53 protein-coding genes (2 of these 53 cut by a window edge) are annotated in these 57,671 nt (G+C 34.9%); 30 read left to right on the forward strand and 23 right to left on the reverse strand.

The features are described 5' to 3' along the window. On the forward strand, nucleotides 1-1,394 hold the 3' portion of the coding sequence (acnA, locus tag BSF42_RS15775; protein WP_095954053.1) for an aconitate hydratase AcnA. Its footprint begins 1,378 nt before the window's first position; the window shows 1,394 of its 2,772 coding nt (coding positions 1,379-2,772); its start codon lies beyond the left edge, outside the window; it ends in the stop codon at nucleotides 1,392-1,394. Here acnA and BSF42_RS15780 read toward each other — a convergent pair. The 3 genes from BSF42_RS15780 to katG all read right to left on the reverse strand — a co-directional run bounded on the left by BSF42_RS15780 (nucleotide 1,391) and on the right by katG (nucleotide 5,712). Further along, nucleotides 1,391-1,600, reverse strand: coding sequence for an ATP-binding protein (locus BSF42_RS15780; RefSeq protein ID WP_095954054.1), 210 nt, complete (start codon nucleotides 1,598-1,600; stop codon nucleotides 1,391-1,393). The genes acnA and BSF42_RS15780 overlap by 4 nt on opposite strands. Before the next feature lie 62 nt (nucleotides 1,601-1,662). Beyond that, a complete protein-coding gene (locus BSF42_RS15785; protein WP_095954055.1) occupies nucleotides 1,663-2,712 on the reverse strand; it encodes a serine hydrolase in 1,050 nt (349 codons plus the stop codon). A gap of 720 nt (nucleotides 2,713-3,432) precedes the next feature. Then, nucleotides 3,433-5,712: a catalase/peroxidase HPI gene (katG, locus tag BSF42_RS15795; RefSeq protein WP_095954056.1), complete on the reverse strand. Its 2,280-nt coding sequence runs from the start codon at nucleotides 5,710-5,712 to the stop codon at nucleotides 3,433-3,435. Between the two features lie 510 nt (nucleotides 5,713-6,222). Between katG and BSF42_RS15800 the strand changes: the two genes are divergently transcribed. The 15 genes from BSF42_RS15800 (at nucleotide 6,223) to BSF42_RS15870 (ending at nucleotide 20,539) form a co-directional block, all read left to right on the forward strand. Further along, entirely contained in the window at nucleotides 6,223-7,041 is an 819-nt protein-coding gene (locus BSF42_RS15800; protein ID WP_095954057.1) for an alpha/beta fold hydrolase, read from the forward strand. A gap of 64 nt (nucleotides 7,042-7,105) precedes the next feature. After that, nucleotides 7,106-7,426, forward strand: a complete 321-nt coding sequence (locus tag BSF42_RS15805; RefSeq protein ID WP_095954058.1) for a phosphoribosylpyrophosphate synthetase — start codon at nucleotides 7,106-7,108, stop codon at nucleotides 7,424-7,426. A 338-nt stretch (nucleotides 7,427-7,764) separates the two neighbouring features. Next, entirely contained in the window at nucleotides 7,765-8,397 is a 633-nt protein-coding gene (locus BSF42_RS15810; protein WP_095954059.1) for a hydrolase, read from the forward strand. 64 nt (nucleotides 8,398-8,461) lie between these two features. Beyond that, a complete protein-coding gene (locus BSF42_RS15815; RefSeq protein ID WP_253251081.1) occupies nucleotides 8,462-9,862 on the forward strand; it encodes an alginate export family protein in 1,401 nt (466 codons plus the stop codon). 210 nt (nucleotides 9,863-10,072) lie between these two features. Beyond that, the gene (locus BSF42_RS15820) at nucleotides 10,073-10,801 is read left to right on the forward strand and encodes a M17 family peptidase N-terminal domain-containing protein (RefSeq protein ID WP_095954061.1); all 729 of its coding nucleotides are present in this window, start codon (nucleotides 10,073-10,075) and stop codon (nucleotides 10,799-10,801) included. A 7-nt stretch (nucleotides 10,802-10,808) separates the two neighbouring features. Further along, a complete protein-coding gene (locus tag BSF42_RS15825) occupies nucleotides 10,809-12,695 on the forward strand; it encodes an amidohydrolase (protein ID WP_095954147.1) in 1,887 nt (628 codons plus the stop codon). Nucleotides 12,696-12,705: 10 nt separating this feature from the next. Further along, nucleotides 12,706-13,140, forward strand: coding sequence for a DoxX family protein (locus BSF42_RS15830; RefSeq protein WP_095954148.1), 435 nt, complete (start codon nucleotides 12,706-12,708; stop codon nucleotides 13,138-13,140). A 182-nt stretch (nucleotides 13,141-13,322) separates the two neighbouring features. Further along, nucleotides 13,323-13,796, forward strand: coding sequence for a Dps family protein (locus tag BSF42_RS15835; protein WP_095954062.1), 474 nt, complete (start codon nucleotides 13,323-13,325; stop codon nucleotides 13,794-13,796). A gap of 4 nt (nucleotides 13,797-13,800) precedes the next feature. Next, nucleotides 13,801-14,466 carry a YoaK family protein gene (locus BSF42_RS15840; RefSeq protein ID WP_095954063.1) on the forward strand — a complete coding sequence of 222 codons (666 nt, stop codon included), beginning with the start codon at nucleotides 13,801-13,803 and terminating at the stop codon, nucleotides 14,464-14,466. Between the two features lie 53 nt (nucleotides 14,467-14,519). After that, nucleotides 14,520-16,796: a histidine kinase dimerization/phosphoacceptor domain -containing protein gene (locus BSF42_RS15845; protein WP_095954064.1), complete on the forward strand. Its 2,277-nt coding sequence runs from the start codon at nucleotides 14,520-14,522 to the stop codon at nucleotides 16,794-16,796. An 8-nt stretch (nucleotides 16,797-16,804) separates the two neighbouring features. Continuing rightward, nucleotides 16,805-18,163: a sigma-54 dependent transcriptional regulator gene (locus tag BSF42_RS15850; RefSeq protein WP_095954065.1), complete on the forward strand. Its 1,359-nt coding sequence runs from the start codon at nucleotides 16,805-16,807 to the stop codon at nucleotides 18,161-18,163. A gap of 72 nt (nucleotides 18,164-18,235) precedes the next feature. Then, nucleotides 18,236-18,526 (forward strand): GNAT family N-acetyltransferase, encoded by a 291-nt coding sequence (locus BSF42_RS15855; RefSeq protein ID WP_095954066.1) that lies wholly within the window; start codon nucleotides 18,236-18,238, stop codon nucleotides 18,524-18,526. 186 nt (nucleotides 18,527-18,712) lie between these two features. Then, complete coding sequence (locus BSF42_RS15860) at nucleotides 18,713-19,333, forward strand: alpha/beta hydrolase (RefSeq protein WP_095954067.1); 621 nt, start codon at nucleotides 18,713-18,715, stop codon at nucleotides 19,331-19,333. Then, nucleotides 19,333-19,683 carry a hypothetical protein gene (locus tag BSF42_RS15865; protein ID WP_095954068.1) on the forward strand — a complete coding sequence of 117 codons (351 nt, stop codon included), beginning with the start codon at nucleotides 19,333-19,335 and terminating at the stop codon, nucleotides 19,681-19,683. Before BSF42_RS15860 ends, BSF42_RS15865 begins: the two co-directional genes overlap by 1 nt. A gap of 238 nt (nucleotides 19,684-19,921) precedes the next feature. Further along, nucleotides 19,922-20,539 carry a TMEM175 family protein gene (locus BSF42_RS15870; protein WP_095954069.1) on the forward strand — a complete coding sequence of 206 codons (618 nt, stop codon included), beginning with the start codon at nucleotides 19,922-19,924 and terminating at the stop codon, nucleotides 20,537-20,539. A 1-nt stretch (nucleotide 20,540) separates the two neighbouring features. Here BSF42_RS15870 and BSF42_RS15875 read toward each other — a convergent pair whose 3' ends face one another. Then, nucleotides 20,541-22,133 (reverse strand): sigma 54-interacting transcriptional regulator, encoded by a 1,593-nt coding sequence (locus BSF42_RS15875; RefSeq protein WP_095954070.1) that lies wholly within the window; start codon nucleotides 22,131-22,133, stop codon nucleotides 20,541-20,543. Nucleotides 22,134-22,451: 318 nt separating this feature from the next. Between BSF42_RS15875 and BSF42_RS15880 the strand changes: the two genes are divergently transcribed. The 4 genes from BSF42_RS15880 to BSF42_RS15895 all read left to right on the forward strand — a co-directional run bounded on the left by BSF42_RS15880 (nucleotide 22,452) and on the right by BSF42_RS15895 (nucleotide 25,854). Next, nucleotides 22,452-23,390 (forward strand): ring-cleaving dioxygenase, encoded by a 939-nt coding sequence (locus BSF42_RS15880; RefSeq protein WP_095954071.1) that lies wholly within the window; start codon nucleotides 22,452-22,454, stop codon nucleotides 23,388-23,390. A gap of 88 nt (nucleotides 23,391-23,478) precedes the next feature. Then, nucleotides 23,479-24,480, forward strand: a complete 1,002-nt coding sequence (locus tag BSF42_RS15885) for a type I glyceraldehyde-3-phosphate dehydrogenase (protein ID WP_095954072.1) — start codon at nucleotides 23,479-23,481, stop codon at nucleotides 24,478-24,480. Nucleotides 24,481-24,651: 171 nt separating this feature from the next. Then, complete coding sequence (locus BSF42_RS15890) at nucleotides 24,652-25,125, forward strand: hypothetical protein (protein WP_095954073.1); 474 nt, start codon at nucleotides 24,652-24,654, stop codon at nucleotides 25,123-25,125. A gap of 111 nt (nucleotides 25,126-25,236) precedes the next feature. Continuing rightward, nucleotides 25,237-25,854 carry a Crp/Fnr family transcriptional regulator gene (locus tag BSF42_RS15895; RefSeq protein ID WP_095954074.1) on the forward strand — a complete coding sequence of 206 codons (618 nt, stop codon included), beginning with the start codon at nucleotides 25,237-25,239 and terminating at the stop codon, nucleotides 25,852-25,854. Between the two features lie 24 nt (nucleotides 25,855-25,878). On the opposite strand, the gene BSF42_RS15900 is transcribed toward BSF42_RS15895, so the two are convergent. From BSF42_RS15900 to BSF42_RS15925, 6 genes are read right to left on the reverse strand one after another with little or no spacing between them, the layout of a single operon-like run. After that, nucleotides 25,879-27,033 carry a MalY/PatB family protein gene (locus BSF42_RS15900; protein ID WP_095954075.1) on the reverse strand — a complete coding sequence of 385 codons (1,155 nt, stop codon included), beginning with the start codon at nucleotides 27,031-27,033 and terminating at the stop codon, nucleotides 25,879-25,881. A 41-nt stretch (nucleotides 27,034-27,074) separates the two neighbouring features. Beyond that, nucleotides 27,075-28,256, reverse strand: coding sequence for an ergothioneine biosynthesis protein EgtB (gene egtB / locus BSF42_RS15905; protein WP_095954076.1), 1,182 nt, complete (start codon nucleotides 28,254-28,256; stop codon nucleotides 27,075-27,077). An 18-nt stretch (nucleotides 28,257-28,274) separates the two neighbouring features. Next, nucleotides 28,275-29,270, reverse strand: coding sequence for an L-histidine N(alpha)-methyltransferase (gene egtD / locus BSF42_RS15910; protein ID WP_095954077.1), 996 nt, complete (start codon nucleotides 29,268-29,270; stop codon nucleotides 28,275-28,277). A 27-nt stretch (nucleotides 29,271-29,297) separates the two neighbouring features. Further along, nucleotides 29,298-30,266, reverse strand: a complete 969-nt coding sequence (locus BSF42_RS15915) for a zinc-binding alcohol dehydrogenase family protein (RefSeq protein WP_095954078.1) — start codon at nucleotides 30,264-30,266, stop codon at nucleotides 29,298-29,300. Between the two features lie 13 nt (nucleotides 30,267-30,279). Beyond that, nucleotides 30,280-30,684, reverse strand: a complete 405-nt coding sequence (locus tag BSF42_RS15920; protein WP_095954079.1) for a nuclear transport factor 2 family protein — start codon at nucleotides 30,682-30,684, stop codon at nucleotides 30,280-30,282. Between the two features lie 35 nt (nucleotides 30,685-30,719). Further along, nucleotides 30,720-30,941 (reverse strand): tautomerase family protein, encoded by a 222-nt coding sequence (locus BSF42_RS15925; RefSeq protein ID WP_095954080.1) that lies wholly within the window; start codon nucleotides 30,939-30,941, stop codon nucleotides 30,720-30,722. 322 nt (nucleotides 30,942-31,263) lie between these two features. Between BSF42_RS15925 and BSF42_RS15930 the strand changes: the two genes are divergently transcribed. Continuing rightward, nucleotides 31,264-31,941 carry a YceI family protein gene (locus BSF42_RS15930; RefSeq protein WP_095954081.1) on the forward strand — a complete coding sequence of 226 codons (678 nt, stop codon included), beginning with the start codon at nucleotides 31,264-31,266 and terminating at the stop codon, nucleotides 31,939-31,941. A 73-nt stretch (nucleotides 31,942-32,014) separates the two neighbouring features. Here BSF42_RS15930 and BSF42_RS15935 read toward each other — a convergent pair whose 3' ends face one another. Then, nucleotides 32,015-33,046, reverse strand: a complete 1,032-nt coding sequence (locus BSF42_RS15935) for an LLM class flavin-dependent oxidoreductase (RefSeq protein ID WP_253251083.1) — start codon at nucleotides 33,044-33,046, stop codon at nucleotides 32,015-32,017. A 433-nt stretch (nucleotides 33,047-33,479) separates the two neighbouring features. Then, a complete protein-coding gene (locus BSF42_RS15940) occupies nucleotides 33,480-33,923 on the reverse strand; it encodes a response regulator (RefSeq protein ID WP_095954083.1) in 444 nt (147 codons plus the stop codon). Nucleotides 33,924-34,322: 399 nt separating this feature from the next. Here BSF42_RS15940 and BSF42_RS15945 point away from each other — a divergent pair, with 399 nt between their 5' ends. Together BSF42_RS15945 and BSF42_RS15950 are read left to right on the forward strand one after the other, a co-directional pair. After that, entirely contained in the window at nucleotides 34,323-37,565 is a 3,243-nt protein-coding gene (locus tag BSF42_RS15945) for a PAS domain S-box protein (protein ID WP_095954084.1), read from the forward strand. Nucleotides 37,566-37,628: 63 nt separating this feature from the next. Beyond that, nucleotides 37,629-38,018 (forward strand): response regulator, encoded by a 390-nt coding sequence (locus tag BSF42_RS15950; RefSeq protein WP_095954085.1) that lies wholly within the window; start codon nucleotides 37,629-37,631, stop codon nucleotides 38,016-38,018. A gap of 99 nt (nucleotides 38,019-38,117) precedes the next feature. Here BSF42_RS15950 and BSF42_RS15955 read toward each other — a convergent pair whose 3' ends face one another. Together BSF42_RS15955 and BSF42_RS15960 are read right to left on the reverse strand one after the other, a co-directional pair. Beyond that, nucleotides 38,118-39,815 (reverse strand): mechanosensitive ion channel family protein, encoded by a 1,698-nt coding sequence (locus BSF42_RS15955; protein WP_253251084.1) that lies wholly within the window; start codon nucleotides 39,813-39,815, stop codon nucleotides 38,118-38,120. A gap of 209 nt (nucleotides 39,816-40,024) precedes the next feature. Further along, a complete protein-coding gene (locus BSF42_RS15960; RefSeq protein WP_095954087.1) occupies nucleotides 40,025-40,462 on the reverse strand; it encodes a hypothetical protein in 438 nt (145 codons plus the stop codon). Nucleotides 40,463-40,678: 216 nt separating this feature from the next. Here BSF42_RS15960 and BSF42_RS15965 point away from each other — a divergent pair, with 216 nt between their 5' ends. From BSF42_RS15965 to hmpA, 3 genes are all read left to right on the forward strand, one after another. Beyond that, nucleotides 40,679-41,026: a hypothetical protein gene (locus BSF42_RS15965; protein WP_095954088.1), complete on the forward strand. Its 348-nt coding sequence runs from the start codon at nucleotides 40,679-40,681 to the stop codon at nucleotides 41,024-41,026. Nucleotides 41,027-41,215: 189 nt separating this feature from the next. Continuing rightward, on the forward strand, nucleotides 41,216-42,625 hold the full coding sequence (locus tag BSF42_RS15970; protein WP_095954089.1) for an MFS transporter: 1,410 nt from the start codon (nucleotides 41,216-41,218) through the stop codon (nucleotides 42,623-42,625). A gap of 151 nt (nucleotides 42,626-42,776) precedes the next feature. Next, on the forward strand, nucleotides 42,777-43,985 hold the full coding sequence (gene hmpA / locus BSF42_RS15975) for an NO-inducible flavohemoprotein (RefSeq protein WP_095954090.1): 1,209 nt from the start codon (nucleotides 42,777-42,779) through the stop codon (nucleotides 43,983-43,985). Between the two features lie 292 nt (nucleotides 43,986-44,277). Here the strand turns inward: hmpA and BSF42_RS15985 are convergent, their stop codons facing one another. Continuing rightward, nucleotides 44,278-45,315 (reverse strand): proline iminopeptidase-family hydrolase, encoded by a 1,038-nt coding sequence (locus BSF42_RS15985; RefSeq protein ID WP_095954092.1) that lies wholly within the window; start codon nucleotides 45,313-45,315, stop codon nucleotides 44,278-44,280. A 91-nt stretch (nucleotides 45,316-45,406) separates the two neighbouring features. Continuing rightward, a complete protein-coding gene (locus tag BSF42_RS15990) occupies nucleotides 45,407-46,267 on the reverse strand; it encodes an alpha/beta fold hydrolase (RefSeq protein ID WP_095954093.1) in 861 nt (286 codons plus the stop codon). 425 nt (nucleotides 46,268-46,692) lie between these two features. On the opposite strand from BSF42_RS15990, the gene BSF42_RS15995 reads away from it, so the two are divergent. From BSF42_RS15995 to BSF42_RS16005, 3 genes are all read left to right on the forward strand, one after another. Next, a complete protein-coding gene (locus tag BSF42_RS15995; protein ID WP_095954094.1) occupies nucleotides 46,693-47,481 on the forward strand; it encodes an alpha/beta fold hydrolase in 789 nt (262 codons plus the stop codon). 18 nt (nucleotides 47,482-47,499) lie between these two features. Beyond that, complete coding sequence (locus tag BSF42_RS16000) at nucleotides 47,500-48,189, forward strand: hydrolase (RefSeq protein WP_095954095.1); 690 nt, start codon at nucleotides 47,500-47,502, stop codon at nucleotides 48,187-48,189. A 142-nt stretch (nucleotides 48,190-48,331) separates the two neighbouring features. Continuing rightward, the gene (locus BSF42_RS16005) at nucleotides 48,332-48,751 is read left to right on the forward strand and encodes a DoxX family protein (protein WP_172426706.1); all 420 of its coding nucleotides are present in this window, start codon (nucleotides 48,332-48,334) and stop codon (nucleotides 48,749-48,751) included. Between the two features lie 81 nt (nucleotides 48,752-48,832). Here the strand turns inward: BSF42_RS16005 and BSF42_RS16010 are convergent, their stop codons facing one another. Then, nucleotides 48,833-50,785, reverse strand: a complete 1,953-nt coding sequence (locus tag BSF42_RS16010) for a sigma 54-interacting response regulator (RefSeq protein ID WP_095954097.1) — start codon at nucleotides 50,783-50,785, stop codon at nucleotides 48,833-48,835. A gap of 286 nt (nucleotides 50,786-51,071) precedes the next feature. Between BSF42_RS16010 and BSF42_RS16015 the strand changes: the two genes are divergently transcribed. Beyond that, nucleotides 51,072-53,504 (forward strand): sensor histidine kinase, encoded by a 2,433-nt coding sequence (locus BSF42_RS16015; protein WP_095954098.1) that lies wholly within the window; start codon nucleotides 51,072-51,074, stop codon nucleotides 53,502-53,504. 226 nt (nucleotides 53,505-53,730) lie between these two features. On the opposite strand, the gene BSF42_RS16020 is transcribed toward BSF42_RS16015, so the two are convergent. The 6 genes from BSF42_RS16020 to BSF42_RS16045 form a co-directional block, all read right to left on the reverse strand. Then, nucleotides 53,731-54,345 (reverse strand): pyridoxamine 5'-phosphate oxidase family protein, encoded by a 615-nt coding sequence (locus BSF42_RS16020; protein WP_095954099.1) that lies wholly within the window; start codon nucleotides 54,343-54,345, stop codon nucleotides 53,731-53,733. Between the two features lie 71 nt (nucleotides 54,346-54,416). After that, entirely contained in the window at nucleotides 54,417-55,175 is a 759-nt protein-coding gene (locus tag BSF42_RS16025) for a sulfite exporter TauE/SafE family protein (RefSeq protein WP_095954100.1), read from the reverse strand. Next, entirely contained in the window at nucleotides 55,172-56,062 is an 891-nt protein-coding gene (locus BSF42_RS16030) for an alpha/beta fold hydrolase (protein ID WP_095954101.1), read from the reverse strand. The genes BSF42_RS16025 and BSF42_RS16030 overlap by 4 nt, the downstream gene beginning before the upstream one ends. Before the next feature lie 39 nt (nucleotides 56,063-56,101). Then, nucleotides 56,102-56,515, reverse strand: coding sequence for a nuclear transport factor 2 family protein (locus BSF42_RS16035; RefSeq protein ID WP_095954102.1), 414 nt, complete (start codon nucleotides 56,513-56,515; stop codon nucleotides 56,102-56,104). A gap of 29 nt (nucleotides 56,516-56,544) precedes the next feature. After that, the gene (locus BSF42_RS16040) at nucleotides 56,545-57,411 is read right to left on the reverse strand and encodes an alpha/beta fold hydrolase (RefSeq protein ID WP_095954103.1); all 867 of its coding nucleotides are present in this window, start codon (nucleotides 57,409-57,411) and stop codon (nucleotides 56,545-56,547) included. A 142-nt stretch (nucleotides 57,412-57,553) separates the two neighbouring features. Next, a protein-coding gene (locus BSF42_RS16045; protein WP_216360285.1) for an AraC family transcriptional regulator crosses the window boundary here: on the reverse strand, nucleotides 57,554-57,671 show its 3' end. It continues 680 nt past the right edge of the window; the window shows 118 of its 798 coding nt (coding positions 681-798); its start codon lies beyond the right edge, outside the window; its stop codon occupies nucleotides 57,554-57,556.

Below are 57,671 nucleotides of genomic sequence, written 5' to 3' on the forward strand. Positions count from 1 at the left end.
CAATTACTTCTTGTACCAACACTTCCAATCCGTTTGTGATGATTGGAGCTGGGCTTGTTGCAAAAAAAGCCAGAGAACGCGGACTTAATGTAAAACCGTGGGTTAAAACTTCTCTCGCACCAGGTTCTAAAGTAGTTACCGATTATCTAGAAAAAGCAGATTTACTTGGAGATCTGGAGTCTTTAAAATTTCATGTTGTTGGTTACGGCTGCACCTCATGTATAGGAAATTCTGGGCCTCTTCCTGTTCATATTGCGAAAGCTGTGGAAGAACATGATCTTGTTTTGGCATCTGTTTTATCTGGAAACAGAAATTTTGAAGCCAGAATTCATCCGCAGATTAAAATGAATTTCCTGATGTCGCCTATGCTCGTTGTTGTTTTTGCACTTGCCGGACGTGTTGATATAGATTTACTTAACGAACCTGTGAGTTATGACTCAAACCAGCTTCCTGTTTATTTAAAAGATATCTGGCCTTCAAACGATGAAATCAATGAAGTTTTAAATAATGTTTTATCTCCTAAACAGTTTTCTAAAAGTTACGAAACTATTTTTGATGGAAATGAAACATGGCAGCAATTAAAAATACCAGAAGAAAAAATATATGCTTGGGATAATGATTCTACTTATATTAAAGAAGCACCATTTTTTAAAGATCTGCCTGAGCACCCAAAACCATTAAAGGATATTCAAAATGCCCGAACTTTATTAATGCTTGGCGACAGTATTACGACAGACCATATTTCTCCTGCCGGATCATTTAACGAGAATTCAGCAGCTGGAAAATATTTAATAAGCCGTGGTGTAGAAAAACCCGATTTTAATTCTTACGGATCACGACGCGGACATGATGAAGTGATGATCAGAGGTACTTTTGCCAATGTCCGTATAAAAAATGCTTTAGCAGATAAGGAAGGTGGTTATACAAAATATCTTCCAACGGGAGAAGAAATGAGTGTTTATGATGCTTCTGTACAATATAAAGCTTCTGAAACACCTTTGATTATTCTTGCCGGAAAAGAATACGGAAGCGGTTCTTCCAGAGACTGGGCAGCAAAAGGAACTTTTTTATTGGGCGTAAAAGCTGTTCTTGCAGAAAGTTATGAACGAATTCATAGAAGCAATTTAGTGGGTATGGGCGTACTGCCTCTGCAATATAAAGATGGAGAAAATGCTCTAAGTCTTGGCTTAAATGGCAGAGAATCCTTTACCATTTCTGGAATAGCGCAAGACATTAAACCATTAAAAGAACTGCAGATAACGGCAGTAAAAGAAAATGGTGAGCAATTAAATTTTACGGTTATAGCCAGACTGGATTCAAAAATAGAAATTGAATATTATAGAAATGACGGAATACTACAATATGTTTTAAGACAGTTTTTACAAAAGGATTAATAAACTTCTACTTCTTGTAATGGAATATAAACATGAAAGGTAGATCCTTTTCCAAGTTCTGATGCTGCAAGCAGGAATTCTTGATGGTTGGCTACAATTTTACGGCATAATGCTAGTCCAATTTCCGAACCTTCATAGGATTCTTGTCCGTGCAGTCTTTTGAAAATCTCAAAAATCTGATCGGAATGCTGTGTGTCAACTCCCATTCTATAGTGATATGGGGTTTAACGCCTATGGCGGTAAACTTTATGAATTTATGGTTCTAAAATTATTTTATTTCAGGCAGTTTGAACTCTTTGTTGTAAATAATACTTACTATATCTTCTATAAAGATATTGGCAGGAATTCTTTCTCCATTTGTTGCATACGAAATAGATAATTTATCTTTTGGATTGTATATAAGTCTGGAATGAGAGCCAAGCACATCGCCGCTATGCCCAAAAAAGAAATTTTCTCCATATGGAAATAATGCCAATCCTCTTCCCCAGTCCTCCTTGCCTATAGTAGGTTTCATTAGTTCTAAAGTTTCTTTTTTTACAATCTTGTATTGGAACAAACTGGTAATAATAATATTCATATCCCTGGTTGTACTTGCTATATCACCAACGCCTATTACATTTGAATATTCAATTTCTTTAATCTCACTCCAGTTTTGTACGAATTTATAAGACTCAAATGTGTTGGCTGGATTTGATTTTATAGAAGCAAAATTCTTGAGATTAAGGGGTTTCACTATTTCTTGTTCGACTATTTTATAATACTCTTTTTTATATTTTTTTTCAATAATCATTCGCAGCAATATATAAGCTGAGTTCGAATAAGCAACCTTTTCATTGGGTTCAAAACTTACGCCTTGTTTTTTTATTTCGTCAAAAATTTCTTTTTCCGTTACTTTTTCGTTTACCCAAATGGCACCGTTTTTAATGGCAAAATTCCCTAATCCGCTTGTATGCTCTAATAAATTTTTAATGGTTATTTTTTCTGAATTTGCTATTTCAGGATAAAATTCAGATAGTTTGGCATCTAGTTTTAAGCTTCCTTTTTCAATTAATTTGAAAGCTAAAATTGCCGTAATCATTTTAGTGACAGATGCAATCTGATATTTAGTATCTTTATTATAACTTACATTGGTCAATTTTTCTTGCCCAAAACTTCTATTATAAACTTCTTTTCCATCTTTATAAATTGATAAGCTGCCAATTCCTCCATTATTATTTTCGATGTAATTTATGTAGTTGTCTATTTTTTCTTTATTGATTTCTTGCGAAACCAAATTGCTTAAACTAAGTAATAAAAAAGTGATTAGTTTCAATTTCATTTTTGATGGTTTTTCTAAATGGTTTTTAGTGTCAGACAAAACAGTTTTTGGATAGCTGTTATGCTTCTATTTTGTTTTCAGTTATTTCTTAGGAAGGCTGAATTTCTGGTCTTTTAGTATTGCTGTAATTGCATCTGATATTTCAAAAAATTTTCCGTTATAATTATTGTCTAATAAAATTATTGTAAATTTTTCTTCCCTATCAGAAACTAAAATCGCTTTGGTTTATTTCTTTACTAAATCATTAATTTTCAAAAGCATTTCTTTTGCGTTTTGATTTGCAGGTTCTAATTCCAATACTTTTTCAAAGGAAAGGAAGTGATAAAGATCTAATTGAAAAAGCTGAAAAACTAGGATTATTATAATTTCTATAATTTACTAAAGAAAGATTTTTAATTATCTTCAATTTCTAAAGCTATAATTACAAAAAAATTTACATCAAAAAACAAAAAAGACGCCGTATAAAAATCGGCGTCTTATAAGTTACTTCGCTAATAATAGGAATTAAGTATTAAGTACTAAGAACTAAAGATTAAGAACTAAAGACTAAGAACTAAAGATTAAGAACTAAAGATTAAGAACTAAAGATTAAGAACTAAAGACTAAGAACTAAGAACTAATTACTGAGGACTAAGCACTAAGAACTAATTACTAAGAACTAATTACTAAGGACTAAGGACTAAGAACTAAAGACTAAGCACTAATTACTAAGAACTACAATTACTTAATATCCAAATCAAATCTATCTAAATTCATTACCTTACTCCATACAGCAGCAAAATCATGTACAAATTTTTCTTGTGCATCAGTACTTGCGTAAACTTCTGCAATTGCTCTTAATTCTGAATTAGAACCAAAAACAAGATCGGCACGTGTTGCAATCCATTTTGGCTGACCTGTAGTACGGTCATTTCCTGCGTAAAGCTCTTTATCATTTGATACCGCCTGCCACTGCGTATTCATATCAAGGAGATTTTTAAAGAAATCATTAGTTAGTTTTCCTGGGGTATGAGTAAAAACACCATTTTTAGAACCATCAGCATTAATATCCAAAACACGTAATCCACCCAAAAGAACTGTTAACTCAGGAGCTGTTAGCGTTAATAAGTTTGCTTTATCAATAAGAAGTTCCTCCGTTGAAACTGATGATTTTGTTTTTCTATAATTTCTAAAACCATCTGCTTTTGGCTCCAAATATTCAAATGAATCCACATCTGTTTGTTCTGCAGATGCATCCATACGGCCAGGCGTAAACTGAACTGTAACTGCGCTTCCTGCCTCTTTTGCCGCTTTCTCTACTGCCGTAGATCCTGCTAAAACTATTAAATCTGCCAGCGAAACTTTCTTTCCATCATTTTGTGCAGTATCAAATTCTGTTCGGATAGCATCCAGTTTGTCTAAAACCTGTTTCAGTTGTGCCGGATTATTGATCTGCCAGTCTTTTTGCGGTGCCAGTCTTATGCGCGCACCGTTTGCACCACCGCGTTTATCAGATCCTCTAAAAGTGGAAGCCGATGCCCATGCAGCCGCAACCAATTGAGATGTGCTTAATCCTGAATTTACTATTTTTTCTTTTAGTTGTGCTGTATCATTCTCATCAATCAATTTGTGATTTACCTCTGGAATAGGATCCTGCCACAACAATTCTTCCTGAGGAACATCGGGTCCGAGGTAACGCGCACGAGGCCCCATATCACGATGCGTCAACTTAAACCATGCTCGAGAAAAAGCATCTGCAAACTGATCTGGATTCTCCAAAAAGCGGCGTGAAATTTTCTCATATTCTGGATCCAATCTTAAAGATAAATCAGTAGTAAGCATGGTTGGGAGATGTTTCTTATTAGCATCAAATGCATCTGGAATAATAGCTTCGGCATTTTTAGCCACCCATTGATGCGCACCTGCAGGACTTTTTGAAAGTTCCCATTCAAAAGCAAATAAATTTTCAAAGAAGTTATTGCTCCATTGTGTTGGCGTTTTTGTCCAAGTTACTTCAAGTCCGCTTGTAATAGCATCTGCACCTTTACCAGAACCAAAACTATTTTTCCAACCAAAACCTTGAAGACCTAAGTCAGCTGCTTCAGGTTCTTCCTCCACATGATCAGAAGAAGCTGCTCCGTGAGTTTTACCAAAAGTATGTCCGCCTGCAATTAAAGCTACCGTTTCTTCGTCATTCATTGCCATACGGCCAAAAGTATCTCTGATATCTTTTGCAGCGAGAATTGGATCAGGATTTCCATCAGGTCCTTCAGGGTTTACATATATAAGTCCCATTTGTACTGCCGCAAGAGGTTTTTCCAAATTTCTGCTGTGAACATGGCCATCTGCATCATCATCGGAGGATACGACGCCGTGATCTTTTGGCACACCTTCAGAACCATCGTTATAACGTTCATCACCTCCAAGCCATGTCGTTTCAGAACCCCAATATACAGATTCATCTGGTTCCCAAACATCGGCTCTTCCTCCTGCAAAACCAAACGTTTTAAAACCCATAGATTCCAAAGCAACGTTTCCAGTTAAGATCATAAGATCTGCCCAAGAAATTTTTTGACCATATTTTTGTTTTATCGGCCAAAGCAATCTTCTGGCTTTATCAAGACTCACATTATCCGGCCAGCTGTTAAGGGGTGCAAAACGCTGTTGTCCCGCTCCTGCTCCACCACGTCCGTCATGTACGCGGTATGTTCCTGCACTATGCCAAGCCATTCGGATAAAAAGACCTCCATAATGACCAAAATCAGCAGGCCACCACTCTTGAGAATCGGTCATAAGATCGTGTAAATCTTTTTTAACCGCTTCAACATCAAGAGTTTTAAAAGCTTCTGCATAATTAAAATTTTTATCCAACGGATTTGATAATGATGAATTTTGTCTCAGGATATTCACCTTTAACTGCTTTGGCCACCAGTCACGATTTTTTGTGCCTGTAGCTGCTTCATTATCCCTGGTTCCATTATGAAAAGGGCATTTGCTAATGTCATTAGATTGATTGTCCATAATTCAAATTTTATTTTTATACTAATTTACAAAGTAAATGCAGAGAAAACTATTGTGATAAATAATAAATAATTCTTAAAGGATAGGAAAAATTTATTATTCACTTGTCGAAACGAACTTAAACTTCTTATAAAAAATAAAACACGCTAATAAATTTACGAAATATCGTAAACAATAATAAGAGCTGTAAAGTATAAGCCTTTGGTTTTACTGGCTTTATAAGTTAGGGCATATTATTTGGCTATTGTCTGGCATCTATTATAAAGATCAACAATATGAAAACAGCATTTCAAAATAAAAATAAGAACTTCTTTTACTCTGAAGCCCTATTAAAGAGCAATAAAACAAGATTATTTTTTTTCTTAATCTACATTAACCGACCGCCTCTCGCACTTACTCTAAGTTTGTAAAAGAAATTAACAACAACAATTACATCAAAAAAGTAGATTTCATCACGATACTAATTTTTCACATTATAATAAAATTTAATAATCTAAAACCATAAAAAAAATGAGCACATTTAAAACACAAGACGGAACAGAAATTTTTTACAAAGATTTTGGAACAGGACAACCAATAGTTTTTCACCACGGATGGCCGTTATCTAGTGATGACTGGGATGCACAAATGATGTTTTTCTTACAACAAGGATACAGAGTTATTGCACATGACAGACGCGGGCACGGACGTTCTAGTCAAACTTCGGAAGGAAACAATATGGAAACGTATGCTTCTGATATTGCAGAATTAACTGAAGCACTTGATTTAAAAGATGCTATTCACGTAGGTCACTCAACTGGAGGTGGTGAAGTAATTCGTTATGCCGCAAAATACGGAAAATTGCGTGTTGCAAAAGCAGTTATAATTAGTGCTGTAACACCAATTATGATCCAAAATGAATCTAATCCTGAAGGTGTGCCATTATCTGTTTTTGACGAAATAAGACAAGGAACTGGATTTAACAGAGCACAGTATTTTTATGATTTTCCGATTCCTTTTTACGGATGGAACCGTGAGGGACAAACCGTTAAGGAAGGAATTAAACACAACTGGTGGCGTCAAGGAATGATGGGTTCTGTTTTAGCTCATTATGAAGGAATTAAAGCGTTCTCTGAATCTGATTTTACAGAAGATCTTAAGAGTTTAGATATTCCAGTTTTGGTTTTACATGGAGAAGATGATCAAATTGTTCCTTTTGGTCAGGCACCAAGAGCAGCAAAACTTTTGAAAAACGGAAAACTAATTTCGTATCCAGGATTTCCTCACGGCATGCCAACTACAGAAGCTGACACAATCAATAAAGACATTTTAGACTTTATTAAATCATAAGCAGATAGTCCTAAAAAGTAATCCAAACTGCCTGTAATTTTTACGGGCAGTTAATCTCAAAATTATGAGCACATTTCAACAACCCGCTTTTGATACGGTTACGGAGGCTTTACAATGGCTGAATCTGGAAGGTTTTACAGAAAACTTTAATCTTGATGAAAATTGTATCCGTTACAATAATAACACACAAACCATGTCTCCGGAAGAATTTAAAATTGAATATCTATTTCGTTTTGAAGGAGATACAGATCCTGGAGATGAAGATATTGTTTACGGAATTACATCTGAAATCTATAATCTAAAGGGAGTTTTAACCAGCGCATTTGGAATCTACGCTGATTCTGTTTCAACAGAAATGATCAAAAAACTTTCAACACATTCCTGAAAGTTGTCTATAATTTTGAACACATAGAAAAATAGGATTTGTAACTAAAAAAAAGGCGTTTCAATTGTATTAATGCATCCCGAATTCTCGGGACTATATGTGAGAAACTAGTTTCTTTTTATATTCTTATCATTTATTTCTAGAATATATGCCTATGTTTCTTGTGTTTAATAAATGTATGTCGAATTATACATTCTTAGTGTTTTTCATAACACGTTAATAAATTTACGAAATATCGTAACAAAAAATCATCAACATAATATATAAAACCCAATATACCAACACATTGACAGTTTGGCATTTTGTTGGCATTACTAAAACTATTAAATAAATATCCTATGAAACCATCAGTAAACTTATTATCACCAGATAATCACGCATTAGTGTTAATTGACTTTGAAGGACAAATGGCATTTGCTACATCGAGCATTGCATTAAGCGAATTACGTAATAATGTTGCCATTATTTGCGGTGCATCAAAAATTTTCAATGTGCCAACCATTGTAACAACAGTATTTGAAGAAAGCTTTGCAGGACCTGTTTTTCCTGAAATTGAAGAATATTATCCAATTGCTACTTCAGGATACATTGATCGTACAACAATGAATACTTGGGAAGATGAAAATGCTTATAAAGCAATTACCGGAACAAATAAACAAAAATTAGTTTTTGCCGGATTATGGACAGGAGTATGCATCGTTGGCCCAGCATTATCGGCAATTGAAGAAGGTTACGAAGTGTATGTTATTACAGATGCCTGCGGCGATGTAAGCGACGAAGCTCATGAGCGTGCGATTCAAAGAATGATCCAAGTTGGCGCAAAACCAGTGACTTCTATTCAATATATATTAGAATTACAAAGAGACTGGGCACGTCAGGAAACGTATGTTCCTGTAACTAACTTAATGAAAAAACACGGTGGATCTTACGGTTTAGGTATTCATTATGCACATAACATGCTGAAACATTAATTCAATTTTTATTTCAACTTGAAACTTGAAACCTGAAACTAAACAAACCATAACCCCCTTCATTATGTTGGAATCATCAAAATCCATATCGCAAAAAAATAAGAACTTCGGAATCATCGTTCTTTGTTTTCTTTTAATGGGAAGCATCGCATCGGCACAAAATTTTAAACTTTTGCGCTACGATGAAAACTACGAATTCTTAAAAGACTCCACGAGAAACTTTTATGAGAATTTAAAATTCATTCCTTTAAGCAAAGAGAAAGATTTTTATATGTCTCTTGGAGGTGAAGCACGATATGAATATGTCGATTTCAACAATGAAGATTGGGGAAGATTAAATATAGGTCACAACAACTTTTTATTACAGCGCTACGATCTTCATGCCGATGTTCATTTAGGAAAAACCTTTAGAGTATTTGCACAATTAAGAAGTGCTTTGCAAGACGGAAGAGTCAACGGACCGCGCGGTATTGATGAAGATCAGCTGAATGTGCAGAATCTTTTTTTAGATATTAATTTATATCAGAAAGAAGATAAAAAACTAACCATTCGCGCCGGAAGACAAGAATTGGATTATGGTTCAGGACGATTGATTTCGGTAAGGGAAGGTCCAAATGCAAGACTTTATTTTACAGGAGGAAAAATAATGTATTCTTCTTCCCGATTCTCCATTGACGGATTTGCCATGATGGCCGACACTATTTACGCTGGCGTTTTTGATAATAAAATGTCCAAACAGCTGAATCTTTGGGGTGCTTATTCTAAAATAATATTTCCAAAAGCAGGTAATCTGGATTTGTATTATCTTGGAATCAGAAGAGATGAATCTCTTTTTGAAGAAGGAATTGCTCCTGAAAAACGACATACTATTGGCACAAGACTTTGGAAATACGGCGGCGGTTTTATTTATAATCTGGAAGCAGCGTACCAATTTGGAACTTTTGGTTCAGGAAATATCAATGCGTGGACAGGATCTATAGACATAGGTTATTCCTTTGAAAACGTGAAATTTAAACCAACAATAAATCTTAGAAATGATTATATTTCTGGTGATAAAAAAGACGGCGACGGAAATCTGCAAACTTTCAATCCGTTATATCCAAAAGGAGGTTATTTTGGTTTTAGTCCGCAGGTTGGTCCCGTAAACCTTATCGACATTCATCCGTACGCCACAATGGATTTACTGCCACAGCTAAAGATGCAGGTCGATGTGGTTTTTAACTGGAGATATTCCTTGCAAGACGGCGTTTACAGACCAAGCGGAACATTGAATCTTCAGGGAAGTTCTTCAACAGAAAGATATATCGGAACAGCTTATCTTGCCAATTTTACTTACAGCGTAAACAAATATATTTCAGTCGTAAGCGGTATTCAGTATTTTAAAACTGGTGCCTTTATAGACGATATCATACCCAATTCTAAAGACGGCGTTTTCTTTAATGCCCGACTTGGATTTAAGTTTTAATAAAAAAATTAATTTAAACAAATACCATTTAAACACATAGAAACATAGATTTCATTCATCAAAAAGGCATTTCACTTGCATCAAACCATATAGCGCTGTCTATATCTATGTGTGAGAAACTAGTTTCTTTTTGTATTCTTTTATTCCTTTCAGAATTCACAATCTATGTCTCTATGTATTTAAAAAAATCACAACTAAAAACTAATAACAATGAAAAACACAACACTTTTCTCAGCATACAGACTTAGATACACTGCTCTAATTCTTTTTATTACAATATTTGCAAATACTGCTTTGGCTCAAACTGCTTCACTTGGTTCTACCACAACTTGGGGTAAAGTAGACGGAGTTGCGGTAAACGGATTGGTTCAAGGACCGTCTGCGGCCGAAGCAGATTTACAAGTTGCCTGCGTTTTTGAATATACTGAAGGCGACATTTTTAACCCTCCTGCCCTTCCTGCAAACCTAAACGGAATGGTGCATTTAGACGATGCCTTAAAAGGTATTATCACGGAGTTACGCAAAAGCGGAAAATTTACAGGTCACTCACTTGAAACTTTATTAATTACGCCTCCAAAAGGAACTTTGGCTTCAAAACAATTATTGCTTATTGGTCTTGGCGACCGTAATAAATTTACGCCCGATTTAATGATCAGCGTTGGAAGCACTGCTATGCGCGAAGCTTTACGTTTGGGAGTTTCTAATTATTCTTTTGCCAGCGATATTAAAGATGCGGGAATTGATTCTCCAACTGCTTTAGTAGCCACAAATGTAGTTTTAGGTTCTTTTGAAGCTTATAGAACGCAGACGTATTTAAAAGATAAAAAATTAGCCGATTACAAGCCTTTAACTAAAATTATTCTTCTTGCTGGACCTGCTTTTTACACTGTTGCCGGCGAAGGAATTAAAGAAGCTATTGCAAAACTTAACGCTAAATAATCCAATCATGAAAGCAGATCTAATTTTATTCAACGGTAAAATTCATAGTTTCAATGCCGAAACACCAAATGTTACCGCTGTAGCAATCAAAGACGGAAAATTTATTGCGGTTGGAAATGACAGTAATGTAATGGAATTTGCATCTGAGGAAACCAAAATAATCGACCTTCAAAATAAAAGAGTAGTTCCTGGAATCAACGATTCGCACATTCACCTAATTCGAGGCGGTTTAAATTACAATTTAGAATTGCGCTGGGATGGCGTTCCTTCTTTAGCCGATGCACTGCGAATGCTGAAAGAACAAGTTGACAGAACCCCAAATCCGCAATGGGTTCGTGTGGTTGGCGGCTGGTCTGAGTTTCAATTTGCGGAACGCAGAATGCCAACATTAGAAGAAATAAATGCCATTGCACCAGAAACTCCTGTTTTTATTCTGCATTTGTACGACAGAGCGATTATGAACAGAGCGGCATTAAAAGCTGTGGGTTATACTAAAAATACACCGGCGCCTCCAGGAGGACAAATCGAAAGAGACTCTAAAGGAGAACCAACCGGACTTATTATTGCTACGCCAAACGCCATGATTTTGTATTCGACTTTAGCAAAAGGTCCGACGCTTTCTTATGAGCATCAAATCAATTCGACCCGTCACTTCATGAAAGAGTTGAACCGTTTCGGAATCACAAGTGTGATTGATGCAGGCGGTGGATTTCAGAATTTTCCAGACGATTATAAAGTCGTAAATGAACTGAATGAGAAGAAACAATTAACGGTTAGAATTGCCTACAATCTTTTTACTCAAAAACCAAAACATGAATTTGAAGATTTTGAAGATTGGATCGATACCGTAAAATTATATCAGGGAGACGACATGTACCGTCATAATGGTGCGGGCGAAATGTTAGTTTTTTCTGCAGCCGATTTTGAAGATTTCCTGCAGCCAAGACCTGATCTTCCTGAAAACATGGAAGCAGAATTGGAAAAGGTTGTTCGCCTTTTGGTAGAAAACCGCTGGCCGTTTCGTCTTCACGCAACTTATAACGAAAGCATTACAAGATTCTTAAATGTATTTCAAAAAATAAATCAGGAAATCCCATTTAACGGACTGCCTTGGATCTTTGACCACGCCGAAACTATTGACGAACGCAATATTGAACGTGTAAAAAATTTAGGAGGCGGTATCGCTGTACAAAGCAGAATGGCGTATCAAGGTGAATATTTCACAGATCGATACGGAGCAAAAGCAGCAGAAAACACACCGCCAATTAAAAAAATGCTCGAAATGGAAGTTCCGGTTGGTGCAGGTTCTGATGCAACGAGAGTCAGCAGTTACAATCCGTGGGTTTCCATGTATTGGATGACAGTTGGAAAAACAGTCGGAGGTTTGCAATTGTACAATGAAACGAGATTAAGCAGAGAAACAGCTTTAGAATTGTACACCAGAGGAAGCGCTTGGTTCTCTCAGGAACAAGCTAAAAAAGGAGATATTAGAACTGGAATGTTTGCTGATTTAGTGGTACTGGACCGTGATTATTTTACAATTCATGACGAAGACATTAAAAAAATCGAAGCAGATTTGACTATAGTCGATGGGAAAATTGTGTATGCTAACGGCGATTTTTCATCCTTTTCTCCACCGCATATTCCGATTTTACCAGACTGGTCGCCAACAGCGATTTACAACGGTTATCCCGTTAGAAGTAATTTGCAGAATGCGATCGAAAAAAACACCAAAGCTGATGCTAAGCCAAGCCTGACTTCTCAAATACACAGCTGCTCTGGAAGCTGCGATGTCCACGCCCATAGCCATGATATTGCGAGAATGAGCAACGTACCAGTAAATAATTATAACGCATTTTGGGGCGCACTTGGGTGTTCTTGCTTTGCTTTTTAAATTTAAAGAAATGATTGAAATTATAAAACAAATCCTATATTCAGATTTAGGAACATCATTCAACAATGCTGCTTTTTTAGTATTTAGAGTATTACTTGCAGTAGAACTATTTAGAGTTCATGGAATGAAGAAATTCAGAGTTGAGAATGGACAAAGGGAGCACGTTCCAAATCCGCTTCATCTTCCTGAAAAACTTAACGGATTAGTTGCCACTTTTTCTGATACTGTAGTTCCATTTCTTATTATTCTAGGCGTTGGAACCAGACTTGTTGTTCTGCCAACTATTGGCGTTACAGCCATAGGATATTTTGTAGTTCATAGAAAAGATTCACTAGAAGTACGTGACGTTCCTTATATGTATACCTTATCCTTATTATTAATTCTCGCCCTTGGAGCAGGAAAATATTCACTAGATTACTATCTATTAACATTAATAAACAATTAATTCAAACACGTAAATTTTGTAGATATAGCATTGTCTACTTTGTCAAAGTTTAAAACTTTGACAAAGTTCTCGCCAAGAACTATGTGTTAGAAACTAGTTTCTTTCGATATTCTTTTTCAAAGTCAAAGAAAATCTATGTCTCTATGTGTTTATAAAATATTATTCATTAAACCTAATTTAAAATGAAAGCAAACATCGGAATTAAACAAGAAAGCATCTCAAAAGTTGTAGATGTACTAACAAAAGTTCTCGCTGACGAATTTGTACTTTATACCAAAACAAAAAAAGCACACTGGAATGTAGAAGGTCCAGATTTTTACAACAAACACCTTTTCTTCGAACAGCAGTATGAGGCATTGGACGAAATTGTAGATGCTGTTGCAGAAAGAATTAGAACTTTAGGACATTATGCGCCGGGAACTTTAAAGGAGTATTTGGCACTAACACATCTTTCAGAAGAATCAAGAGAGAAAAACGACAGCAATGGTTATATCAAAGAACTGCTTTTTGATCATGAAAGTATTTTGATTCACTTACGTGAAAACATCAATAATTTTGCTGCAGAACTTCACGACGCTGGAACCAGCGATTACATTACAGGCCTATTAGAAAATCACGAAAAAATGGCGTGGATGCTTCGCGCTCACTTAAAATAACATTATGGAATTACAAAGAAATATTTGGTATGTTACCCTGCTTCTTACAATGATAGCAGGGTATTGTGACACCGTAACTTTTGTCGCTGCAGATTCTATCTTTTCGGCGCACGTTACAGGTAACTTTATTGTCTTCGCTTATCAAATCATCAAAGGTTCAGATTTGCATGCTTGGGTAAAACTATTGACTTTTCCTATTTTTATAATCGCCGTAATTGTTGGAGGAAGAATTGCTTTAAAAGTAACCAATCGTTACACTATTCTATTTTGGGAAGGGCTGATATTGGTTTTAAGCGGCATTGCTTCTTACGTTTTTGGCTATTTGGAAATTTTTTCAGAATGGACAATGTACGCAGTTGCTATGACTACTGTATTTGCAATGGGTCTTCAGAATGCTTTTGGAAAATTGTATGCTAAAGAAACACACGGGCCAACAACCATGATGACGGGTAATGTAACTCAGGCTTCACTTGATTTGGGTAATCTCTTAAAAAACGGATTAAAAGATGTTGACGTGCTTTTAAGTTTTAAGAAGCAATTAGTTACCATAATAGGGTTTCTTGTGGGTTGTTTTTTAGGAGCGGTTGCAGGAAAGTTTTTCGGATTAGGGACTTTAATTTTACCTGGTGCGGCCATGATAATCTGCTATATGTACCACCGCGAAAACTAGGTCAAACATGGATTTAAGATTGTAAATTTCTGATAATATAGTATCTTTAAAAAATGAATTATAATCCCCTGAGCCACTTGAAAAATCACGTATGTTTTTTATTTATTACAGCATTTTTGTTTCTGGCAAACATACACAGTTATGCGCAGTCTATAGAAAATCCAGATGAATTAAAACAGAAAATAGCTGATGCAGGAAATGATACCAAAAAAGTCGAATTACTTCTTACTTTAAGCAGCTATTATTTAAATAAAACTGGCGAAATTAAAACAGATCTGGATAATGCAGATTTGATCAATACGCAGGCAAGACTGCTAAGTGAACATTTAAAGTACAAGCTCGGAAAAGGTAAATCAATTCTTTTAGGAGCTCAGATTTACAGGGAAAAAGGAGATACTGAAAATGCATTAGAAAAAACAAAAAATGCCATTTCTTATTCCAAGAATAATAATCTTATAGAATTACAGGCCTCCAGTTATGGAGAACTTTCGGTTTATGATGCAGATCTGGATCAAAAAGTTAAATATAAAAAGTTAGCGATACAGCTGTTTCAAAAATCGGGAGCGAAAGAAAAACAGGCCACTACTTTAAAAGAATTGGCAGAATTATACAGTATAAGCGAACAGCCTGATAAAGCGGAACCATTTTTAAAAGAATCGCTTGCCATTTATAAATCAATTAAATTTAAAAGTTTACAAGGAGTTTATAATCTGCTTTCTGAAGTAAACACCCAAAAAGGAAATTATCCTGAATCATTAAAATACGCTCTTTTAGCAGAAAAAACGGCACTTGCAGTTAATGACAATTCATTACAATTAAGTTCTATTTACAATCATGTTGGACTTGTTTATTATTACCTGCGCCAAAATGACGATGCAGAGGAATATTGGTACAAAGCAATAGAAATTGCCAAAAATCATAAGGATACGGAATACGTGAGAACAATTGGAGAAAATCTTTGTTCGCTGCTTATTCGACAAAAAAAAGAAAAAGACGCTCTTAAACTTATAAAAGAAATGCAGCAGCAATTTCCAACTCCTCATGTCGAGAGGCTGATGAAAGAGAATTATCTGCTGTTCAATATTTACAGGATTTTAAATGATAATGCAACTGCTGGCATTTACTATAGAAAACTGGTTAATTATTACGGTGAAAATGCCGATAAAAACGGAAACAGTATTGCTATTTTAAGAAGTTTTGCCTCTTATCACTATCAAATAAAAAAATATGATGATTTCTATCGAACGATAAAACATTTAGATTCACTTGCTGCCAGCGCAGGCAATAACCTGATCCGTTCAGAAAGTTACTTGATCTGGTTTAAAGCAGATTCTTCGCGAGGTGATTATATTAATGCCATCAAGCATTATCAACTTTACAAACAGCTTTCAGATTCTGTTTTTAAAGGAGAAAAAAGCAAACAAATTAATAGTCTTCAAATTGAATTTGAAAGCGAAAAAAAAGATAAAAATATAGATCTGCTCCAGCAGCAGGCAAAAGTACAGCAAATCCAAATTCAGAAAGATACGGTAGTCAGATCTGTCTTTATAGGAAGTGTCGTTGTTCTTATACTATTTCTAGCGTTGTTGTATAACGGATTTAGGTTAAAAAAGAAAAAGAACGAGGAATTAGAAATCAAACGTCAAAAAATTAATGAGCAGAACGAACTGAACAAAAAAATGCTGATTGAAAAAGAATGGCTTTTAAAGGAAATTCACCATCGTGTAAAAAATAATCTGCAAATCGTTATCAGTTTATTAAACACGCAGTCGGCTTATTTGGATAATGAAGATGCATTGATGGCCATACAAAACAGCCAGCACAGAATGCACGCCATGTCGCTGATTCATCAAAAATTATATCAATCTGATAATCTGGCCAATATCGATATGTCGTGGTATATTTATGAATTGATCAGCTATATGAGGGAATGTTTTGATACCGATCCTAAAATCAATTTTGTTCTAGACACAGAAAAAGTGTATCTTGATGTTGCTCAAGCAGTTCCACTTGGTTTAATTATAAACGAAGCTATAAATAATGCTATAAAATATGCTTTCCCTTTAGATAAAAAAGGAGAAGTATTAATCAGTCTGAAAAACATCGGAAACAGTGATTATAAACTTTTGGTGGCTGATAACGGTGTTGGACTTCCTAGTGATTTTGAAGAAACCGAAAGAAATTCGCTGGGTATGAATTTAATGATGGGATTAACGGACCAGATTGACGGAACCTTTGAAATGAATAATGATAAAGGTTTAAAAATCACAATTACATTTACAAGAAAAACAGAATTTGAAGCCACAGCCGAAAATTCTGAAATTATTTAAATAATATAATGAAGGAGAAAATTCTAATTGTCGAGGATGAATTTATAGTAGCAAATGATTTAAAAATCATGCTGTTAAAAGCGGGTTATCAAATAACCGGTATAGCTTCTTCTGTGGTTCAGGCTCGAAAACTGATTGCGGATAAAAGACCTGACTGGGTTTTGCTTGATATTATGCTAAAAGGCGATCTTACTGGAATTGATCTGGCGTGGGAACTACGCGAGATACAATTGCCTTTTTTATATATTTCTGCCAATACCAACCAATCGACGCTTGAAGCCGTAAAAGCTACTCATCCGTATGGATTTATGGTGAAACCGTTTCGCGAAAGAGATCTTATAGTAATGCTTGACATTGCTAAATATAGATTCGATCAGGAAAAAGGAACATTGGCAGAGATTCCGCTCGATAATCAAAATCAGGAAATTGAGGGAATTATTGGAAAGAGCAGTCTTTTAAGAGAAGTTATTGAAAAAATAAAAATTGTAGCTCCAGCCGAAACTTCAGTATTAATTCTGGGTGAAAGCGGTACCGGAAAAGAAAGAGTTGCACATTCTATACATGATCTTTCGGCACATAAATCGAATACGATTGTAATTGTCAATTGTGCGGCTTTACCACATTCCCTAATAGAATCGGAGCTTTTTGGACATGAGAAAGGTGCTTTTACTGGAGCAAATACTTTACGAATTGGAAAGTTTGAACAAGCAGATAACGGAACTATTTTTCTAGACGAAATAGGCGAATTGCCTCTTGACTCTCAGGTAAAATTATTACGTGTTTTACAAGAAAAAGAAATCCAGAGACTTGGAGGTAATAAAACCATTAAAATCAATGTTAGAATTGTTGCCGCAACCAACAGATCATTGGAAAAAGAAGTTGCAGAGGGACGCTTTAGATTGGATTTATATTACAGATTGAATGTTTTTCCTATTCAATTACCTCCTTTAAAAGACAGAAAAGAAGATATTGAAGACCTAGCCAATTTCTTTTTAAAAAAATATGCAGCAAGTTCCCGCAAAAATGTAAGCAGTATTAGTGCGCCGGCTTTACAGCAATTAATGCAATACGACTGGCCGGGAAATATTCGAGAATTAGAACATTTGATAGAGCGAAATGTACTGCTGGCCAAAACAAACGAAATCGAAAAATTTGATCTTCCTGTAAATAATTCAAATCCGCTAGAAGCAGGTTTTGGAAAAATGAAGTCGATGGAAGAAATGGAAAAGGACCATATTTTAAGCGCATTACAAATTTGTGACGGTAAAGTTTCTGGCCCAGGCGGTGCGGCAGAACTGCTGAAAATGCAGCCGCAGACTTTGTATTCAAAAATGAAAAAATTAGGTATAAAACAAGGATATAATTAATCTAGATTAAGCATACTTAACTGCTAGTTTAACGAACTTTGTATTTGTAAACCAAGACATAAAAAAATAAATATGGAAACAATAAAACTAGAATTAGACGAAAAAAAACACGGCGCTTTTAATCTTTATGTTGAGGACAAAAAACTAGGAGAAATAACCGTAAGTTTAAAAGACGATGTCTTAACCGTTTACCATACAGGAGTTGAGCCAGAAGCAGAAGGAAAAGGGTATGCTAAAAAACTTTTGGAAGAAATGACTTCTTACGTACGTGCCAATAATATGATGGTTTTACCACTTTGTCCCTACGTACACGCACAGTTTAAAAGACATCCAGATGAATATCAGGATATTTGGAAGAAATAAATAATTCTTGATAAAGTTGTCATCAAAGTTGGTCGCAATAATTTGTCATTTCGACCGAAGGGAGAAATGACAAGCATGTGGAAATACTTTATTTGACTCCAGTAAGCACTATAATAAAGGATTAAAAAAAAATCTCCTAAATCTGCGTGAAATAATTATAGACAACAATACTAAAAAAATAAAATTATGAATACAGAAATTTTAACAGATGGTGTGCCTTTAGACCAAGCTAAAAAAGCTTTGATCATGATTCACGGACGCGGTGCAGGCGCTCACGATATTCTTTCAATTGCAAAACATCTTAAGGTCGATAAATTCGCATTAGTTGCACCAGAGGCAGAAAATAGAACTTGGTATCCGTATTCGTTTTTAGTGCCAATTGAAGAAAACGAGCCTTCATTTTCAAAATCATTAGAGGCTATTCATCAGGTTGTTGTTGCCATTCAGCAAAACGGAATTGATAAAGAAAATATTTATTTCCTCGGATTTTCGCAAGGAGCTTGTCTGGCTTTAGAATTTACAGCTAGAAATGCAGCAAAATACGGAGGCGTTGTCGCTTTTACAGGCGGACTTATAGGCGATAAAGTTTATGAAAATCATTATTCAGGAAATTTTGAAAATACACCAATTTTCATCGGAACAAGCGATCCTGATTTCCATGTTCCTGTTGAAAGAGTAAACGAAACTGCTGCACTTTTAGAAAAAATGGGCGCTTCTGTAACCAAAAAAATCTATGACAATATGGGACATACCATTAGTCAGGATGAAGTAGATCTGGCAAACGAACTTATATTTTCCAAAAAATAATGATTCAGATTACTAGAGTTTACAGCGATGATAGTGGCGAAAGTCATTTTGAAGACTTTGAAGTTCCATTAAAAAATAATGGCGATATCGGATTTTTATCTGATGATGAACCTGTGAAATCAATTGTCTTCAGGGAAGTCAGCCCTTCTTATGATTATGATTTTCATAATGCACCAGAACGTCAGTATATTGTTTTACTGGAAGGTGGCGTAGAAATCGAAACTTCATTAGGAGAAAAAAGAACCTTCGAAACAGGATCAATTTTACTGGTTGAAGACACCACAGGAAAAGGACACAAAACAAAAAATATTGAACCAAAACTTCGAAAATCAATATTTATAAAATTATAATTGAAAATTTTAACCGCAGAGTACGCAAGGATTTTTTACTATTAGCTTATATAAAATACGCAAAGGCAACAAAGCTTTGTGTTGAGATAGCTTTTGCGTCGTTAAGCTTTGTCAAAGTTTAAAACTTTGACAAAGTTGAAAAACTACGTACATAAAGCTCTGCGAACTTAGCGTTTTAACGATCACTATTGTATAAAAATCCTTGCGCACTCTGCGGTTAAAATAAAAAACAAAAAAAATGGAAAAAGAAACCGTAAGAATAGAAAATTTCAGCGATGCCGTATTTGCGATTGCCATCACACTTTTGGTGCTGGATCTTCATGCGCCAGATACATCTGCTATAAAAAACGGAACTCAGTTACTTACTTTTTTAAAAGGAGAATGGACATCGTATCTTGCTTTTACGCTTTCTTTTTTCAGTATTTTTATTATGTGGGTCAATCATCATAAGATTTTCAAACAAATTTACAGCCGTAATACAGCCATAATGTTTGCCAACGGATTAATACTTTTTCTGGTAACAGCGGTTTCTTATCCTACCGCTTTATTAGCGCGTTTTTTTGAAGGGGAAGCATCTAATATTGCTGTGGCAATCTATACCGGAATATTTGTGCTTATCAATCTTTCGTACAATCTGTTGTGGTACACGGCGAGCAGTAACAAGAAATTGCTGCGTCCTGAAATTACAAATTCGGCCATAAAAAAAATCCGAAACAATTATTTATATGGACTTCCTACGTATTTAATCGCTTTTGCAGTTTCATTTCAATATCCGGCATTTGCTTTGGTAATCAGTATGACGTTATTGATTTTCTGGGCTGTTTCTTCAGGGAAAATAAAAATGATTCAAGAATAAATCAATCTGTAAAATGTTCTTTTTTAATCCCTAATTTCTGCATTCTCGAAATCAAAGTCGTTCCGGGCAAACCTAATAAAACGGCCGCACCCTGCGGTCCAGATATTCTGCCGCTGCATTTTTTAACTACTTTTAAAATATGCTCCTTCTCTACTTCCTGCAAAGTTTTGGTATAAAATTCATTTTCCACAGTCGAAGTTTCGGTTTTAAAAAACTCCGTAAAACTCATTTCTTTTATCACTTCATCCTTTGCAAATAAAATACTTCTTTCGACCATATTTTCTAATTCGCGTACATTTCCCTGCCATGTGTTTGCAGTCATGCTATTCAATACTTTTTTAGAAAAACCTTTTATCTTTTTACCGTTTTTTGCTGCGTGTTTTTCTAAGAAAAAATTACCTAATACCTCAATATCTTCAGGGCGGTCTCTTAAAGATGGTAATTGAATTGGAAAAACATTTAGACGATAGTACAAATCACTTCTAAAACGGCCTTCTTCAACTTCTTTTTCTAATATTCTATTGGTGGCTGCAATTACGCGAACATTTACTTTAATGGTATTTTTACCGCCAATTTTCTCAATTTCTTTTTCCTGAAGCACACGAAGTAATTTCCCCTGCAGTTCTAAAGGCATCTCTCCTATTTCATCTAAAAAAATGGTGCTGTTTTCGGCTTGTTCAAACTTACCAATTCTGGTTTCCAAAGCGCCCGTAAAAGCTCCTTTTTCATGTCCGAATAATTCACTTTCGATCAGGTTCTCTGGAATGGAAGCACAATTCACTTTGATCATTTTTTTGTTTGAAACCGATGATAAATTATGAATTGCACCGGCTACAAGTTCTTTTCCCGTTCCTGTTTCACCAAATATTAAAACAGTCGATTGCGAAGAGGCAACCTGCGAAATGAGTTCGTATACTTTTTGCATGGCATCGCTGTTTCCTACAATTCCATGAAAACCCTCGTTTTTTATTAAAATTGGTTTTTCTTCTTTTTCAGAAAAATTTCTATTCTGTATTTTAAGTTCACTGATTTTGCTTTCATATTCCTGAGTCAGCATAATATTTTTTACCGTTATAGAAAGCTGTGTCCCAATTCCTCTAAGAATTCGGCTGGATTCTCTGCTGAAAGCTGAAGGGTTTTTAAAGAAAAGAAAAAGAACATTTCTGTTTCCTTTAATGTAGGGAAGGCAGATTCCAATTCCGTTTTTAAAACCTTTTGTATTTACAGTAGAAATATAGGGAGGGAAATTATTCTTTTTCTCACTCAGTGTTTTTAAGTCAAAAATAATAGTGTCGGCAGAATCCATGCAAATATCAAAAAAACCATCATTTACGGCCAGCTTTTTTAACGGCATATTTTTCTGTAAAAATTGATAGAAAACATGATATTCTGTTTCATTTTCATCGGCAGAAGCCAGAATAAAATCATCAAAAGAAAGCTCCTCTTTAAGAATAGTGCTTACAACGGTGTCAAATTCTGCTTTTGACAAAGCCTGAGCAAGCGAACCGCAAATAGACAAAATCAACATTTGTTCTCGTTCTCTTTCCTGCAATCGGTTCATTATAACTGCAGTTTGATCTGTCGGCTTTTCCATAAACAATAATTCTTGTGGTATTTTGTGCGGTAACAGGGTAAATTTAAGAAATAGCTTCAACTAAATTGCTATCGATTTTCTAAATAAAACAGCTTCAATTCATAAAATTACGATATATCGTAGGATTAAAAACCCGAAAACACAATTAAATCACTAACTTACAACAACTTAACATACTTGGAATATTATTTGGTTATTAATTGAACAAATGAAAATGGCACAGCTTTGTATTTCTTAATCTAGGTTAATCGATGCAGCGCTATAACAGCAGTAAATTTGTAAAAGAAAATCAATAACAATTTAATACATATAAAAACCATGGAAAATAAAATTTTAGGCTTACACCATATTACTGCAATTGCAGGTGACGCTAAACGCAACTTCAACTTTTATTCAAACATACTAGGATTACGTTTTATCAAAAAAACAGTAAATTTTGACGATCCGGGAACTTACCATTTTTACTTTGGTGATGAAGTAGGAAGTGCTGGAACTATCTTAACTTTTTTCCCTTGGGGAGAAGGAATCCAACAAGGAAGAAAAGGATCAGGAATGGCAACAGAAATTGGATATTCTGTTCCAAAAGGAAGTCTTGATTTCTGGCAGAAACGTTTTGAAGAACATAATGTTATTTACAACAAACCTGCTGAAAAATTCGGAGAAAAATATTTGACTTTTCTTGATCCAGACGGATTAAAATTAGAGTTAATAGAATCTAAAACAGACGATGACAGAAAACCTTGGGAAACCGATGAAGTAAAAGCTGACGTGGCAACAAGAGGTTTTCATAACATCACTTTAACTTTAAATAGTATAAAAGCAACTGCTGCAATCTTAACTGAAATATTTGGTTATAAATTAATTGATCAGGATGTAAACCGTTACCGTTATGCAACAGATGCTGTAGAGAATGCTGCTATTGTTGACTTGGTAGAGCTTGCTGAAGAAAAACGCGGTCATGTAGCCAACGGATCTGTACACCACGTGGCTTTTAGAGTTCAAAATGATGAAATTTTAATGCACTTCCGTGAAAAAATCGAAGCATACGGATTGTCTATTACACCACAAATTGACAGAAATTATTTCCACTCTCTTTATTTTAGAGAACCAGGCGGTGTTTTATTTGAAATCGCTACCGATAACCCAGGTTTTATGGTAGATGAAAGCGTAGAAGAATTAGGTCAAAACTTAAAACTTCCAATACAATACGAATCAGACAGAGCGGCTATTGAAGCGCATTTGGTAAAAATTAATTAATTCTAAAATAATACATAGTCTCGACAGCGCTCGGGACTATGTTTTTTTATCTAATAATCTAACGTTTTAATTTTAATACAAATTTATTATGGCAAAAATAGCATTATACGGATTTGGCCGCATTGGAAGACAGTTTCTTCGTGTGGCTTTACAGAACGATCTTTTTGTTCCAGAAGTCATTGCAGACATTCAGGATATAGAATTGCTGGGAGCACTTTTTAGTGTTGACAGTAATTATGGAAGATGGCACGAAGAAGTAAAAACAGCCGACAGCAGTTTTACTATTGGAGGCCGACAAATTGCGTACAAGAATTCGAGCAAGGAAATTCCGAATTGGAAAGAACTGGGAGTTGATTTGGTTGTAGATTGTACAGGACGTGCCACTACCAGAGACAATGCTCAAAAACATATTGACAACGGTGCCAAATACGTTTTGGTAAGTGCGCCGAGTAAATCACTAGCAGACTGCGATGCTGTGCTGCTGAAAGGAATTAATCTGGATGAATTTGATGCTCAGAACCATAAAATCATAAGTATGGGAAGCTGTACCACCAATGCATTGGCGGCGGTTGTAAAAGTGATCAAAGAAAATTTCGGAATTGAGTATGGTCTTTTCTCTACGGTTCACTCTTACACTAATACGCAATCATTGACAGATCAGCCGATGAAAGACAGGCGTGATTCTTGGGCTGCTGCCGAAAATATAATTCCGTCATCATCTGGTGCTGCAAAAGCCCTGCAGTTTATCTGGAGTGATTTGAAGATTACTGGAAAAGCATACAGGGTTCCAACAAAAACGGGAAGTATCGCCGAATTGAATTTGGTTACTACCAAAGATTGTTCTGTAGAAGAAGTTAATGATGCTTTTAGAAAAGCGACAAAAGAAGGACAGTTAAAAGGCGTTTTAGATGTTTTAGAAGAACAATGGAGTTCTGCTAGAATTGTTGCAGATCCGCATTCTTCTATTATCGATCTACCTCTTACAACCAAACAAGGAAATCTGCTTTCTGTAGCCGCATGGTATGATAATGAGTGGGGATTTGCCAATAGACTTGCAGAAGTTGCTCAATATTTATCTCAAAAGATTTAAGTATACTATTTAGCAGCAATTAAAAAGGGACAAATTGTCCCTTTCTACTTTTATAGGAATAAGATGTTACTGATTTAAAATCATCTAAATTCTACAAAATCAGAATGTGGCGATGTAACAAAACATTTTCAAAAGAGAACTAAATTTGAGAGACTTTAAAAAAATACTATTATGAAATTCTTTATAACTCTTTCACTATCAATATTCTTATTTTCATGCCAGCAAAAAGAAAATAAAGAAAACCCGAAGACTCCAGTTGAAGTTTCTGAGCCTGTTGCGGTTAAGAAAAACAAAGAAGAAAACAGACAGATTGGGGACACTATTCTAATGAATGTAAAGAATGACAAGGGTTTATTTGAAGCAGAAGGCTCTATAGATTCTCTTAATTCGAAAGTTTATATTAAATTTAAAAATGATGAGTTGGGTGAATTAACTGCTAAAATTATTCCTGCTGCAGGTAAAGGAAATATCCGTTTCAATCAAATTATTTTTCCTGACAATTCTTCGGACGGGCCTTTTGGAATGGATTTAAAAATTAACCTCAACCAAAAAGGAAATCATATTTTAGTAATTGGACATTCACTTATGGCTGACAATCCGTATTTTGGAAAATTCAAGGTAGAGCTCGAGAATAGAAAAGAATAATTTACAAATTCTTTTAAAAATTATAAAAAGAAGTTCAAAAGAAGATATAACCCAATAATTACCTTAGAAAAAAGTGCCGTTTTTTAGTATATTTACTATTTATACTACGAAATGAGCAATAACTTACCACAGCAAAATTCCGATCAAGCTATTATTCAATTGATTAATTTCTTTAATCTTTATTTTCCGCTGAATACTATCGAAAAAGAAGAAATTGCAAAACTATTTTCGATTCGAAATATAAGACGCAGAGGATACTTATTGCAGGAAGGAGATATCTGCCGCCATTATTACTTTATCGTTTCAGGCTGTTTTAAAATGTTTGCAGTTGATCCCGCAGGAAAAGAGCACAATTTGCAATTTTCTGTTGAAAATGACTGGATAAGTGATCTTCATAGTTTTTACGAACAAATACCAAGTCGACTGTATATTGAGGCGATTGAACCAGCTGTAGTTTTACAAATAAATCATGATGCTCTTTTATACCTTTTTGTAAATTACCACAAATTTGATCGCAATTTCAGGATTATTACAGAAAGGAAATATATTGATTTTCAAAATCGTATCCTTCAAAATATCAGCTCAACTGCTGAGGAGCGTTATGTAAGTTTCGTAAAGCAGTATCCTAATTTATTTAACCGAATACCAAATACGCAAATAGCCTCTTATCTGGGTATTACACCTGAATTTCTGAGTAAAATTCGGAAGAAGATCGTTGCTGAAGAATAACAATAAATTTAAACCGGAATTAATCTACGCGAGTCCTTCTTTCAACCTTTCTAGTCCCATTTCTAATACTGCTCGTGGGGTTGCAATATTAATTCTCAAAAATCCCTCGCCAATTTCTCCATACATAGATCCTGAATTGATCCATAGCTTTTGTTTTTCTAAGAGATTATGAGTTAAATTATCTGATGCAATTTTTAAAGCAGTACAATCGAGCCAAACTAAATAGGTTGCTTGAAGAGGTGTAACTTTGATTTGAGGAAGATTTAATTCTATAAATGATACAAGAAAAAGATAATTATCATAAAGATATTCTTTAAGGGCTTCAAGCCAATGTTCCGATTCTTCGTAAGCAGCAATAAGTGCTGTGATACCAAATAAATTCAATAATTCTATTCCCATCACTTTAAATGAAGACTGGACTGCTTTTCGCAGCTCATCATTTTGGCTAAAGAAATATCCAACCTGTAATCCTGCCAGATTAAAACTTTTGGTAGGCGAACTCAGCGTTATAGAATTCATGTAGGTTTCTCCAAGTGAAGCAAACGGAATGTGATTGTAATCTTTGAAGACCAAATCGGCATGTATTTCATCTGAAATTACAATTACATTATTTTTAATGCAGCTATCTCCAATTCTTTGCAGCTCTTCTTTGGTCCATACTCTTCCAACAGGATTATGCGGATTACTCAAAATCAAGAGTTTAACTTTAGGGTCAGCGGCTTGTTTTGATAGTAAATCAAAATCAATTGCGTAGTGACCGTTATCATACAGCAGATTATTTTCGACAACATTTCGTTCCGAATTGATAATACTGGTCTGAAAATGATTGTAAACAGGAGGCTGAATAATAACTTTATCTCCTTTATTGCTGAGCGCTTGTATCGCTGCAGACAATGCAGGGATAACTCCCGAAACTGGCACGAGCCATTCTTTTTCAAGTGTAATGCCGTATCTCTTTTTCCACCAGTTTAATATGGCATTATAAAACGTTTCAGGTATTGCAGTATAGCCAAAAATGCCGTGCTCTACCCTTTTCTGCAAAGCATTTAAAACAGCAGGAGGCGATTTAAAATCCATATCTGCAATCCACATGGGCAGTACATCTTCAAAAGGAGCATCATCCCATTTAATAGAACTGCTGTTTCTGCGTGAGATAACCTCATCAAAATTATAATCCATAATCAAAAAGCTTTGTTTATTCTTATTTCTGATGATTCGGCTTATTTTGCCAGACGGATACCCATAAACTGCCACTGATGACGAGGATGAAAAAAATTGCGATACGTAGCACGGCTGTGCCCTTTTGGTGTTGCCACAGATGCCCCGCGTAGAACCATTTGGCTTACCATAAATTTTCCGTTATATTCTCCTATTGCTCCAGGTGCTTTTTGAAATCCGGGATAAGGCAAATATGCACTGTCTGTCCATTCCCAGCGCTGCCCCCAGTTTAATTTTGGTGATGCTGTTTCCCATTCCGCTTCTGTAGGCAGACGCATTCCTTTCCAAGATGCAAATGCCGATGCTTCGTAAAAATTGACATGGCAAACTGGTTCATTTAGGTCTATTTCCTGTAAACCAGCAAAAGTATAATTCATCCACTTCTGATCGATATAATGCCAGTAGAGTGGTGATTTTACTGCGTTTTCTTTTACCCATTCCCAACCTTCAGAGTGCCAGTATTTAAAATTGGTATAACCGCCGTCAGCAATAAATTCAAGATATTGAGCATTTGTTACAGGATATTTTGCTATTTCAAAACGATCCAGATATACTTTGTGACGTCCCAGTTCGTTATCAAAACAAAAATCTTCACCTTCATATCCAATTTCATAAATACCAGCTTCTACTTTTACAAATTCATTGTTTTGAAAAGTCTTTTGGTCAAAAATTTTATCTGAACTATAAACTGGAAAAAGCGGATTATGCCCCAAGATATATTTTATATCACTAAATAGTAATTCCTGATGCTGTTGTTCATGGTTAAGTCCGAGTTCCAGTACTTCCGCTAATTCAGAAGAAAGTACTTCATTTTGAAGAAAAATTTCCATCTGCTCGTCAACATACGCACGATACTGATAAACATCGGTAACCGATGGACGGCTCAAATTACCACGATCTGTGCGTACTACTCTTGCGCCAACACTTTCATAATAACTATTAAAAACAAAGTCATATTGATCATTAAATACTTTGTAGCCTTTATTATAAGGTTTTAAGATAAAAGTTTCAAAAAACCAAGTTGTATGACCGAGATGCCATTTGGGCGGACTCACATCTACTACTGGCTGTACCACATAATCTTCTATTTCTAGTGGTTTGCATATATTTTCAGAATGTGATCTGACACTATTATATTTATCTAATAACCGTTCCTGATTTATTACTGCTTGTTTTTCCTGCATCTTCATTATCTTTTAAAATTAAACAACCTGCCACAATGCATCCGTGAACCATGATTTTGAATCCATGATGTGATTAATAGTCACAAATCCAGAATTAGCGGCTAAATCATCACTTTCTTCCAATGAATATTTCTGCGAAAGTTCCATGTAAACCAACTCGTCTTTTTCAAAATTGATCGGCTGCCCGTCTATCGTGATGGTCTGATTTTCTAAACTTACCAGATAACTTCTGCAGGCACCGCTAAGCGGGTCGTATGTTTGATAGTGTTCAAATTTTTCCAGCACAAAATCAGCATTTAGTTCGTTGTTAATGCGGGTAAGCAAATTAAGATTAAATGACGCGGTAATTCCCGTTTTGTCGTTATAGGCATCCAGTATAATCTGCGGATTTTTTTTCAGGTCAAAGCCCATTAGTACAATATCTCCTGGAGAAAGATATTCGTTGAGACCTTTGCAAAATGCAGAAGCTTCTTCCTTTTCCATATTACCAATGTTACTTCCTAAAAAAAGAACTACTTTTCTTCTTGAAGATAAATGAGCGGCTTTTTCAAGCATCTTAAAATATTCCCCTTCCAAAGAAGTAATAGTAAGTTGTGGGAGTTCAGTATTTAGTTTTTGCTCCAAAACAGCTAATATATTGGCAGATATATCGATTGGCATATAATTAAAATCTGCTTTTTGCTCTAAAAGATGCTTAAGCAAAAAAGCCGATTTAGTACCGTCCCCAGCACCGAGTTCTATTAAATCAAATGCCGAATCATTTTCCAGAATTATTTTAGCCAGATCTGAAGTTTTATTTTGAAATATATCCATTTCGCAATTCGTCAGATAATATTCTGGCATTGCCATAATCTGCTGGAAAAGACGATCTCCTATTTTATCATAAAAATATTTAGAATGCAGTTTTTTGGGTTTGCTTCCCAGACCTTCAAGAACATCGAAGCGAAATTGATCTTCAGAATTATCTTTAGTTTGAGTGGTCTTATGTGTGGTTTTGTAAGATTGCAATATCATAAGGTTTTGTTTTTTAGAAATTCCTTTTTAAGGCAGAACAACAATTTTTCCCCCGCCGGAATTGTTTTCCATAAAATGATGCGCTTCTGCGATATCATCTAAACTAAAGATACGTTTTATAGCTGGTTTTAGCATATAATTTTCAATTTCATTAACAAATTTCTGGAAATATTTTCCTTCAATTCGGATTTGACCACTGTCATAAACAGTAAGATTAACCGTTGCAGGAATAAACTCCATTGGGGCAAATGCAGCAATAGACCATTCTTCAGACAGCATTCCAGTCATGCAGACACTTCCGCCATTATCAACTAATTTGAGAGAATCTTTTAGTGTCGTGGTGCCCACAAGTTCCAACACCTTATCAATCTTGAATCTATTTTCTCTTTTGATTACTTCTGCTAAATTTCCATTATCAATAAGAACTGCATTTGCTCCATTAGCTAATAAAAGCTCTTTTTTATTGTCATTTCTAGTTGTGGCAATTACAAAAAGTCCCGCTTGTTTGGCCAATTGTGCAGCGAGTAATCCAACAGAAGAGGTACCGCCTCGTATTAATAAGGTTTCACCTTTAGCAATTTTAAGTGAACGATGCAGTGATCCGTATGCAGTTTGGAACATTTCTGGCAAAGCACCTAAGGTTTCCCAAGGAAGCGTGCTTTCAAAAGGCATAATAATCTCACGAGGAAGAACTGTATATGCGGCGTAACTTCCGTCAAAATCACGTCCCATTCCACCCATGAATGCTGCAACTTTCTGTCCTTTTTCCAAAATACCTTCTGGATCATTTTCTACTTCGCCGACGCATTCAATTCCTAATACTCTCGGGAAAATTACATCTGGAGATAATCCCTTGCGTGTCATGAGTTCGGATCTATTAAGTCCAAAGGCTTTTACCTTGATCAGAACCTGATCTTTTAGCGGCACTGGAATAGGTCGTTCTTCGATAGAAAAATTTTCTGCACCGCCTGCTCTTCTTAAAATTGCAGCTTTCATGATTAAGTTTATTTTAAATTACTTCAAGTTCTTTTACATTATTAAAAATGTATCGGTAAATCTTCCAATTATCATCCACATTTTTAAGAACGAAGAAATCCATACTGCTCTTTTTTACAGAATTTAGATCCGAAATACGATTTTCTACTGTTGAAGCAAAAGCTTCTACAAACGCATAATTATTTTCTACAATAATATCTTTTATCGTATAACTGATTTTAAAATTAGCACGTTTAAGAAAACCCTCGTCTGTTTTTCCTAATGTATCAATTCCAATAAATTTTCCCATCCCTTCAGGAATAAAAACAGCCTCCTGATCAAAAAAATCTGGAATTGCTTTAGTCTTCGCGCTGTTTAATACTTGGGCAAAATTGTCCAGTAATGTACTAATGGCTTGTTTTTCTTTTGTGTAATTCATATCATTAATTTTAATTACCTAAGAATAATTGATTATTAATAACCTGGCTTTTTATAAAGCTTTTCCATATTAGGCTTTATTTCCTTGTTGTATACTTGATCCATCCAAACCTCTTCAGCTACTTCTGTTATTTCAATAGAAACTGCTGCTTCGGGTTTTTCGGTATGGTTCATAATTATACTGGTGATTTCTTGTGCGATTTTTTCTTTTTGTTCCTCAGAAGTTCCAGGATACATCTTTACAATTACGTGCGGCATCTTTTTTTGCTTTAAATTTTTACTTGATAAATACTCGTTGTTTTGACTGGCAAAACTGATTACAAAGTTGAAGCAAAACTTTATGTACTGCTTATAAACAGGTTTAAGAAATAGTCTTAAACTAGTTTAATACTGCTTCTTAAACTATATTAAGTTAAACCTGATTCTGATTTTCTATTCTAGTGATTTTATGCAATTGAGATCCAGCAGTTCATGAAATTTAAGCAATTCACAATAAAAAATAAATTGCTCACTAGATATAGTGGGAAAATTTTCATAATTTAAACCTTTTAAACTTATTTAATAATTAAATACATAGCAAATGAAAAAATTAAGCGTATTCACATTAGCAGCAGTTACACTATTTTTAACTTCCTGCGGGAAAAAATCTTCTACTGAAACAACCACTACAGAGGAACAACAAGTAGCAGAAAAAACGGGAGATGTATTACCAGTAAATTTAGAAACATCTAAAGTAGACTGGAAAGCATTTCATAAGGGAGGTTTTGCACCTCGCTGGGGAACACTTACACTTGTATCTGGGGAAGTATCAGTTGAAGGGGAAGAACTTACAGCTGGTGAATTTGTAATTGATATGAAGTCAATTAAAGTAGATCCTGCATCAGTAACAGAAAAAGATAAAAAATATTCTGAATTGGAAGCTCACTTAAAAAGCGGCGATTTCTTTGATGTGGAGAAAAATCCAACTGCCGATTTTAAAATCACTAAAGTTGCTGCATTAGATCCAGCTGCAAAAGGAGCGATCGAAGGCGCTAATAAAACGGTAAGCGGTAACCTGACTTTAAAAGGAAAAGCGCTTAATGTTTCTTTCCCTGCAAAAGTTACAATCGCAGATGGAAATGCATCTATACAAGCTAAGTTTACTGTTAACCGTACAGACTGGGATATTAAATTTGGAACAACTGAGACTGATCCTGCAGAATGGATGATTAGTAAAGATATCGAGATTGGTATCGATGTAAACGCAGCTAAAAAATAATATACTCTTCGCTATATTTTATACAAAAGCCCCTCTTATAATAAGCAGGGGCTTTTTAATTGTTTTAAAAAATCTAACGCCAGCCCAATTCTGGAGCAACGTGTTCTAGTATGGCCGACAATATGTGTACATTATAATCAACACCTAATGTATTTGGTATGGTCAACAGTACTGTATCTGCTTCTTGGATAGCTTCGTCTTGAGCCAGTTCTGCAATAAGTTTATCCGGTTCTGCGGCATAGCTCTTTCCGAATATTGCTCGTTTATCTCTTTCGATATTACCAAAGCTATCAGATCCTTTACCTTGATCGCCAAAATAATATCTGTCCTGATCATTAACCAGTGCAAAAATAGAACGGCTTACAGAAACTCGAGGCTCGTGCTGATGTCCCGATTTCTTCCAAGCTTCTTTATATATCCTGATCTGCTCAGCCTGCTGGATGTGAAAAGGTTTCCCATTTTCATCGTACTTCAAGGTAGAACTCTGCAGATGCATTCCGTTTTCGGCTGCCCAGACAGCAGTAGCGTTGGATGCGGCTCCCCACCAGATACGATCTCGTAATCCTTCTGAATGAGGTTCAAGGCGGAGTAAACCAGGAGGATTTGGAAACATTGGATAGGGATTTGGCTTTGCAAATCCTTCACCGCTCAGTTTGTCCAAAAATTCCAAAGCTTTATTACGTCCCATATCAGCATCTGTTTCTCCTTCCTTTGGTTCATAACCAAAAGAACGCCAGCCGTCAATAACTTGTTCCGGTGATCCCCTGCTGATCCCTAGTTGTAAACGTCCTCCTGAAATTAAGTCAGCAGCACTGGCATCTTCCACCATATACAGTGGATTTTCATAACGCATGTCGATCACTCCCGTTCCAATCTCTATTTTGTTTGTTTTAGCACCAATAGCCGAAAGTAAAGGAAAAGGCGATGCAAGTTGTCGTGCAAAATGATGTACACGAAAATATGCTCCATCTAAACCAATTTCTTCTGCCGCAACAGCCAAATCAATGGACTGGAGCAAAGTATCGGCTGCCGTACGAGATTTATAGGAAGGATGGTCTGCCCAGTGCCCAAATGATAAAAATCCTATTTTCTTCATAGATAGCATTATTGTTATTTACATTCCCAAATATACGCATCATTCTTGAGTGAAACCACAACCTTGCTTGGAAAGTATTTATGAAGTTTAGTACTGATTCTAGAGCTGGATTATTTTTTTCTGATGCACATCAGTCATTAAATATTTTAGACATAAAAAAACTCCTTAAAGTTTTTAAGGAGTTTTCGGCAGCCGGCGGATGCCTGAGGTATGCCGTAACTAACTAAATCACTGTCCGGATCCTGCAGACAATTCCGCCGACCCCCTGTCTTTTCAGTTTCGTTTCCGTATTAGATTCTTCTGTTGTTTAGTACAGCAGAGACAAAGTTACTTGAATGGAAGAATAAAGTTTTTACAAAATATTCCGGCAAGATTACAATTTTTTAATGTCAGGTTCTCGATTGGGAAGTAACGACATTAAATAAAAGTATATTATAAGGCATTAAGTTAGAAGAAATTTTTTCATGTCTCGTTTTTCATTTTTCCACTCATAATCCAGTACTTTTTTCAAAAGATCTCTTAATCCTTGAATACTGCCTGGTTTTACAGCGTAAAAATCGGCACCAAGCTTATAGGCAAGAGTAATATGCAACGAACTGCTGCTGGTCGAAAGTATAACTATTTTTACTTTTTGCAGAGCTCCTTTTTTACTTCGAATTTCTTTAAGACACTCAAAACCGTTCTTGCATGGCATATTAATATCCAGAAATATTATTTCAGGAAGACGCTCTGAATTAGTAAGCGCATTTATCAATTCTTTTCCATCGAGTGCCAATTCAACACTAACTGGCATATTGAGATCCTCTACTGCTTCCAAAAACAGTATTCTGTCATCCTCGTCATCGTCAGCTAAATAAATAATTCTCTCAGAGTTTTGTTGCGGCATGGCTTTTAATTTTAGTATTACAATTAAAAGAAAAATTAAGTTTCATAATTTGTATTTCTGTTAGGAAACAAAATCAATAAAAAAATAAACCTAACTATAAAGTTAAACATTTTTTCTTAAGAAAACACTTTCAAAAACATAGAAGTTCATAAGAGTAATTCATAAGAAAAAATTGGACTAAATCAGATTTTCTTTTTTGAGAAGATTAAAATTCAATAACTAATTTCAAAAATTATATAAAATCATCTGTTACGAAAACAGTATTTTTAATGTCGATTAATTTAAGATTTAGCTGTTTCTAAGTAATTAATTTAAACAGTTTTAAATAAGAATTATCTAAATTTCCCCTAACGTGCAGACATTAAATCTTATATTTTTTGTCTTAAAAAAATAACAAACTTGGACACCGATAATTTGATCAGCGATCTTTTTTTTCTTCAAAACGGCGGACAATCCTCCGAAATTATCCGAAATGTAAACTGGTCGGAGACTTCCATTGGAACGCCAGATCAATGGCCTGAAAGTTTAAAAAATACCCTTGCTACTATTTTATCATCAAAATTCCCCATGTTTCTGTGGTGGGGAGAAGATTTGGTACAATTCTATAATGATTCGTATCGACCGAGTTTAGGAAACGAAGGAAAGCACCCCAAAGCTATGGGACAGAAAGCCGTTGACTGCTGGCCTGAAATATGGTATTTTATCTATCCCCTGATCACAAAAGTATTGACCACTGGAGAAAGCATCTGGTACGATGACTTATTACTTCCCATCTATCGAAACGGAAGACTTGAGGATGTTTACTGGACTTTCAGTTACAGCCCTATCCGTGATGATGACCGACAGATAAAAGGAGTTTTAGTGGTGTGTAATGAAACAACTGAAAAGGTATTTTACAACCAAAAATTAAAAGAGAATAAAGATGAACTTGAATTTGCCATTGATGCGGCTGAATTTGGAACTTTTGATTTAAATCCCGCTTCACGCAAATTTTCTGCTAATCCAAGACTGAAAGAGTGGTTTGGATTAAAAGCTGATGATGAAATATTACTTAGTAACGCCACGGCTGCCATTGCAGAATACGACAGACAACGCGTTATTGATGCTATTTCTAATGCCCTGCAATATGATTCTGGCGGTAAATATGATATAGAATATACCATTATACATCCAAGCACTAAGGTACCAAGAACGGTGCACGCCTTGGGAAAAGCATGGTTTGATGATACAAAAAATGCCTACCGTTTTAACGGAACGCTGCAGGATATAACAGCACATAAGAAAGCTGCTTCTGAACTGATAAAATCCCGACAACTTACAGACCTTACCATTAAAAGTATGGGACTGGGACTTTTCAATGTTGACTTCACAGACAACAGTATTGACTATACCCCTGAGTTTTCAATGTTGCTTTCAGGAAAAATACAAGACAATTTAACCCGCAGGGATTTTTTAAAATATGTACATCCTGATGATCTTTCTCTCCGTTCTGAAGCTATAGAAAGAGGCATTGAAACAGGAACTTTTTATTATACCCCAAGAGTAGTTTGGGATGACGGCAGTGTACATACCATTGCAGTTTCGGCAGCAAGAATGATCAATTCTGAAGGCAAAACCGCAGCTTTTTCTGGTACAATTGCCGATATAACAGAGCATGAGCAAAACCGTGCCGCCTTACAGGAAGCTGAATCTCTTTTGATTCAGACAAAACAGGAAGCTGAAAGACTTTTTCAAAATGTAACAGACAGCTCTCCTACTGGTCTTTGGCTTTCTAACAAAGAAGGAAAACTGACTTATTTCAACAAAACATTGATCGAGTTTACAGGTCTTAGTATCGATGCTCTTAAAGATGGAGCGTGGACATCGGTTATTCTGGAAGAAGATTTAAAAACTTCTATACAGTCTTATCTAGAAGCAACATCTTCCAGAAAACATTTTGATGTACTATTCAGAGCTAAAAAAAATAACGGAGATATTATGTGGTGCAGGGCTGCCGGTGATCCTTTTTATGATGCCGACGGAAATTATGCCGGCTACGCTGGTTTCTGTATGGATATGGACGAAATTATTACGGGAAGAAAAGCCTTAGCGGAAAGCGAACAACGCATAAGTCTTATGATTGAGCAGTCTCCTGTTGCTATCTGTCTTTTTACAGGCAGTAACATGAAAATTGAAATTGCCAATGATATTATGATCGGCTATTGGGGAAAGGACAAATCGGTCATTGGACAGCCAATGGAAGTAGGTGTTCCAGAACTCAAAGGACAGCCTTTTTTAGATATGCTTCAAGAAGTATACCGCAGCGGTGAAACTTATTACGGACGTGCCATGCCTGCAGATCTCAAAGTTAATGGCATTCTAAAAACATATTACTTTGACTTCACTTATAGTCCGATACGCGATGCACAAGGCCAAATTTATGGTATTATGGATATTGCAATTGATGTTACAGATCAGGTTATAGCGAATAAAAAACTAGAAGAAACAAGAATGGCACTTGCCGGTGCTGTAGAACTCGCAGAACTGGCAACTTGGAAACTAGATCTGCCCAGCAATACTTTTGTATGTTCTACACGTTTTAAACATTGGCTGGGCCTGCAGCAGCACAGTACAAACAAGCACGATCTTTTCAGTCTGATTGCAGAAACACACAGACAGAAAGTAATGCATTCCATAGAAGAAACTATTAAACCAGAATCATCTGATTTTTATGATTCTGAGTTTCCCATTATAAATAGTGTAACAGGACAGGTTCGCATTATACATGCCAACGCCCAGCTTATATATGATAAAGACGGGATTCCAGAATGCCTAAGCGGAACAGCACAGGATGTCACTAAGGAACGTGAATTACAGGAAGAACTTAAATTTAAGGTTAAAGAACGTACTGCTGAACTCCATGCAGCTAATGCAGAACTGGAAATCAATAATCAAGAACTACAACAGTTTGCTTACATCGCCTCGCATGATCTTCAGGAACCTGTTCGAAAGATTAGTGTTTTTACAGAAATGCTAAAAGAGAATCTGGAAAAAGATCCAAATAAAGTAAATACCTATCTGAACAAGATTACCAGTTCTACTAAAAGAATGGAAAACCTCATCAAAGATGTATTGGGATATTCGCAACTATCAAATACCTCTAAAATATTCGAATATATTGACCTTAATCAGATTGTAGAAGATATCATTACTGATTTTGATTTAACTATCGAGCAGAAAAATGCTTCTATATCAGTTGCAAAGCTTCCCATAGTAGAAGCCATTCCGCTGCAAATGTCACAGCTTTTTGGTAATCTGATTTCAAATGCACTTAAATACAGTAAAAATGGAGTTGCCCCGAATATCACAATTACATCGGAAATTCTTTCATATTCGGCTACAAAAGAACTTTCCTTGGACAGTACATCTGAATATGTCAAAATTGAAATAATTGATAACGGAATCGGATTCAGTCAAAACTATGCGGAGCAGATTTTTAATATTTTTCAACGTCTGCACGGAAAAGATGAGTTCGCAGGAACAGGAATAGGGCTTGCTATTTGTCGCAAAATTATGCAGAACCACAATGGACAGATTACTGCGGAATCTAAGGAAGGAGTTGGAACAACATTCACCATTGTAATACCCGTTAAACATTCATAAAGCCTAATGTTAAAATTTATGAGGAAAGAAGTTGTATCTTTGCTTTTACTTAACTTAAAATAAATGAAAGTAGTCTTTTTAATTGACGACGACTCCGATGACCGCGAGATATTTCAGGAGTCATTATTGTCGCTTGAAACCTCTGTGAGATATGAAGAAGCAGGACATGGCAAAGAAGCATTTGAGAAATTAAATGCGGAAGGCTTTCAAAAACCTGATTTGATTTTTCTCGATCTTAATATGCCGGTGATGGACGGCAGAGAATTTTTGAAAAACATTAAACAAGATGAGGTTCTTAAAAATATTCCAGTTATTATTTATTCGACTTCTTCAAGTGTAGAGGATAAAATGTTTGCCACAAAGCATGAAGCAGCGCAGTTTATTACGAAACCTTATTCTATTGCTGCTATTCGAGAAGAATTGGAAAAGGCAATAACCAAATTTCTTTCTTGATAATTGCGATATATTCTCACTTGTTGCATCAAAAAATAAAAACTTGTGTTGTGAAATATAGCCGTCTCAAATATTAATTTGAGACGGCATTCTTTTTTACTATTCATCTCGTTTAAAACTCCCTTCATCTGGATATTTTATAGTCCCTTTTAATTCTTCGATGCGTTTCGGATCAAATTCAGGGATATGGAGTTCGTTGTTTTCTTTCCACTTTTTAACTGTTTCTGAAACTTTTGCCGCTTTTTCAATTGATACTGTAGTGTCACGAGCCATATAAAGTGTCTGCGATGGATATGCCAGCGATGTACCGCTGCTTTCAATTATATCCATCATTCTTAATAGTAAATCCTCCTGAACTTCCTGAGACTTTTCAAAATTAACCGCTTCAATATAAGCTGTGATCTCCACTTTTAAGGCATCGGTTGTAATTCCTGTAAAGCGTACCACGGGAGATGAATTCAGTACTGCAGGATGAGCATATAGTAAAGACTTAAGTTCTACCAATAAATAGCGCATCTGATCTGGCGCCGTATCCATTCTGAAATTAAAAATCGGATTAAAGATAAAACGGTCCCGATGTGCAAAGTTTTCTATTTTACTGGCTGATAACTGCCCGTTAGGAATAGTAACAATGGTGCGCGCAGAAGTGCGAAGCATGGTAGAACGCATTCCTATAGATTCTACCGTTCCTTTAATATCATCTACACGGCAGTAATCACCTACTCGCAACGGCTGATCAGCAATAAGACTCACACTTCCTACAAAGTTTTCTATAGTTTTTTGTGCTCCAAGAGCCAAGGCAATACCTCCAATACCCAGCGCTGCAAGTCCCGCTGTTACATCAACACCAATAATTCCCAGTATCGCTATAATTCCAATAAAAACGATAGCTACTTTTGTCGTACGGCTTAAAAATAATATCGCCGATACAGCAGAAATTCGCCCTCGTCTGTTCATTCTGCTTCGCGTATACATGCTTACAAAATCAGTTAACCTCCAAAGCAATATTAGAAAAGCAACAATTCCAATAGTGATTATAATAATACTGAAACGCTGGCGTACAATGATAGAAATTCCCATTCGCTGGGTTAATGCGACAAACAAAATTACCGTTGTGTACATAAGAACGGGAAGTGAGAAAGCTTCTATAACAGCTGTACCTTTTTCACTGGCAGCTTTCTTCCATACTTTTTGTATGACATAAACTGCTACAAAAAGTAGCAATCTGGAAAGTAAATACGACAACACGGTCATAATCACTACTACTGCCCAATGGCCTATTGGAACATTTCCTAATTTTCGTTCTTTTAAAACTGTCGGCAGTACGCGGTCTAAAAAAGTCTTTTCTCCCGAAACGTCAGCCGAAACAATTGATTCTACAGTTTCAGCTGAAAAAAGCCATAAAGGCGGCTGACTATCATCGGACTGGTTTTCTACATAAAGTCTTATAGCTGTTTTACCTGTTGTTATAGTTCCAACTAGATCAACTCCCGCTGCCAGATCATCATCTGTGCGTCCCGTTTCTTTATTGCTGATAATGGAAGATGGGGAAAGATTTCCTCCCTTGTCCAAAAGCTGCTGAAAAGTCTCGGCTATTTTTATTCTTTCAGCTGTTCGACGGTAAGATCGTTTGCTTAAAACAAAATACTGGCTCGCACGTATATAATTCTGATCGCCAATTGCCTTAATAAATCCGTTAACAGTTCCCTGCGGAGTTCTTCTTCCCAGAGAATCTTCCGGCTCTTTTAGAGGTTCTTCAACTGGAGATTTACCAGAACCTAACAATTGTGCTGTCACTCCATAGGGTTGTAACAACAGAGCCAGAAGCATATAAAACAGTAAACGCTTAACATTTAAAACCATAATCTTATTTCTTTTTCAGCAGTTTATCTACTAAAAATAAGAAATTATAAAAGATAAATAAAATCCCGTAAGAGAAAATTAAGCTTAACAATAGCACTTTTATGAGTTTTTTAGACTGTTTGTTGATCTTTCATGTTCAATTATCAATCAGCTTTGTATTTATTATTCCAATACAACATCAGCATTAAAGTAACAATTACACAGGAAGCACTTCCTTCAAATAAAAGTGAGAGACAATAAGTTGGCACCGATGGATCGCCCCCAAACATAAACGCCTGCGATAATGATTTTACATAGGCATCTCCACCTCTAGCATAACTATAAATAACCAATGCAACAATACTTAACATCACACCTGTAAAAGCTGTAAGCAATGCAGATACAGCATTCAAAATAAAATTAGTGTTACCATCTTTACGATTCATCTGCAAGGTTCTGTTTACGCCATAAAAAATGAAAAATACGTTTAATAAGCGTAGATAAAATATGTGGGACAATCCTAAAACTTCCAGTAGTACAAAAAAAACTGCTATTAATAAAAAAATATAAAATCCGTTAATTATTTCATTAGATACTTTCATGATTTTCTCGATTTAAAATTTAATAATTCCATAAAAAAAATTTAACATAAGTAACTAAAAAGTTAAAAGTAATCTGTTGTATTATTCTATAATCAATATTATAAAATACCCACACATAAACAACTGATAATAATACAATTACAAACTAAAAAACTATAATCAATCTCATTATATAGTGTTTAATTTTATGGATATTAATTTTAAAAATTTATTATCATGAATACTTCAAATAAAAACAGCAAATCAGATAAAGAATCTATTACTCCTGAAGCTATGGAAACAACAAAAGATACAGCAGTTAAGCAGCATCAAAATGATGAAAATGCTGATAAAGACCAGTACAATCACATTAAAGATAAAAACATATCTAACAGGGAAACGATTGACGATAATGATGATATTAATCCAAACTTTGAAGAAAACACTCAACTGAACCACGAACTGGATGAAGAGTTAAAAAACAATAATGATCCAAATAGAAGAACCTTGGATGAATATAATGCAGTCACGCCGGATAATCCGAAATATGATGATGGTAAGGAGAAAGTGAAGAGTGAAGAGTGAAATGTGAAATGTGAAATGTGGAATTGGAATTTGGAATTGGAATTTGGAATTGGAATTTGGAATTTGAAATTTGAAATTTAGAATTTAGAATTTAGAATTTAGAATATAAATAGTAATTAGCAGAAACTAAAAGACGTTTATTATCTTTGTTAGTATCTTAAAATTTGGAATGCCATAAAAAAATATAATATGAAAGAAATTATTGGGGCGCAAACTAATGAATCTATCAAAAAAGTACTTCCTATTATCTTGGCAACTTCCATTTTTATGCAGATGCTGGATTCTACTATTCTTAATACTTCAATAACTGCTATTGCGAGGGATCTAAACGAATCACCTTTGGAAATGCAGAATGCAATTATCAGTTACGTATTAACACTGGCACTTTTTATGCCTGTAAGTGGGTTTCTGTCTGACAAATTTGGAACAAGGAAAGTCTTTATTTGTGCATTGCTGTTATTTAGTATCGGCTCTTTGCTCTGCGCCCTTTCGCAGTCTTTAACCCATTTGGTTTTTGCACGTGTGGTTCAGGGTATCGGAGGAAGTTTAATGACTCCTGTCGGCAAACTGGCGCTGATTCGAACATTTCCAAAAAGAGAATTGCTAAAGGCGATGAATTTTGCCATTATACCAGCTTTGATTGGTCCTGTTTTAGGGCCTTTAGTGGGTGGCTATATGGTAGACTATTTGTCTTGGCATTGGATTTTTCTAATCAATATCCCTTTCGGATTAATTGGTATTATTCTAAGTTTGAAATACATGCCAGATTATAAATCTCCAATAATCGATTTTGATTTAAAAGGTTTCTTGATTTTTGCGGCAGCTTCGCTCCTTTTGTCCATTTCTTTAGAATTGTTCGGTAATACTGTGCATTTGTCGCCTGTTTTACTTATTCTAATGTCTGGGTTTCTAATGCTTTACTGGTATTATCGTCATGCAATAACAGACAATAATCCTATTTTTCCTTTAAATCTTTTTCAAGTACGAACTTTTCGTGTGGGTATAATTGGCAATATAGCAACCCGACTTGGTTACAGTTCTATTCCGCTTTTGCTTCCAATGATGATTCAAATTGCTTACGGAAAGTCAGCAGTTGTTTCAGGATGGATTGTTGCACCAATGGCTCTAACGGCGATTTTTGGAAAATCGGCTGTCATTAAAATCTTAAATACTTACGGATATCGAAAAACCCTGATGGTAAATACTTTTATAATTGGAGTCGTAATCTGCGCACTTGCCATACCTAATATTCATACTTCTATCTACTGGTATATTCCTATAATCTGTATTTTAGGATTTTTTAACTCGATACAATTTACCGCGATGAATTCTATTTCTATCGCAGATTTAAGAGTGTATCATACCAGCAGCGGTAATTCTCTGGTCTCTGTAAATCAACAGCTCGCAATTGGTTTTGGAATTGCTTTAGGATTATTGGTTCTTAAAATTTTTCAAGGTGATGTAAAACTCATCCATAACGAAATTCACAATGCTTTCCGTTACACCTTTTTAGTGGTGGGTTCGCTGACAATATTGTCTGGAGTGGTTTTTAGAAGACTTCATTTTAAAGATGGAGACAATTTAAAAACTGCGGATTAACCAGTCTTTTATATTCTATTGCTTTTTATTTTTTGTGCTCTTATGATTTCAATCATAAAACGCGGCATTGGTGTCTACTTAAATTTGCAGAAGAGGAAAATTAATTCCACTAAATGCAATATTTAAAATATAAAATCCTAAATATCACACCATGAATGCACATCAAAAAGAACTCATCAAAGCTACTATTCCAATTTTAAGATCTAGTGGCGAGGACCTGACTAATTATTTCTATGCCAGAATGTTTACACATCATCCCGAATTGAGAAATATGTTTAATATGGGAAATCAGGCAAATGGAAGACAAAAATCTGCCTTGGCAAATGCGGTACTTGCGTATGCCGAAAACATTGATAATCCAGAAGTACTTATAGGGGTTCTTAAAGGAATTGGCACCAAACACAGAAGTCTTAACATTCAGCCTGATCAATACAAAATAGTTGGAACTCATCTCATCGCCTCTATAGGAGAAGTGGTGGGAGATGCAGCAACACCCGAAATTCTAGACGCATGGAGAACAGCTTTTTACCAGCTTGCACAGATAATGATTGACATCGAAAAAGGATTGTATGCTGAAAATGCAGCAAAACTAGGAAGCTGGAGCGGATGGAGAAAATTTATTATCAAAAAAATTGTCGAAGAGTCTGCTGAAATAAAATCTTTTTACCTCTATCCAGAAGATGGCAACGAAATTACTGATTTCCATTCAGGGCAGTTTGTAAGCGTTCAGGTTTTTGTTGAAGAGCTTGGACTATTACAGCCAAGACAGTACAGCCTTTCAAGCGCGTTTAACCCTGAATATTACAGAATTTCAGTTAAAAAAGAAACTGGAATTGGATCTAATCCTTCAGGTTTAGTTTCCAATACACTACACGGAAAATCAGAAGGTGATGTAATTTCACTTTCAGCTCCTGCTGGAATTTTTCATCTCGAAAAAGATTCCGAAAATCCTCTTGTATTGATAAGCGGCGGAGTCGGTTTTACTCCTATGCTGAGCATGCTGGAAACCAACCTTAATTCTCTTCAGAATAAAAAAACAGTATGGATTCACGGCTGTAGAAATGAATCGGTACATGCTTTTAAAAATCAAATCGATGCATTGAAGAACGAAGCAAAATGGCTTGAAACCTTTACATTTTATGATACTGTAGAAAGTCATCATGATACCGATAAAATAATACAAGGACGAGTAGATTTGAACAAATGCAAAGATGCTGTATTACTGTATCAGGCGAAATATTATATATGCGGTCCTGAAATGTTTATCAAAGCGCAGTACGATTCCTTAATCGGTTTGAATGTAAAGCAGGAAAATATATTCTATGAAGAATTTGGCCCGCAGCTGATAAGTCTTAATTAAAAATGACTGCCTTTTTCTCCATAGGAAAAACTTCCATAAAGTTTTGGAAAAATATAATTACAGCTTTTTTTGTCACCTTATCATTAGCCTGTATTAACTGCCAAGATAAATCTGAATTTTTATTTTTCTGGATGCGTTCATGGTTTATAGCTGCATTTATAACCAATATATTTTCATTTATTGTATTTCGCAATAAGTAATAAAAATGAAAGAAGCCTTCAAAATATGAAGGCTTCTTTATAATTTAAAATCTTTAATTGTTGGAAGCAATTACTTACTCCAAAAGCATATTTTACTTTGACGTATCTTTTAAAAATTTAATAAGACCTGTCATATAAGTCTGCTGATCATCATACATCGCCATATGACTTCCTTTCTCACAATACAAATACGTTCCGTTTTTAACTTGTGTCGCTATCCATTTCATGTGTTCCGGATCCATTGTATCATATTTTGCTCCAATAGATAATGTTGGTACTGTGATTTTTGGAAGTTCTTTTGTAACATCCCATTTTTCAAGTTTACCTGACAAGCCGAATTCGCTTGGCCCCTGCATCGTTACATACAATGACTGATTAATTTTACCAAATGATCGATTAACAGGCTCTGGCCAAAGACTTGGATCTAAACGTAAGATATGTTTTGAATAAAAATTAGGAAGAAGCAATTCCATATATTCTGGATTTTCAAAATCTTTCTTTTCTTCGATTTTCCTAATTTTGGCCAGAACTTTTGGATCCATCTGTTTTGCTAATACCTCATCTGCATATTTATCATATTCTATCGCACTCATCATCATATTTGAAATAATGAGTCCTTTAAGATTCTGCTGATACTTAAGCGCATATTGTGCCGCTAAAATTCCTCCCCAAGAGTGCCCTAATAAATAAAAATTGTCTTTGTCTAATTTTAACGCCTGACGCACCTGCTCTACTTCTTCTACAAAACGAGGCAGATCCCAAAGGGCTGTATCATCTGGATTATCAGAATTTCCCGTTCCTAATTGATCGTAGTAAATAAACTCAATTCCTTCTGCAGGCAAAAAACTTTCCATGCATTCAAAATATTCATGAGTTGCTCCTGGACCGCCGTTAAGAAGCAGTAATTTAATTTTTGGATTATTCCCAATTCTCTTCGTCCAAACATTAAACTTTCCTTTTGGCGTGCTGATTTGCACAATCTTTACACCACCTGTTTTTATTCCAGAAGTAGTATCGGTGAAATAATAACCAGCAGTTGCCGTTTCCTTTTCTAAGTTATTCTCCTTTTTGCATCCATTCAAAAACAAGGTAAGAAAGGCCAGCAAAAAAATATTTTTATAAGCAGTCATAGGCAGTATTTTAATTTATTGATGTTTGTTTTTATGTTTGTAATTTACAAAATTTCAGCTTACTTAATTTTTATAAAATATTCTACGTGTCTCAAAAATTACTTAAAAATTCTCTAATTAAATTTGAAGCTGTATCATAGTGTTCTTCCAACAGAAAATGTCCTCCTTCTAATTGATGAATTTGTGCATTGGGTAAATCTTTAGCATACGCCCATCCTCCTGCTTCTATAAACATTTTATCATTTTTTCCCCAAATAATCAGAATTTTTGGTTTATAGTTTTTAAAATAATGCTGCCATTCAGGATATAAAGCGATATTGCTTCCATAATCACGAAACAAGGAAAGTTGAATACTATCATTGCCTGGACGATCCAAATAAAATTGATCTATGGAATAACTGTCAGGACTTATTTTTTCAGGTTCTAATGCTCCATCCAGATAAGTCCATTTCGTTGCTTCAAACTCCAAAAACATTCTTGCTCCTTTTTCTGTTTCGACACTGTTGGTTTCTATATAAGCGGCTAAAGGTCCAAGTGCTTCGCCAAGTCCTTCTAAATAAGCATTAGCATTTTGTACAATAAAAGACTGCACTAACTCCGGCCTGCGTAAAGCAATTCGAAATCCAATTGGACCTCCATAATCCTGAACATAAAAATTAATGTTTTTAAGCTGGAGTTTCTCTATAAAAGATTCAATTACAAGAGACAAATTGTGAAATGTATATTGAAATTCTTTGATATCAGGCGCACTGCTCTGTCCAAAACCAGGATAATCAGGTGCGATAAGATAAAAAGAATCTGAAAGCTGTTCTATTAGATTCCTAAACATATGCGATGAAGAAGGAAAACCATGCAGTAATAACAATACTGGTTTTTCTGCACTTCCCGCCTCACGATAAAAAATATCGAGACCGTTAATATTTACGGTTTTGTAATAAACTTGATTTTTCATATTATTTAAATTTAGCAGTATCTGAGTAATACTGTTTCTTTGACTACAACCACATTAAGTAAAAAACCTAAGCTCCAAATTTCTGTTTAAAATAGTGAGATTGGTTTATTAAAATGTTTCAAATTTCAGATTTATAAAAATATATTCGTTAGACATATTTTCCCGAATAAGTAGCAATTTTTCCTTTCTAAAAAGATTTTTAAAATTTGAATTTAAAAACATATAAAACTACAAATCTGGGTTTTACGGTATATCGGCGAATTAATTAGTAAGTCTTTTTATTTCGTGAAATAAAACTCTACTCAAAAACAACAAATCATTGATTTACAATACATTAAACTACAAGGCTTGGTAATTGGCTTCTATTTTATGAGTTAACAAAATGCTGTTAACATAGCTGAAAAATAATCCAAAACTAAAAATCCATGAAAAATGTATTACAATTAAAAAAGAACAGAGGAATAGTATTTAAGATAATGCTGGCCTTATTAATTACACTGTCAGCAAACACCTTATTTGCTCAAAAACAGGTTAAGAATATCGTATTGGTACACGGAGCATTTGCTGATGGCTCCGGCTGGGAAGAAGTTTATAAAATTTTAAAAAAGAAAGGCTTTAATGTAAGTGTTGCGGCAAATCCGAATATTTCATTTTCTGAAGATGTAGCAGCCGCAAAACGAAGTATGGATCGCTTAGACGGACAGATTATATTAGTAGGTCATTCGTATGGAGGAGCCATTATTACAGAAGCAGGAAACTCCGATAAAGTAGCTGGTCTGGTTTATATCGCAGCTTTTGCACCTGATGCAGGAGAAACATTATTACAATTGGTACAATCTGGTCCTCCCACACCAAATTCCGGAATTGAAACGCCGTCAGCAGATGGTTTTATCTGGTATGGAAAAGCAAAATTCCACTCTGGATTTTGTGCTGATTTAAGCAAAGAAAAAGCCGACTTTATGTACGATTCCCAGGTTCCAATTGCCGCTTCTGCATTTGGAGCTACAGTAAGTAAGGCCGCCTGGAAAACCAAACCTTCATGGTATGTCGTGGCAACAGATGATCAGACCGTGCCAATTGAAGGCGCTCGCTTCATGGCAAAAAGAGCCAATGCTAAAATAACCGAAATAAAAGCCAGTCATGCCGTATATGTGTCTCAAGCAAAAGCCGTAGCTGACGTAATAGTTCGTGCCGCTAATGAAAGTTTAAAATAATATAAAACCTTAAATATCATGAAAAGAAATCTCTTAACATTAGTTTTATTAATAAGTTCAATGGCTTTATTCGCTCAAAAAGCAAGTCCTAGTTTATTAAATCCCACAAACCACACCCTAATAATGATTGATTATCAAAGCCAGATGGCATTTGCTACCAAAAACATTGATCCTGAATTATTACGAAACAATGCTGCTTTAGTGGCGGGAACATCAAAAATATTTAATATTCCTACCGTTGTTACTACCGTTGCGGAAACCACTTTCAGTGGACCCGTTTTTCCAGAAATACAAGAGTTTTATCCTAAAGCATCATCAAGTTATATCGATCGTACTACCATGAATTGCTGGGAAGATACGAATGCCCAAAAAGCAGTGGCTGGTAAAGGCAAAAAAACATTGGTTATGGGAGGTTTATGGACTAGTATCTGTATCGTTGGGCCAGTTTTGTCTGCCATTAACGAAGGTTATACCGTTTATGTTATCACAGATGCGAGTGGTGATGTTTCTAAAGAAGCTCATGAAATGGCTGTAACACGTATGGTACAGGCAGGCGCCCGTCCTATTACTTCATTACAATATATTTTGGAATTACAGCGCGACTGGGCAAGAAGCGAAACGTATAAACCCGTAACCGATTTAATTGTTAAATATGGCGGTGCATATGGAATCGGAATTCAGTATGCGCGTACTGTAATTAAGCATTAACAAAAGTTATCAAAACCAGAGACAGATTGTCTCTGGTTTTAATTTATTATGAAGACATTTTGCCTACAAAATTTGCATGAGCAATTTTTATTGTAGACTATATAACAAATATCAATATCGCGGATATCAAAAAAAAATAACAATGAAAAAAAACTTTTTCTCTTTTATGTGCAAGAACGGTGGTTTGAGTCACATTGCTTTACTTTTCTTTAGAATAGCCGTCTCCTTTGAGTTGCTCATAGCACACGGTTTAAAAAAAATTGGAATCGGAGTCGTAATTGCAGAAACCGTACCTAATCCGCTGGGACTTCCAGAATTCGTTAATCAGGCTTTTGCTATAGTGGCCAATATAATTATGCCGTTGTTTATTGCAATGGGATTGTTTACCAAAATAGCCACACTGCCCATTTTAGCCATAACTTTAACAGGCTATTTTGTTGTACATTTTAATGATCCAATAGCCGTAAAAGATGTTCCGTTTATGTACAGCGTCTGCTTTTTGTTTTTAACAATAGTTGGTCCTGGAAAATATTCACTCGATTATTATTTTTTAAACAAATGAATTGCACGCATTATAAAATAATGTAATTCCGGTTTACTGTTTGTATTGCTATTCTGAACTACGAAAAATAATTTCAAATCCTTAGCTATTTAAGCTGTTTACACCCAATTTTTTCATTTTAGAATATAAAGTAGAAGCCGGAATATTTAAAATTTCTGCAGCACCGCCTTTTCCCGAAATTTTCCCCTTACATCTTTTTAAAATATAAGTGATATAGTCGCGTTCATTTTCATGAATGGTCTGCACTAAAAACTCCTGTTCTTTTTCTTCTCCTGCGTTTTTAGACAAACCTGCCAGCGGCACTTCTTTTATCACAGCATCTGGATTAAGTAAAATAGCTCTTTGTACAATATGTTCCAATTCTCTTATGTTTCCTGGCCAGTCATATTTAATCATCTGCTGTATTGCGTTATCTGTAATTTGTGGAGTATTGATTCCGTTTGATTTACTAAACGTACTCATAAAGTGAGATACCAATGCCGGAATATCATCTCTTCTTTCTCGAAGTGCTGGAACAGTTATCGGGAAAACATGAAGTCTGTAATACAAATCCAATCTAAAACGTCCTGCGGCTATTTCTTGTTCTAAGTTTCGATTGGTAGCTGCAATAATACGAACGTTAACTTTTATGGGCGAATTACCTCCTATTCTTTCTATTTCTTTTTCCTGAAGAACACGCAATAATTTAATCTGCATGAGCATCGGCATTTCGCCAATTTCATCTAGAAAAACCGTACCGCCGTCTGCAGCTTCGAATTTTCCTATTCGTCTTTCAAGCGCTCCTGTAAAAGCGCCTTTTTCATGGCCGAAAAATAGTGATTCAGCCAGATTATCCGGAACGGCTCCGCAGTTTATAACAACTAGTGGTTTATTTTTCCTTGGTGATAATTGATGAATACTCTGTGCTACTTTTTCTTTACCAGTACCGCTTTCACCCAAAATTAAAACAGAAGTTTCAGAACGTGCTACCTTCTGAATATGATCAAAAACAGTAAGCATTTTTTCACTGCTTCCTATCATAGAAAAAAATTCTTCGGATTTATCCTGAACTTTAACCGGCGCTTTTTTCTTGACAATAGTATTTGGTATTTCTCTTTTGGAGGTATTCATAGTCGTAACAAATTTCGCCAATGTAGTTTCCAGCTTGGTTAAAAGCGACAAATGCTCATTAGTATAACTATCAGAATTTCTGCTGAAAAAGAAAAAATTAAAAACACCTGCATTTTCAATTCGTACCGGAACAGCTAAAAATGATTTAAGCCCAAAAGATTGTACAATCATTCTTTTAATAGGCGAATTTTGAAATATTTCAGCGAAAGCTTCTCTCTCATAAACCTTGGGGAATTCCAATTTAGGAGAACTTTCTTTTAAGTCAAATAATTCCTGCTTGCTTTTTCCTGTTATTTTAGAAAATTTATCGATATCAATAATTTCATAACTATCAAAGTTCTTTCGAAGCAATCCAATCGGATTAGGATCATCCTTTACAAAACTTGAGCGGATATAATCAAATGGTATATAAGTCTGCAGTATTTGACACAACTCTAATAAGGCATTTTCCCATTTCAAAGATGAATTCGTAATTGCTTCAATACTTTCTTTTATTGTATTTTCCTGCTGTGCCTGCGATTCAATAGAATGTTTATGACGATAGCTCGCTATTTCTAAAGTAATCAAAACATCTTTAGGTCTAAAAGGTTTCACTATAAAACCATAAGGATGAGTTTTCTTGGCTTCCTCGAGTATTGACTTATTTGAATTAGCAGATAAATAGATAAATCCAATATGATTTTTATTCAATTCTTTAGCCAGATCAATTCCTGTTTCTTTCCCTCTTAAACGAATATCTAAGAATACTAAATCTGGTTTTTCCTGCGCTATAGATTCTAAGGCCTGTGACACCGATTTTGCAACTCCGATTACTTCATAATCTGCTTTTTGAAGAATAAACCGTAAATCGTTTGCCTCAATAAACTGATCTTCAACAATGAGTATTTTCATCTTATCGTCTGCAGTGTTTTTTTGAAATTCCATGCTATATATTTTTAAGGGGAACAGAGGCTATTTCCGTTATTAAATTACGGATTAAAGTTAATAAGCATTTTATTAATAAAAGAAAAAATCAGCTAAAAAATTCAATATTTTTTTGCAGTATAAATTTTGACTATAACCTTAAAAAGTGTTTTGATTATCAATAATTTACAAAAATTTATCGCTCATTTGTAAATTATATTCAAACTTGAAAATATTATTTTGATACCGTATAATTAAGTTCTATTTTAACAGTTTTTTTCCGAAAACAAAATCATCTTTTTCAAGTATGAAGGCAATCTATTTTTTAAGCTTTTTTATGGTTATTTCACTGCAAAGCTATAGTCAGAATCATGACAATTATAACACTAAAAAAAAGCGGTTATTAATTAAGTCCACGGCAATGTATGTGTCTTCTGTTAGTCAAGGAACTATAGATATTGACAGCGCTCAGGTTTTGGCTTGTATGGCGAATAAAGTTCCTATTTCCTTTTCGTTTGATGAAGGTTATAATGATGGAAATCGCTTTCGCGGAAGCGAAATGGTCGATCAAAACAATATCAGCGGTGCTTTAAAAATACTGCCTGCTTTAGAAAAAGAAGAACGATTAAAGTTATTACTGCAGTTAGGAAGTCATTATTTGTTTAAAACTGGCGAAAAAAAAGAAGATCTTCAAAAATCCTTATTTTATATCAAGCAAGCTGTTGAGGAAAGTAATTCACTTGGCATTTTAAAATGGAAACATCAAAGCAGTATACTTTTAGGAAAATATTACGCACAAGCAGGTAATCCCGCTGCAAGCAAAAAGATATTTTCTAAGGTAGTCAGCGAAAGCAGAAAATTAAATAACCGTAAATCTTTAGCCGATGCTCTGAATAATGAAGGATCTAATCTTCCTATAGATGATCCCGATAAAGAAAAAACATTAACGGAAGCCCTATCAATTTATAAATCTCTAAACGAAAGAGAATTAGAAATTGAAATACGCATGAAAATCTTAACCATCCATTTTTGGGCTGCGAATATTGATCTTGCGGAGAAAGAATTATTAGAGGTTTATGAAATTCAAAAAAATATCGGATTCAAGCATACGCATTATACTACTGCTCCTCTTGGTTTTATATACATGCTGCAAAACAACCTGAAAAAAGAACTTTTTTATGCAATAGAAAATGTAAAAACTATGGAAAGCACCAACGACCTTCTTTGTGCTGATAATTTTTACCTGCATTTAGGAAGCGCCTATTTTTCGATGGGACATATTGATGAAGCCGTTAATTTATACAAGAAAAGTTTTGCCACGCGTACACAAAGTGTCACTAGCGGCAATTGGTCAAAAAGCTTGTATTTGATTATTGAAACGCTTTCTTTGGAAAAAAGATATAAGGAGGTTCTTGAATATATCAAACTGACAGAACTTTATCCGCCTAAAAATAATGTAGATGTTTTTTTTCTGGCCTTTTCTAAAGCAGTTTCATACGACGCAATGGGAAATAATGCTGCAGCAGAAAAATTTTACATTGAAATGGACAAAAAAGCCGAAAAGATAATTTCGCCCAAAACGGCTCTTGTTTTATTACTTGCTTATTCTAAAATGTCATTGTTTTATGCCAAAAAAGGAAACGCGGTTAAAGCACAAATATACGCGGATAAAGTTGCCGAGATAAGCAGAAAAACAAATCAAGTTAAAAAGTTTCAGGATTTGGAACTTGCATTATTTAAAATAGATTCCATCAACGGAAAATATGTTTCTTCGATAAACCATTACCAAAATTTTACCAAGATAAATGACTCTCTTTATGATATCTCTAAAAACAAAAAAATTGAAGAACTTAAAATTGAGTATGAAACTTTAAAAAAAGAAGAGAATATTAAAAAATTAGAAGTTCAAAGTAAACTGCAGCAGACTAAATTAGATAAGTCCAAACTTTTGATCAATTTTTCTGTTGGGATAATTTTACTTCTTTTTGTAATTATCGGATTATTTTACAATCATTACTTATTGAAGCAGAAAAACAATAAAAAATTAGAGCTCAAAGAAAAAGAAATCAGTCTTAAGAATAAAAGCCTTCAAAATTTACTGCTGGAAAAAGAATGGCTGATCAAGGAAATTCATCACAGGGTAAAAAATAACCTTCAAACGGTGATGAGTTTATTAAATTCTCAAACTGAATTTATAGAAGATGATCTTGCGCTTTCTACCATCAAAAGCAGTCAGCACAGAATTCACGCGATGTCATTAATTCACCAAAAGCTTTATATGTCTGAAAATATTGCTTCGATAAATATGCCTATTTATATTAATGAATTAATAGAATATTTAAAAGATTCTTTTAATCTAAATCAACGTATTCGATTTGCAATTGAAATTGAAGAACTGGAACTAGAAGTAACACAGGCCATTCCCGTAGGATTAATTATAAATGAAGCGGTGACAAATGCCATAAAATATGCTTTTCCTGATAATCGCGACGGACTTATTTCTTTGTCCTTACATTCAACAGACGAGAATCAATATGTATTGATAATTCAGGACAATGGAATAGGAATTCTAATTGATGACACGAAGGTCAAAACTTCATTTGGAATGAGTCTTATAAAAGGTTTAAGCGAAGATTTAGATGCTGCTTTTTCTGTAGAAAATCGTAATGGCACTTTAATACAATTATCTTTTGAGAAAAATATATTAGACATTGAAGAAATAATTTATGAGGAGCAATAATGAAAATTCATCTTGAAGTTTATTAGTTTTTTCTTTTAATTCATTTGAATTGCCTCCAGAACTGGAGAATAAAATTGTTTATAGAAGTAAGGGCTTTAGCTAATTTAGTTGATTTTGGCTAAAGCCCTTATATAATCTTAAAATCTACATCCAGCTAAAGCTGGACGCTATTTATTTTAACTGAAGTTATTTAGCTAACAACGTTTTCAATCCAAAAATCTAAATTTTATTTTTTAGAAAGAAGCGCTTCTAAATCTTTAATCTGCTGTTCTAGATCGGCGATATGTTTTTTCTGAAGATCAAACACTTCTTTAATTTCTGCAATCGTATATCTTGGTGTAATATGCTGCGGACAGTTCCAGTCATAAGCTTTGATTTTAAAAATCATCATTTGTTCTGGTTTAAACTTATACTCTTCAGGTTTCAGCTTTTCATATAAGTCAGCGTTGCCTTCGACCGTTAAGATTTCGGCTTCAGCATAAATTTTTAAACGCGCCCTCTGCGGATAAGAAACCATAATAATGGCTACCCTCGGATTTTTTGAGATATTGCCTACAGAAATATACTGGCGATTTCCAACAAAATCGACAATTCCAATTATATTTGCATCAATAATTTTTACAAAACCCTGCGGTCCGCCTCGGTGTTGTATGTACGGATATTCATTTTCACCATAAGAAGCCATATAAAAACTGTCCTGACTTTCGATAAATGCCATTTCCTGATCGGTTAATCCGTCTGTGTAAGACATTTTTTCCATTCGGGCATAGCTTGTGCGGCTTCCTTTTTTTTCCTGAATCTCTTTTATGGCATCGCTGAAAGCTAATTCTTGATAATTCATAACCAATTTTTAAAAAATTTTAAAATCGTTTTTCCTGTTTTTCCAAAACCATTTGTTACAACTCTTGTATTTTATATTAAAAAATACAGCGTTACTGTTGCTCCAATAAGAACTGCGTTTCTTTTTATCATTAGAATATTCACTTTTTCTTTCAATGCATTTCCTAAAAAACCTCCCAAAATAGAACCAAGCATCATTATGAGAGCAAAAGGCCAGAAAATCAAATCGGCATAAATAAAAATGAGTATGGCAATTCCGTTATTTGAGGCAGCTAAAATTAGGCAAATTTTTTCTAAAGTTTCGTTATTTTTAATTCCGTAAAAACGGTATAAGATAAAAATAATCATTCCCATTCCCGCACCAAAATAGCCTCCATAAATGCCTAAAATAAAGAGTATTATTAGTTTAGAGTGAGAGTATGTAAATGCTTTTCTTTCTTTAAACTTTGTATTACAATAATCCAATATCCTATTATAGAAAGTAAAAAGGATCCAGGAACATAATAAGAGATAAGGTGCAATGCTTTCAAACACTTTATGCGAAAATGTTATGAGAAAAAAAGCACCAGCAATACCGCCCATCATACAGGAAAACACCATGAAAAAGAGATCTCTATTAGAGATTTCTGTCATTTTATTTATTGGTTTTGATGACGCCAAAAAACCTGATAACAGAATTATGGTTGTAGTTGCTGTGCCGGTTACTGGCTGAATGCCTCTAAAAATTAAACTTGGGAAAATGATAAACCAGCCTCCGCCAATAGTCACATTGGCCGCCCCGCCAATAAGGGCAATTATAAAGAGAAAGAAAATTTCAGAATAGGTATTCATAATAATTTAAAATTTAAATACCAGAAGGCTATAATTTCTTCTGCTATATCGTCTCCAAATTCTTCAAGTGCAAAATGACCAGTCGGATAAAATAAAAGCTTTGAGTCTGGAAGATCTCTTTGAAGCAATTCTGCGCCTTCTTTTTTAAAAACTTCATCATTTTCTCCCCAGACAATCAATGTGACCGGCTGAAGTTCTTTTAAAAAATCCTGCCAAACCGAATAAAGAGCGACATTAGTTTTGTAATCACTCTTTAATTCCATTTGAATGGCCTTTACTCCTTCGCGATCCATTAAAAACTGATCTAAAAAATACGTTTCTGGAGAAATATTAGCAATATCCTGTACTCCGTTGAGGTATTCCCACTTTGTATAATCGAATTCGAAAAACCGCTTTAGTTTGATGAAACTTTCAAAATTAATCTCGCTGTAAAGGCCGCTGATTTCTTTTAAAACATCGCCCACGCCTTCATTGTAAATATTTCCATTCTGAAAAATAAGCATCTCAATCATTTCCGGACGTTTTATTAGAACACGCATTAAAATAGGAGCGCCATAATCAAAGAGATAAAAACTGGCTTTGACTATTTCTAACTCTTCCAGAAAGTGATTTACAATATTCGAATAGTTTTCGAAACTATATTTAAAAGTTTCAGGATTTGGAATATCACTAAAACCAAACGCAGGAAGATCGGGAGCGATTATATGAAAATGTCTGGACAACTTTGGAATAATAGTTCGAAACATATGCGAAGAAGAAGGAAATCCATGAAGTAAAATCAAAACAGGATTTCCAATTTCTCCAGCTTCACGATAGGCAATTTTTATCGAGTCGATGCTGATCATTTTATGAATCACTTTCTCTGATTGTAAACTGCTTAAATTCATAATGCTTATTATCTTACGTTTGAGTTATTTTTTTTGAAATCATTTAAATTCCCTTTCTTTCTCTTCGATTTCTAAATCGTTTATACTGGCAAATCGTCTCGCCATTAAACCATTTTCGTCAAATTCCCAGTTTTCATTGCCGTAAGCCCTGAACCACTTTCCCTGCTTATTTTGATATTCGTATATAAAGCGAACTGCAATTCTATTGTCAGTATGTGCCCAATATTCTTTTTTGAGTTTATAGTTCAGTTCCCTCTGCCATTTTCCAGTCAAAAAAGAGACAATTTGATCCCGTCCGTTAATGAATTCTGATCTGTTGCGCCACTCACTATCGAGAGTATAAGCTTTAGAAACCCGTTCTGGATCTTTACTGTTCCAAGCGTCTTCTGCCAATTGTATTTTTTCCAGTGCGGTTTCTAAAGTAAAGGGCGGTAATGGATATTTTTTTTCCATTTTATCTGTTTTTAATTCAAAGACATGATTTATTTCGATACTTTTCGATCTAAGAAATCTTCGATTAATTCTCCTATTTCAACTCCAAAACTTTCTAAAGCAAAATGTCCCGTATCAAAAAGATGAAATTCTAAGTTTTTCAAATCTTTTTTAAAGGCTTCTGCACCAACGCCGGGAAAAATATAATCGTCTTTTCCGTATACGATAAGAGTTTCTGGCTGATACTTTCTAAAATACTCCTGAAATTGCGGATATAATGTTACGTTAGTCTGATAATCATAAAACATCGCTAACTGAATTTCATTATTTTCTGGTCGTTCCAAATGTCTCAAATCTATTTCCCAATTGTCTGGAGAAATTAAAGACTCGTCTGGAACATTATGTGTATACTGCCATTTTAAACCGTCAAGGCTGTGAAATCCGCTTAGAGTAGTTTCTGCTTCTTTGTTGTTGATGTCTTTCCAATATACTTTAAACGGATCCCAAAAAGCCTCTAAACCCTCTTCGTAAGCGCAGCCGTTCTGGATAATCAAACTGTCTACTTTTTCAGGATTTTCAAGGGCAATTCTAAAACCAATCGGCGCTCCGTAATCCATTAAATACAAACTGTATTTTTGAATATCTAATTCTTTTAAAAGCGAAGTCATTATCGAAGCTATATTCTCAAATGTATATTTAAATTCCGCTATTGGCGGCTGTTCACTTCTTCCATAACCAGGATAATCCGGTGCAATTAAATGGTATTTGTCTGATAAGTCAGTTATCAAATTTCTAAACATGTGCGATGAAGTTGGATAACCGTGTAATAATAGCAAAGTTGGATTCTCTTTGTTTCCTGCTTCTCTGTAAAAAATGTCAACTCCGTTGATTTTTTTGGTGTGATAAGTTGTTTTCATAAGGTTAATTTTGATGATTAATCTAAAAGTGTAAATGTTACATTACAAAGATGCAGTACCTGAAACACAATATATTAGACACATTTTCCCGATGAGTTAACTATTTTTCCTTTACAAACCCGAACTTCAAAAATTGCAAATTTTAGCTTGATGTCAACCTGCCTCTCTCCCTGTATTGTATTGGAGACAAACCTTCCTTATTTTTAAAGAACCTGCTAAATGTCTGTATGTCTTCATAACCAAGATCATACGCGATTTCT

The sequence above is a fragment of the Flavobacterium sp. ACN6 genome (assembly GCF_002304005.1).
In the GTDB taxonomy this organism is placed as follows: domain Bacteria; phylum Bacteroidota; class Bacteroidia; order Flavobacteriales; family Flavobacteriaceae; genus Flavobacterium.

Coding starts and splice junctions, on each gene's coding strand:
- BSF42_RS15780 (WP_095954054.1), bottom strand. CDS start 1,600: ATGGGAGTTGACACACAGCATTCCGATCAGATTTTTGAGATTTTCAAA.
- BSF42_RS15785 (WP_095954055.1), bottom strand. CDS start 2,712: ATGAAATTGAAACTAATCACTTTTTTATTACTTAGTTTAAGCAATTTG.
- katG (WP_095954056.1), bottom strand. CDS start 5,712: ATGGACAATCAATCTAATGACATTAGCAAATGCCCTTTTCATAATGGA.
- BSF42_RS15800 (WP_095954057.1), top strand. CDS start 6,223: ATGAGCACATTTAAAACACAAGACGGAACAGAAATTTTTTACAAAGAT.
- BSF42_RS15805 (WP_095954058.1), top strand. CDS start 7,106: ATGAGCACATTTCAACAACCCGCTTTTGATACGGTTACGGAGGCTTTA.
- BSF42_RS15810 (WP_095954059.1), top strand. CDS start 7,765: ATGAAACCATCAGTAAACTTATTATCACCAGATAATCACGCATTAGTG.
- BSF42_RS15815 (WP_253251081.1), top strand. CDS start 8,462: ATGTTGGAATCATCAAAATCCATATCGCAAAAAAATAAGAACTTCGGA.
- BSF42_RS15820 (WP_095954061.1), top strand. CDS start 10,073: ATGAAAAACACAACACTTTTCTCAGCATACAGACTTAGATACACTGCT.
- BSF42_RS15825 (WP_095954147.1), top strand. CDS start 10,809: ATGAAAGCAGATCTAATTTTATTCAACGGTAAAATTCATAGTTTCAAT.
- BSF42_RS15830 (WP_095954148.1), top strand. CDS start 12,706: ATGATTGAAATTATAAAACAAATCCTATATTCAGATTTAGGAACATCA.
- BSF42_RS15835 (WP_095954062.1), top strand. CDS start 13,323: ATGAAAGCAAACATCGGAATTAAACAAGAAAGCATCTCAAAAGTTGTA.
- BSF42_RS15840 (WP_095954063.1), top strand. CDS start 13,801: ATGGAATTACAAAGAAATATTTGGTATGTTACCCTGCTTCTTACAATG.
- BSF42_RS15845 (WP_095954064.1), top strand. CDS start 14,520: ATGAATTATAATCCCCTGAGCCACTTGAAAAATCACGTATGTTTTTTA.
- BSF42_RS15850 (WP_095954065.1), top strand. CDS start 16,805: ATGAAGGAGAAAATTCTAATTGTCGAGGATGAATTTATAGTAGCAAAT.
- BSF42_RS15855 (WP_095954066.1), top strand. CDS start 18,236: ATGGAAACAATAAAACTAGAATTAGACGAAAAAAAACACGGCGCTTTT.
- BSF42_RS15860 (WP_095954067.1), top strand. CDS start 18,713: ATGAATACAGAAATTTTAACAGATGGTGTGCCTTTAGACCAAGCTAAA.
- BSF42_RS15865 (WP_095954068.1), top strand. CDS start 19,333: ATGATTCAGATTACTAGAGTTTACAGCGATGATAGTGGCGAAAGTCAT.
- BSF42_RS15870 (WP_095954069.1), top strand. CDS start 19,922: ATGGAAAAAGAAACCGTAAGAATAGAAAATTTCAGCGATGCCGTATTT.
- BSF42_RS15875 (WP_095954070.1), bottom strand. CDS start 22,133: ATGGAAAAGCCGACAGATCAAACTGCAGTTATAATGAACCGATTGCAG.
- BSF42_RS15880 (WP_095954071.1), top strand. CDS start 22,452: ATGGAAAATAAAATTTTAGGCTTACACCATATTACTGCAATTGCAGGT.
- BSF42_RS15885 (WP_095954072.1), top strand. CDS start 23,479: ATGGCAAAAATAGCATTATACGGATTTGGCCGCATTGGAAGACAGTTT.
- BSF42_RS15890 (WP_095954073.1), top strand. CDS start 24,652: ATGAAATTCTTTATAACTCTTTCACTATCAATATTCTTATTTTCATGC.
- BSF42_RS15895 (WP_095954074.1), top strand. CDS start 25,237: ATGAGCAATAACTTACCACAGCAAAATTCCGATCAAGCTATTATTCAA.
- BSF42_RS15900 (WP_095954075.1), bottom strand. CDS start 27,033: ATGGATTATAATTTTGATGAGGTTATCTCACGCAGAAACAGCAGTTCT.
- egtB (WP_095954076.1), bottom strand. CDS start 28,256: ATGCAGGAAAAACAAGCAGTAATAAATCAGGAACGGTTATTAGATAAA.
- egtD (WP_095954077.1), bottom strand. CDS start 29,270: ATGATATTGCAATCTTACAAAACCACACATAAGACCACTCAAACTAAA.
- BSF42_RS15915 (WP_095954078.1), bottom strand. CDS start 30,266: ATGAAAGCTGCAATTTTAAGAAGAGCAGGCGGTGCAGAAAATTTTTCT.
- BSF42_RS15920 (WP_095954079.1), bottom strand. CDS start 30,684: ATGAATTACACAAAAGAAAAACAAGCCATTAGTACATTACTGGACAAT.
- BSF42_RS15925 (WP_095954080.1), bottom strand. CDS start 30,941: ATGCCGCACGTAATTGTAAAGATGTATCCTGGAACTTCTGAGGAACAA.
- BSF42_RS15930 (WP_095954081.1), top strand. CDS start 31,264: ATGAAAAAATTAAGCGTATTCACATTAGCAGCAGTTACACTATTTTTA.
- BSF42_RS15935 (WP_253251083.1), bottom strand. CDS start 33,046: ATGCTATCTATGAAGAAAATAGGATTTTTATCATTTGGGCACTGGGCA.
- BSF42_RS15940 (WP_095954083.1), bottom strand. CDS start 33,923: ATGCCGCAACAAAACTCTGAGAGAATTATTTATTTAGCTGACGATGAC.
- BSF42_RS15950 (WP_095954085.1), top strand. CDS start 37,629: ATGAAAGTAGTCTTTTTAATTGACGACGACTCCGATGACCGCGAGATA.
- BSF42_RS15960 (WP_095954087.1), bottom strand. CDS start 40,462: ATGAAAGTATCTAATGAAATAATTAACGGATTTTATATTTTTTTATTA.
- BSF42_RS15965 (WP_095954088.1), top strand. CDS start 40,679: ATGAATACTTCAAATAAAAACAGCAAATCAGATAAAGAATCTATTACT.
- BSF42_RS15970 (WP_095954089.1), top strand. CDS start 41,216: ATGAAAGAAATTATTGGGGCGCAAACTAATGAATCTATCAAAAAAGTA.
- hmpA (WP_095954090.1), top strand. CDS start 42,777: ATGAATGCACATCAAAAAGAACTCATCAAAGCTACTATTCCAATTTTA.
- BSF42_RS15985 (WP_095954092.1), bottom strand. CDS start 45,315: ATGACTGCTTATAAAAATATTTTTTTGCTGGCCTTTCTTACCTTGTTT.
- BSF42_RS15990 (WP_095954093.1), bottom strand. CDS start 46,267: ATGAAAAATCAAGTTTATTACAAAACCGTAAATATTAACGGTCTCGAT.
- BSF42_RS15995 (WP_095954094.1), top strand. CDS start 46,693: ATGAAAAATGTATTACAATTAAAAAAGAACAGAGGAATAGTATTTAAG.
- BSF42_RS16000 (WP_095954095.1), top strand. CDS start 47,500: ATGAAAAGAAATCTCTTAACATTAGTTTTATTAATAAGTTCAATGGCT.
- BSF42_RS16005 (WP_172426706.1), top strand. CDS start 48,332: ATGAAAAAAAACTTTTTCTCTTTTATGTGCAAGAACGGTGGTTTGAGT.
- BSF42_RS16010 (WP_095954097.1), bottom strand. CDS start 50,785: ATGGAATTTCAAAAAAACACTGCAGACGATAAGATGAAAATACTCATT.
- BSF42_RS16015 (WP_095954098.1), top strand. CDS start 51,072: ATGAAGGCAATCTATTTTTTAAGCTTTTTTATGGTTATTTCACTGCAA.
- BSF42_RS16020 (WP_095954099.1), bottom strand. CDS start 54,345: ATGAATTATCAAGAATTAGCTTTCAGCGATGCCATAAAAGAGATTCAG.
- BSF42_RS16025 (WP_095954100.1), bottom strand. CDS start 55,175: ATGAATACCTATTCTGAAATTTTCTTTCTCTTTATAATTGCCCTTATT.
- BSF42_RS16030 (WP_095954101.1), bottom strand. CDS start 56,062: ATGAATTTAAGCAGTTTACAATCAGAGAAAGTGATTCATAAAATGATC.
- BSF42_RS16035 (WP_095954102.1), bottom strand. CDS start 56,515: ATGGAAAAAAAATATCCATTACCGCCCTTTACTTTAGAAACCGCACTG.
- BSF42_RS16040 (WP_095954103.1), bottom strand. CDS start 57,411: ATGAAAACAACTTATCACACCAAAAAAATCAACGGAGTTGACATTTTT.